The organism is Mesorhizobium sp. P2_D5, assembly GCF_056404355.1.
The window spans coordinates 1-57,141 of the sequence record NZ_JBFUEE010000009.1 but is presented as its reverse complement, the minus strand read 5'-3'; the positions used below and the strand labels follow the sequence as shown (position 1 = coordinate 57,141).

At 61.8% G+C, this 57,141-nt stretch carries 50 protein-coding genes and 3 tRNA genes (1 of these 53 only partly in view); 35 read left to right on the top strand and 18 right to left on the bottom strand.

What is annotated here, in order from left to right; all coding sequences use genetic code 11:
* Positions 1-260, bottom strand: partial view of a M48 family metalloprotease gene (locus AC1DYW_RS29165; RefSeq protein ID WP_477228500.1) — the 5' end (the start) only. The gene continues 1,135 nt to the left of window position 1, outside the view; only the first 260 of its 1,395 coding nucleotides appear in the window; its start codon is at positions 258-260; the stop codon falls past the left edge of the window.
* A gap of 145 nt (positions 261-405) precedes the next feature.
* On the opposite strand from AC1DYW_RS29165, the gene AC1DYW_RS29160 reads away from it, so the two are divergent.
* The 5 genes from AC1DYW_RS29160 to AC1DYW_RS29140 all read left to right on the top strand — a co-directional run bounded on the left by AC1DYW_RS29160 (position 406) and on the right by AC1DYW_RS29140 (position 8,336).
* Positions 406-1,554, top strand: coding sequence for a pyridoxal phosphate-dependent aminotransferase (locus tag AC1DYW_RS29160; RefSeq protein ID WP_477228499.1), 1,149 nt, complete (start codon positions 406-408; stop codon positions 1,552-1,554).
* A 4-nt stretch (positions 1,555-1,558) separates the two neighbouring features.
* Positions 1,559-2,488: a glutaminase gene (locus AC1DYW_RS29155; protein WP_095090705.1), complete on the top strand. Its 930-nt coding sequence runs from the start codon at positions 1,559-1,561 to the stop codon at positions 2,486-2,488.
* Positions 2,489-2,693: 205 nt separating this feature from the next.
* Positions 2,694-5,459, top strand: coding sequence for a beta strand repeat-containing protein (locus tag AC1DYW_RS29150; protein ID WP_477228498.1), 2,766 nt, complete (start codon positions 2,694-2,696; stop codon positions 5,457-5,459).
* Positions 5,460-5,524: 65 nt separating this feature from the next.
* Positions 5,525-6,502 carry a hypothetical protein gene (locus AC1DYW_RS29145; protein ID WP_477228497.1) on the top strand — a complete coding sequence of 326 codons (978 nt, stop codon included), beginning with the start codon at positions 5,525-5,527 and terminating at the stop codon, positions 6,500-6,502.
* Between the two features lie 34 nt (positions 6,503-6,536).
* Entirely contained in the window at positions 6,537-8,336 is a 1,800-nt protein-coding gene (locus AC1DYW_RS29140) for a calcium-binding protein (RefSeq protein WP_477228602.1), read from the top strand.
* 176 nt (positions 8,337-8,512) lie between these two features.
* On the opposite strand, the gene AC1DYW_RS29135 is transcribed toward AC1DYW_RS29140, so the two are convergent.
* Complete coding sequence (locus AC1DYW_RS29135; RefSeq protein WP_477228496.1) at positions 8,513-11,494, bottom strand: Rne/Rng family ribonuclease; 2,982 nt, start codon at positions 11,492-11,494, stop codon at positions 8,513-8,515.
* Between the two features lie 652 nt (positions 11,495-12,146).
* Between AC1DYW_RS29135 and AC1DYW_RS29130 the strand changes: the two genes are divergently transcribed.
* From AC1DYW_RS29130 to AC1DYW_RS29095, 8 genes are all read left to right on the top strand, one after another.
* The gene (locus AC1DYW_RS29130) at positions 12,147-13,409 is read left to right on the top strand and encodes an N-acetylmuramoyl-L-alanine amidase (RefSeq protein WP_477228495.1); all 1,263 of its coding nucleotides are present in this window, start codon (positions 12,147-12,149) and stop codon (positions 13,407-13,409) included.
* A 213-nt stretch (positions 13,410-13,622) separates the two neighbouring features.
* Positions 13,623-16,079 (top strand): penicillin-binding protein 1A, encoded by a 2,457-nt coding sequence (locus AC1DYW_RS29125; RefSeq protein WP_477228494.1) that lies wholly within the window; start codon positions 13,623-13,625, stop codon positions 16,077-16,079.
* 117 nt (positions 16,080-16,196) lie between these two features.
* Positions 16,197-17,328 (top strand): peptide chain release factor 2 gene (prfB, locus tag AC1DYW_RS29120; RefSeq protein ID WP_477228493.1). Its coding sequence is split into 2 segments (ribosomal slippage): positions 16,197-16,262 and positions 16,264-17,328, totalling 1,131 coding nucleotides; the frame shifts between segments, so codons are not numbered across the junction.
* A gap of 63 nt (positions 17,329-17,391) precedes the next feature.
* Positions 17,392-17,811, top strand: a complete 420-nt coding sequence (locus tag AC1DYW_RS29115; RefSeq protein ID WP_477228492.1) for a GFA family protein — start codon at positions 17,392-17,394, stop codon at positions 17,809-17,811.
* 192 nt (positions 17,812-18,003) lie between these two features.
* On the top strand, positions 18,004-18,378 hold the full coding sequence (locus AC1DYW_RS29110) for a hypothetical protein (RefSeq protein WP_477228491.1): 375 nt from the start codon (positions 18,004-18,006) through the stop codon (positions 18,376-18,378).
* A 136-nt stretch (positions 18,379-18,514) separates the two neighbouring features.
* On the top strand, positions 18,515-18,883 hold the full coding sequence (locus tag AC1DYW_RS29105) for a GFA family protein (protein WP_477228490.1): 369 nt from the start codon (positions 18,515-18,517) through the stop codon (positions 18,881-18,883).
* A 151-nt stretch (positions 18,884-19,034) separates the two neighbouring features.
* Positions 19,035-19,685, top strand: coding sequence for a YiaD family glycine zipper/OmpA-like lipoprotein (locus AC1DYW_RS29100; protein ID WP_095090696.1), 651 nt, complete (start codon positions 19,035-19,037; stop codon positions 19,683-19,685).
* Between the two features lie 244 nt (positions 19,686-19,929).
* On the top strand, positions 19,930-20,535 hold the full coding sequence (locus tag AC1DYW_RS29095; protein ID WP_095091673.1) for a hypothetical protein: 606 nt from the start codon (positions 19,930-19,932) through the stop codon (positions 20,533-20,535).
* Positions 20,536-20,808: 273 nt separating this feature from the next.
* Here AC1DYW_RS29095 and AC1DYW_RS29090 read toward each other — a convergent pair whose 3' ends face one another.
* Positions 20,809-21,081: a DUF2798 domain-containing protein gene (locus AC1DYW_RS29090; RefSeq protein ID WP_457154898.1), complete on the bottom strand. Its 273-nt coding sequence runs from the start codon at positions 21,079-21,081 to the stop codon at positions 20,809-20,811.
* A 47-nt stretch (positions 21,082-21,128) separates the two neighbouring features.
* Positions 21,129-22,010: an NmrA/HSCARG family protein gene (locus tag AC1DYW_RS29085; protein WP_477228489.1), complete on the bottom strand. Its 882-nt coding sequence runs from the start codon at positions 22,008-22,010 to the stop codon at positions 21,129-21,131.
* A gap of 119 nt (positions 22,011-22,129) precedes the next feature.
* On the opposite strand from AC1DYW_RS29085, the gene AC1DYW_RS29080 reads away from it, so the two are divergent.
* Positions 22,130-23,023 carry a LysR family transcriptional regulator gene (locus AC1DYW_RS29080; RefSeq protein ID WP_457153080.1) on the top strand — a complete coding sequence of 298 codons (894 nt, stop codon included), beginning with the start codon at positions 22,130-22,132 and terminating at the stop codon, positions 23,021-23,023.
* Between the two features lie 101 nt (positions 23,024-23,124).
* On the opposite strand, the gene AC1DYW_RS29075 is transcribed toward AC1DYW_RS29080, so the two are convergent.
* Both AC1DYW_RS29075 and AC1DYW_RS29070 read right to left on the bottom strand, forming a co-directional pair.
* Entirely contained in the window at positions 23,125-24,717 is a 1,593-nt protein-coding gene (locus tag AC1DYW_RS29075) for a DEAD/DEAH box helicase (protein WP_167392337.1), read from the bottom strand.
* Between the two features lie 194 nt (positions 24,718-24,911).
* A complete protein-coding gene (locus AC1DYW_RS29070) occupies positions 24,912-25,685 on the bottom strand; it encodes an NAD kinase (RefSeq protein ID WP_095090691.1) in 774 nt (257 codons plus the stop codon).
* 667 nt (positions 25,686-26,352) lie between these two features.
* Here AC1DYW_RS29070 and AC1DYW_RS29065 point away from each other — a divergent pair.
* Positions 26,353-27,309, top strand: coding sequence for an NAD-dependent epimerase/dehydratase family protein (locus tag AC1DYW_RS29065; protein ID WP_477228488.1), 957 nt, complete (start codon positions 26,353-26,355; stop codon positions 27,307-27,309).
* A 15-nt stretch (positions 27,310-27,324) separates the two neighbouring features.
* On the opposite strand, the gene AC1DYW_RS29060 is transcribed toward AC1DYW_RS29065, so the two are convergent.
* Positions 27,325-30,420, bottom strand: coding sequence for a caspase family protein (locus AC1DYW_RS29060; RefSeq protein WP_477228487.1), 3,096 nt, complete (start codon positions 30,418-30,420; stop codon positions 27,325-27,327).
* 244 nt (positions 30,421-30,664) lie between these two features.
* On the opposite strand from AC1DYW_RS29060, the gene AC1DYW_RS29055 reads away from it, so the two are divergent.
* From AC1DYW_RS29055 to AC1DYW_RS29030, 6 genes are all read left to right on the top strand, one after another.
* Positions 30,665-31,756 (top strand): ABC transporter ATP-binding protein, encoded by a 1,092-nt coding sequence (locus AC1DYW_RS29055; RefSeq protein WP_477228486.1) that lies wholly within the window; start codon positions 30,665-30,667, stop codon positions 31,754-31,756.
* Positions 31,757-31,759: 3 nt separating this feature from the next.
* Positions 31,760-32,680, top strand: coding sequence for an ABC transporter permease (locus tag AC1DYW_RS29050; protein WP_477228485.1), 921 nt, complete (start codon positions 31,760-31,762; stop codon positions 32,678-32,680).
* The gene (locus AC1DYW_RS29045) at positions 32,673-33,473 is read left to right on the top strand and encodes an ABC transporter permease (protein ID WP_477228484.1); all 801 of its coding nucleotides are present in this window, start codon (positions 32,673-32,675) and stop codon (positions 33,471-33,473) included. The genes AC1DYW_RS29050 and AC1DYW_RS29045 overlap by 8 nt, the downstream gene beginning before the upstream one ends.
* A 40-nt stretch (positions 33,474-33,513) precedes the next feature.
* Entirely contained in the window at positions 33,514-34,548 is a 1,035-nt protein-coding gene (locus AC1DYW_RS29040; protein ID WP_477228483.1) for an extracellular solute-binding protein, read from the top strand.
* An 89-nt stretch (positions 34,549-34,637) separates the two neighbouring features.
* The gene (locus AC1DYW_RS29035) at positions 34,638-36,065 is read left to right on the top strand and encodes an amidase (protein ID WP_477228482.1); all 1,428 of its coding nucleotides are present in this window, start codon (positions 34,638-34,640) and stop codon (positions 36,063-36,065) included.
* 109 nt (positions 36,066-36,174) lie between these two features.
* A complete protein-coding gene (locus AC1DYW_RS29030; protein ID WP_457153376.1) occupies positions 36,175-36,864 on the top strand; it encodes a TetR/AcrR family transcriptional regulator in 690 nt (229 codons plus the stop codon).
* A gap of 8 nt (positions 36,865-36,872) precedes the next feature.
* On the opposite strand, the gene AC1DYW_RS29025 is transcribed toward AC1DYW_RS29030, so the two are convergent.
* From AC1DYW_RS29025 to AC1DYW_RS29005, 5 genes are read right to left on the bottom strand one after another with little or no spacing between them, the layout of a single operon-like run.
* Positions 36,873-37,631 carry an MBL fold metallo-hydrolase gene (locus tag AC1DYW_RS29025; RefSeq protein WP_477228481.1) on the bottom strand — a complete coding sequence of 253 codons (759 nt, stop codon included), beginning with the start codon at positions 37,629-37,631 and terminating at the stop codon, positions 36,873-36,875.
* Between the two features lie 3 nt (positions 37,632-37,634).
* Positions 37,635-38,699 carry an ABC transporter ATP-binding protein gene (locus tag AC1DYW_RS29020; RefSeq protein WP_477228480.1) on the bottom strand — a complete coding sequence of 355 codons (1,065 nt, stop codon included), beginning with the start codon at positions 38,697-38,699 and terminating at the stop codon, positions 37,635-37,637.
* Entirely contained in the window at positions 38,696-39,478 is a 783-nt protein-coding gene (locus AC1DYW_RS29015; protein WP_477228479.1) for an ABC transporter permease, read from the bottom strand. Before AC1DYW_RS29015 ends, AC1DYW_RS29020 begins: the two co-directional genes overlap by 4 nt.
* A gap of 1 nt (position 39,479) precedes the next feature.
* The gene (locus AC1DYW_RS29010) at positions 39,480-40,343 is read right to left on the bottom strand and encodes an ABC transporter permease (protein ID WP_477228478.1); all 864 of its coding nucleotides are present in this window, start codon (positions 40,341-40,343) and stop codon (positions 39,480-39,482) included.
* Between the two features lie 13 nt (positions 40,344-40,356).
* Positions 40,357-41,448: a polyamine ABC transporter substrate-binding protein gene (locus tag AC1DYW_RS29005; RefSeq protein ID WP_477228477.1), complete on the bottom strand. Its 1,092-nt coding sequence runs from the start codon at positions 41,446-41,448 to the stop codon at positions 40,357-40,359.
* 91 nt (positions 41,449-41,539) lie between these two features.
* Between AC1DYW_RS29005 and AC1DYW_RS29000 the strand changes: the two genes are divergently transcribed.
* Together AC1DYW_RS29000 and AC1DYW_RS28995 are read left to right on the top strand one after the other, a co-directional pair.
* Positions 41,540-42,154, top strand: coding sequence for a TetR/AcrR family transcriptional regulator (locus AC1DYW_RS29000; RefSeq protein WP_477228476.1), 615 nt, complete (start codon positions 41,540-41,542; stop codon positions 42,152-42,154).
* 112 nt (positions 42,155-42,266) lie between these two features.
* Positions 42,267-42,833, top strand: coding sequence for a DUF2569 family protein (locus AC1DYW_RS28995; RefSeq protein WP_477228475.1), 567 nt, complete (start codon positions 42,267-42,269; stop codon positions 42,831-42,833).
* An 817-nt stretch (positions 42,834-43,650) separates the two neighbouring features.
* On the opposite strand, the gene AC1DYW_RS28990 is transcribed toward AC1DYW_RS28995, so the two are convergent.
* Positions 43,651-43,726: transfer RNA gene (locus AC1DYW_RS28990), tRNA-Thr, on the bottom strand.
* 158 nt (positions 43,727-43,884) lie between these two features.
* On the opposite strand from AC1DYW_RS28990, the gene AC1DYW_RS28985 reads away from it, so the two are divergent.
* The 4 genes from AC1DYW_RS28985 to AC1DYW_RS28970 all read left to right on the top strand — a co-directional run bounded on the left by AC1DYW_RS28985 (position 43,885) and on the right by AC1DYW_RS28970 (position 45,471).
* Positions 43,885-44,052: a hypothetical protein gene (locus AC1DYW_RS28985; protein ID WP_095090676.1), complete on the top strand. Its 168-nt coding sequence runs from the start codon at positions 43,885-43,887 to the stop codon at positions 44,050-44,052.
* Between the two features lie 255 nt (positions 44,053-44,307).
* Positions 44,308-44,511 carry a hypothetical protein gene (locus AC1DYW_RS28980; protein ID WP_477228474.1) on the top strand — a complete coding sequence of 68 codons (204 nt, stop codon included), beginning with the start codon at positions 44,308-44,310 and terminating at the stop codon, positions 44,509-44,511.
* Positions 44,512-44,769: 258 nt separating this feature from the next.
* A complete protein-coding gene (locus tag AC1DYW_RS28975; protein WP_477228473.1) occupies positions 44,770-45,075 on the top strand; it encodes a BA14K family protein in 306 nt (101 codons plus the stop codon).
* Between the two features lie 153 nt (positions 45,076-45,228).
* Entirely contained in the window at positions 45,229-45,471 is a 243-nt protein-coding gene (locus tag AC1DYW_RS28970) for a hypothetical protein (protein WP_477228472.1), read from the top strand.
* A 16-nt stretch (positions 45,472-45,487) separates the two neighbouring features.
* On the opposite strand, the gene bhcR is transcribed toward AC1DYW_RS28970, so the two are convergent.
* The gene (gene bhcR / locus AC1DYW_RS28965) at positions 45,488-46,309 is read right to left on the bottom strand and encodes an HTH-type transcriptional regulator BhcR (protein WP_477228471.1); all 822 of its coding nucleotides are present in this window, start codon (positions 46,307-46,309) and stop codon (positions 45,488-45,490) included.
* Positions 46,310-46,522: 213 nt separating this feature from the next.
* On the opposite strand from bhcR, the gene gcl reads away from it, so the two are divergent.
* From gcl to AC1DYW_RS28950, 3 genes are all read left to right on the top strand, one after another.
* Positions 46,523-48,304 (top strand): glyoxylate carboligase, encoded by a 1,782-nt coding sequence (gene gcl / locus AC1DYW_RS28960; protein ID WP_477228470.1) that lies wholly within the window; start codon positions 46,523-46,525, stop codon positions 48,302-48,304.
* 25 nt (positions 48,305-48,329) lie between these two features.
* Complete coding sequence (otnI, locus tag AC1DYW_RS28955) at positions 48,330-49,127, top strand: 2-oxo-tetronate isomerase (RefSeq protein ID WP_477228469.1); 798 nt, start codon at positions 48,330-48,332, stop codon at positions 49,125-49,127.
* A gap of 111 nt (positions 49,128-49,238) precedes the next feature.
* Positions 49,239-50,156 (top strand): 2-hydroxy-3-oxopropionate reductase, encoded by a 918-nt coding sequence (locus AC1DYW_RS28950; protein WP_477228468.1) that lies wholly within the window; start codon positions 49,239-49,241, stop codon positions 50,154-50,156.
* A 113-nt stretch (positions 50,157-50,269) separates the two neighbouring features.
* Here AC1DYW_RS28950 and AC1DYW_RS28945 read toward each other — a convergent pair whose 3' ends face one another.
* Positions 50,270-51,118, bottom strand: coding sequence for a TrmH family RNA methyltransferase (locus AC1DYW_RS28945; protein ID WP_477228467.1), 849 nt, complete (start codon positions 51,116-51,118; stop codon positions 50,270-50,272).
* Between the two features lie 199 nt (positions 51,119-51,317).
* Here AC1DYW_RS28945 and AC1DYW_RS28940 point away from each other — a divergent pair.
* The 3 genes from AC1DYW_RS28940 (at position 51,318) to AC1DYW_RS28930 (ending at position 54,067) form a co-directional block, all read left to right on the top strand.
* Positions 51,318-51,402, top strand: a tRNA-Tyr gene (locus tag AC1DYW_RS28940).
* Between the two features lie 89 nt (positions 51,403-51,491).
* Positions 51,492-51,565 (top strand) — tRNA-Gly (locus AC1DYW_RS28935).
* Positions 51,566-52,333: 768 nt separating this feature from the next.
* The gene (locus AC1DYW_RS28930) at positions 52,334-54,067 is read left to right on the top strand and encodes an adenylate/guanylate cyclase domain-containing protein (RefSeq protein WP_477228466.1); all 1,734 of its coding nucleotides are present in this window, start codon (positions 52,334-52,336) and stop codon (positions 54,065-54,067) included.
* Between the two features lie 402 nt (positions 54,068-54,469).
* Here AC1DYW_RS28930 and AC1DYW_RS28925 read toward each other — a convergent pair whose 3' ends face one another.
* A complete protein-coding gene (locus AC1DYW_RS28925) occupies positions 54,470-54,934 on the bottom strand; it encodes a YidB family protein (RefSeq protein ID WP_477228465.1) in 465 nt (154 codons plus the stop codon).
* Between the two features lie 130 nt (positions 54,935-55,064).
* Between AC1DYW_RS28925 and AC1DYW_RS28920 the strand changes: the two genes are divergently transcribed.
* The gene (locus AC1DYW_RS28920) at positions 55,065-55,319 is read left to right on the top strand and encodes a GlsB/YeaQ/YmgE family stress response membrane protein (RefSeq protein ID WP_095091667.1); all 255 of its coding nucleotides are present in this window, start codon (positions 55,065-55,067) and stop codon (positions 55,317-55,319) included.
* Positions 55,320-55,440: 121 nt separating this feature from the next.
* Here the strand turns inward: AC1DYW_RS28920 and AC1DYW_RS28915 are convergent, their stop codons facing one another.
* Positions 55,441-55,578, bottom strand: coding sequence for a hypothetical protein (locus AC1DYW_RS28915; protein ID WP_202359563.1), 138 nt, complete (start codon positions 55,576-55,578; stop codon positions 55,441-55,443).
* Positions 55,579-55,710: 132 nt separating this feature from the next.
* The gene (locus tag AC1DYW_RS28910; RefSeq protein WP_477228464.1) at positions 55,711-56,598 is read right to left on the bottom strand and encodes a DMT family transporter; all 888 of its coding nucleotides are present in this window, start codon (positions 56,596-56,598) and stop codon (positions 55,711-55,713) included.
* Between the two features lie 294 nt (positions 56,599-56,892).
* Between AC1DYW_RS28910 and AC1DYW_RS28905 the strand changes: the two genes are divergently transcribed.
* Positions 56,893-57,141: GTP-binding protein (locus tag AC1DYW_RS28905; RefSeq protein WP_477228463.1), on the top strand; the 249-nt coding region annotated here is incomplete at its 3' end.

The following is a 57,141-nucleotide window of genomic DNA, read 5'->3' as shown; positions in this document are numbered from 1 at the left end:
AGCCGGCGCCCGGTGACGAAGGCGTTGAAACTCTGGTCATTGACCAGCACGATGTCGATGCCGTCGTTCGCCAGCCCAGCCGCCTTGAAGATCGGCCGCGCATAGTCGCGCACCAGCGCCTCGATCTCGGCGTCGCGTACCACAGGCACGTTCTGGGCGAAGGCGCTGACCGAATCCGCCAACGCGACGGCAACGCCAAGCGAAAGCGTCGCAAAGACGCGCGCTGTCCGGGCAATCGTCGATCTGGGTCGGCTCAACATGATGGTTCCACTGGTAGACGAGCGGGCGAAAGATGAAAAGTCAGCGCCGGAAACTTCCTCAACTTGTGATCCTCACATCAATCGGGCATTTGTGCGGCGCATGCGCCCGAGTTTGGCGCCTTCAACCATCGGGAATACTGGTTAAATGGTCGTTTCGCTCTCACGTCGTGGCAATGTCGAGCCCTTCCACGCCATGGACATTCTGGCCGAGGCAAACCGCCTGAAGGCCCAGGGCGTGCCGGTTGTTTCCATGGCCGTCGGCCAACCCTCCGACCCAGCGCCGATCGGGGTCCGCGCGGCAGCGGCCAGGGCCTTGCAGGACGGACGCATCGGCTACACCGACACGCTCGGCCTCGCCGCGCTGCGCAAGGCGATCGCCGAACACTACGCCGATCACTATGGCCTCGATATTTCACCGAGCCGGATCGCGGTGACCACCGGATCGTCGGCCGCCTTCAACCTTGCCTTCCTGGCGATGTTCGATCCGGGCGACCGCGTCGCCATCGCCGCGCCCGGCTATCCCGCTTATCGCAACATCATGGCCGCGCTCGGCATCGACGTGGTCGAGATCGAACTCGGCGACGCCGCCTACCTGCATGCCGGTCATCTGGAAACCGCGCATCGCGAAAAGCCGCTGAAAGGCGTGTTGTTTGCAAGCCCGGCCAACCCGACCGGCGCGGTCATACCGGCCGATGAGCTGGCGGCCCTGGTGAGGACGGCGCAGGAGCTCGGCATCGCCGTCATCTCCGACGAGATCTACCATCGGCTGGCCTATGCCGCCCCCGACACCACCGCACTTGCCTATGGCGGCGACGTGACGGTGATCAACTCGTTCTCGAAATATTACTGCATGACCGGCTGGCGCATCGGCTGGATGGTGTTGCCCGAAGAACTGGTGCGGCCGGTCGAGCGCGTCGCCCAAAGCCTCTACATCTCGCCGCCGGAACTGTCGCAGATCGCCGCGATCGAGGCGTTCAAGGCGACTGAGGAGCTGGAAGCGGTGAAAGGTCGCTACGCCTGGAATCGCGAGCTGTTGATGAAACGCCTGCCGGAACTCGGCTTTCCGCTGGCGGCACCGATGGACGGCGCCTTCTATGCCTTTTGCGATGTCACCAAGCACACCAACTACAGCATGGCCTTCGCACGAAAGATGTTGGCGCAGGCGCATGTCGCGGCGACGCCAGGCCGCGACTTCGACACCCAGGCGGGGCACCGCACGATGCGTTTCTCCTATGCCGGCAGCCACGACGACATGGTCGAGGCGATGGCGCGCATTGAACGCTGGTTGAGGTAGCACCATGCCCGAACTCGAACAGGCGCTCGCCGAAGTCGCCGCCGAAATGGCCGAACGCACCGATCGCGGCGCTGTTGCCACCTACATTCCGCAGCTCGGCAAGGTCGACCCCAAGAAGTTCGGCATTGCCGCCGTCACCAATGACGGCCGCGTGCTGATGGCGGGCGATGCCGATCAGGCCTTTTCGATCCAGAGCATCTCGAAAGTGTTCACCTTGACACTGGCGCTCGGCAATGTCGGCGATGCGCTGTGGCAACGGGTCGGACGCGAGCCGTCAGGCAATCCGTTCAACTCGATCGTCCAGCTCGAGCATGAGAACGGCATTCCGCGCAATCCATTCATCAATGCTGGCGCCATAGTCGTTTCCGATATCCTGCTTGCCGGCCACCAGCCGCGCGAGGCGATCGGCGAAATCCTGCGCTTCATCCAGTTCCTGGCCGACGACGAGACCATCATCATCGACCGCGAGGTCGCGGCCTCCGAACGCGCCACCGGCTATCGCAACTTCGCGCTTGCCAACTACATGAAATCCTTCGGCAATCTCAACCATGCGCCGGAGCTGGCGCTGGGTGTCTATTTCCACCACTGCGCCATCGCCATGAGCTGCCGGCAATTGGCGCTCGCCGGCCGCTTCCTCGCCAATGGCGGCAAGAATCCGGCGACCGGACATAGCGTGGTGTCGGCCGAGCGGGCGCGCCGCATCGGCGCCATGATGCTGACCTGCGGCCATTATGACGGCTCGGGCGACTTTGCCTTCCGCGTCGGCATTCCCGGCAAGAGCGGCGTCGGCGGCGGCATACTGGGCATCGTGCCGGGCGTAGCCTCGCTCGCCGTCTGGTCGCCCGGCCTCAACGCCAACGGCAATTCCAAGCTGGGCTCGATCGCGCTGGAAAAGCTGGCCAGGATGATGAACTGGTCGATCTTCGCGCCGTAGAGCGGTCTATTGTTCACGGAAACGCCGCTCGACCGATAAACTTCATGCCCACCGGGTAAATCTGCAAAAACTGCCTTGACTACAGTAATGTCGTCCCTTCTTGTTGATGACGACTGCAAAGGGGTAGCACCAGTCCTTGAACAAGACGGGTCCCCTGACGCAGTCTTCTGTTTCAAACCCTGTCTGCAGCGAAAGAGAACGAGTCATGCCCATCGGACGCGTAGGACAGGAATTCATCGTCAATTCGACGGCAACCGGCGGTCAGGTTAGCCCAGCGATCACGGAACTGGCCGATGGCCGCTTCGTGGCCACCTGGCAGTCTTATGACACCGGCGACGGCGATAGCATCTGCATCCGCGGACGAATTTACAGTGTCGACGGCAAGGCGATAGGCAGCGACTTCATCGTCAATTCGACGGCAACGGGCTATCAGAATGCCCCAGCGATCGCGGGGCTGGCCGATGGCCGCTTCGTGGCCACCTGGCAGTCTTATGACACCGGCGATGGCGATGGCCTCTGCATCCGCGGACGGATCTACAATGTCGACGGCAATGCGGTCGGCAACGACTTCATCGTCAATTCGACAGCGGCGGGCAATCAGCTTAACCCAGCGATCACGGTGCTGGGTGACGGACGCTTTGTGGTCACTTGGGAGTCAACTGACACTGATGCCGACATCGGCGCCTGCGTCCGCGCCCGAATCTACAATGTCGACGGCAGCGCGGCCGGGAGCGACTTCGTCGTCAATTCGACGGCAACGCACGACTATCAGGTCGAACCAGAGATCACGGCGCTGGCCGATGGCCGCTTCGTGGCCACCTGGACTTCCTTTGATCTCGGCGACGGCTCTGGTTCCTGTATCCGCGCCCGAATCTACAATGTCGACGGCAGTGCGGCCGGCAACGACTTCATCGTCAACTCGACGACAACGGGCTATCAGAATGCCCAAGTAACCACGACGCTGGCGGATGGCCGCTTCTTGGCCTCTTGGGTGTCCGATGACATTGGCGACGGCAGCGGCGCCTGCATCCGCGCCCGAATCTACAATGTCGACGGCAGTGCGGCCGGGAGCGACTTCATCGTCAATTCGACAACAACGGGCTATCAGGTTAACCCAGCAATTACGGCGTTGGCCGATGGCCGTTTCGTGGCCGCTTGGCAGTCCGATGACACCGGCGACGGCTCTGGCACCTGTATCCGCGCCCGCGTCTACAATGCCGACGGCATAGCGGCCGGCAGCGACTTCATCGTCAATTTGACGGCAAGCAGTGATCAGTACACCCCAGCGATCACGCCACTGGCCGATGGCCGCTTCTTGGTCACTTGGCAGTCATTAGACAGTGGTGATGGCAGCAGCGGCTGCATTCGTGCTCAAATCTTCGATCCTACCATCTTTGTCGGCACCTCCGCAGATGACGTCTGGCAAGGCAGCAATGTCTTCGCCGACCACATCAACGGCGGCGACGGCGCCGACACGCTGTCGGGTCTTGGCGGCAATGATACGATCAGCGGCGATGCGGGCAACGACGTCCTCAACGGTGGTGCCGGCGCCGATACAATGAAAGGCGGCATCGGCAACGATACCTACTGGGTCGACAATGCCGGCGATCATGTCACTGAGGCCAATGGCGAGGGCACCGATACAGTCAACAGTACCGTGTCCTTCAATCTCTCCGGCCAGGAACTGGAAAACCTGACGCTGACGGGCACGGGTGATATCAACGGCACCGGCAACTCGATTGCCAACATCATGTCAGGCAATTCAGGCATCAACACGCTAATCGGGCTTGGTGGCAACGACACGCTGGATGGCAAGGGCGGCGCCGACACCATGCAAGGCGGCCTCGGCGACGACACCTACTACGTCGACAATGCCGGGGATATCGTCGATGAGAGTACTGCCGGCGCCAACGGCACCGATATCGTCAATGGCTACATCTCGATCAACCTTGGCGATGCCGCCCACTTCAAGGGCAATATCGAGAATGTCGCGCTGCTCGGTGCGGTCGCGATCAACGCCACCGGCAACAGCCTGGCCAACACGCTGACCGGCAATTCCGGCAACAATGTGCTGGATGGCATGGGTGGCGCCGACACGATGAGAGGCGCTCAGGGCAACGACAGCTACTATGTCGACAATGCGGGCGATATCGTCAGTGAGAGCACCGCCGGCGCCAACGGCACCGACACCGTCAATGGCTTTATCTCGATCAACCTTGGCGACGGCAACCATTTCACGGGCAATATCGAGAACGTCGCGCTGCTCGGTGCGGCCTCGATCAACGCCACCGGCAACAGCCTGGCCAACACGCTGACCGGTAATTCCGGAAACAATCAGCTAGACGGCAAAGGTGGCGCCGACACGATGAGAGGTGCTCAGGGCAATGATGGCTACTATGTCGACAATGCCGGCGATATCGTCAGTGAGAGCACCGCCGGCGCCAACGGCACCGACACCGTCAATGGCTACATCTCGATCAACCTTGGCGATGGCAACCACTTCACGGGCAACATCGAGAACGTCGCACTGCGCAGCGCGGCCTCGATCAACGCCACCGGCAACAGCCTGGCCAATACGCTGACCGGCAATTCCGGTAACAACGTGCTGGACGGCAGGGGCGGCAACGACACGATGTCCGGCAGCACCGGCCAGGACATCTTCGTCTTCACCACGGCGCTCAATGCCTCGACCAATGTCGACCGCATCACCGACTTCTCGGTTGCCGATGACACCATCCGGGTCGACAACGCCCTCTTTGCCGCGCTTGGCGGCAACGGCACGCTGACGGCGGACCAGTTCGTCAAGAACACCACCGGCCTTGCCGGCGACGGCAGCGACCACATCATCTACGAGACCGACACCGGCTGGCTCTACTATGACAGCAATGGCAGTGCCGCCGGCGGCTCAACCCATTTCGCTACACTGGCCGCAAACCTGGCGCTGACCAACGCCGATTTCGTCGTGGTGTAAGGTCAGAAGTACCACCAGTCCTTGACCAGGACGGGATACTCTGATGCAACCTTTAGGTGCAGCCAATGCCATGCTGGCGGCTGGCCATTTTAAACCCTGCCTGCAGCGAAAGAGAACGAGTCATGCCCATTGGACGTATCGGACAGGACTTCATCGTCAATTCGACGACAATGGGCAGTCAGTTTGGCCCCGCGATCACGGCGCTGTCCGACGGCCGCTTCGTAGGCACCTGGATGTCCTATGACCCCGGCGATGGCGATGGCTTGTGCATCCGTGCCCGCCTCTACAACGCCGACGGTTCAGCGGCCGGCAACGACTTCATCGTCAATTCGACAGCAACGGGCGATCAGTATAGCCCTGCAATCACGGCGCTGGAGGGCGGCCGCTTTGTGGCCACCTGGCAGTCAGAAGATCACGGCGACGGCATCGGCAATTGCATCCGCGCCCGAATCTACAACGCCGACGGTACTGCGGCCGGCAACGACTTCATCGTCAATTCGGCGGCAACGAGTGGCGGGAATTCCCCCGATATCACGGCGCTGGCCGATGGCCGCTTCGTGGCCACCTGGGAGTCCTATGACCTCGGCGAGGGCAGTAGCATCCGCGGCAGTTACATCTACGCCCGCCTCTATAACGCCGACGGTTCAGCGGCCGGCAACGACTTCATCGTCAATTCGACGACAGCAACATACACCGAGTTTGTCCCCGCGATCACGGCGCTGGCCGATGGCCGCTTCGTGGTCACCTGGCAGTCCTACGACAGTGGCGACGGTAGCGCCAACGGCATCCGTGCCCGCGTCTACAACGCCGACGGTTCTGCGGCCGGCAACGAATTCATAGTCAATTCGACGATAACCAACAGCTATAGTGTCCATAGTGCCCCCGACATCACGGCGCTGGCCGATGGCCGCTTCGTGGCCATCTGGCAGTCCTACGACACCGGCGACGATAGCGGCATCCACGCCCCGTCTCTACAACGCCAACGGTTCGGCGGTTGGCAACGACTTCATCGTCAATTCGACGATAACCGACGCCCAGCTTAGCCCCGCAATCACGGCGCTGGCCGACGGCCGCTTTGTGGCCACCTGGTATTCCTATGATGCCGGCGACGGCGATAGCAGCTGCATCCGCGCCCGCGTCTACAACGCCGACGGTTCAGCGGCCGGCAGCGACTTCATCGTCAATTCGACGGCAGCGAACAGCCAGTTTTACCCGGCAATCACGGCGCTGGCCGATGGCCGCCTCGTGTTCACCTGGGACTCCTATGATGGCGGCGACGGCGGCTCTTGGGTCCGCGCCGCGATCTTCGACCCGACCGTCTTTGTCGGCACCGCCGCCGATGACATCTGGCAAGGCAGCAATGTCTTCGCCGACCACATCAATGGCGGCGACGCCAACGACACACTGTCGGGCCTTGGCGGCAATGATACGATCAGCGGCGATGCCGGCGCCGATCTGATGAGCGGCGGTACCGGCGACGACACCTACTTCGTTGACAATGCCGGAGACCATGTGGTCGAGGTGAATGGTCAGGGCATCGATACAGTCAACAGCACCATCTCCTTCAACCTCTCGGGCCAGGAGTTGGAGAAACTGACGCTGATCGGCAGCGGCAATGTCAATGGCACCGGCAACTCGATCGCCAATGTGATCACCGGCAACTCCGGCAACAACGTCATCGACGGGCTCGGCGGCGCCGACACGATGAGCGGAGCGCAAGGCAACGACACCTACATCGTCGACAATGCCGGGGATCATGTGATCGAGGTTAATGGTCAGGGCACCGATACGGTCAACAGCTCCATCTCTTTCAATCTCTCCGGCCAGGAACTGGAAAACCTGACGTTGACTGGATCGGCGAACATCAACGGCACCGGCAATTCCTTCGCCAATGTCATCACCGGCAATTCTGGCGCCAACACGCTGATCGGACTTGACGGCAGCGATACGCTGGACGGCAAGGAGGGCGCCGATACGATGCAAGGCGGCATCGGCAACGACACCTACTTCGTCGACAATGCCGGCGATATCGTCAGTGAAAGCACCGCCGGCGCCAATGGCAACGATATCGTCAACAGCTACATCTCGATCAGCCTTAGCGATGGCAACCACTTCACGGGCAATATCGAGAATGTCGCACTGCGCAGTGCAGCCTCGATCAACGCCACCGGCAACAGCCTGGCCAACGCGCTGACCGGCAATTCGGGTGCCAACACGCTGATCGGCCTTGGCGGCAACGACACGCTGGATGGCAAGGAAGGTGCCGACACCATGCAAGGCGGGGCAGGCAACGACACCTACTTCGTCGACAATGCCGGCGATATCGTCAGTGAAAGCACGGCCGGCGCCGACGGCACCGATATCGTCAATGGCTATATCTCGATCAACCTTGGCGATGGCAACCACTTCACGGGCAACATCGAGAACGTCGCGCTGCGCAGTGGGGCCTCGATCAACGCCACCGGCAATAGCCTGGCCAATACGCTGACCGGCAATTCCGGTAACAACGTGCTGGACGGCAGGGGCGGCAACGACACGCTGAGCGGCAGCACCGGCCAGGACATCTTCGTCTTCACCACGGCGCTCAATGCCTCGACCAATGTCGACAGCATCACCGACTTCTCGGTTGCCGATGACACCATCCGGGTCGATAACGCCATCTTTGTCGCGCTTGGCGGCAACGGCACGCTGACAGCCGACCAGTTCGCGAAGAACACCACCGGCCTTGCCGGTGACGGCAACGACCACATCATCTACGAGACCGACACCGGCTGGCTCTATTATGACAGCAACGGCAGTGCCGCTGGCGGCTCGACCCATTTCGCCACACTGGCCGCAAACCTGGCGCTGACCAACGCCGATTTCGTCGTGGTGTAAGGTCAGAAGGCACTTCGGTTTCCGTCGACGATGCTCTCTGCGCCAGCGGTTTCACACTTTGAATGGCTTTAGCGTTTCGCGACTAGCCGGAACGCCAGATATGAAAAATCCCGCGCCGTCTTTCGATTGGCGCGGGATTCTTTTTGTCAAGAAATCAAGTCAAGCGGCTGAAAGACTTAGAAAAAGCCTTTCCGCTGCCACCATCCGGCGCGCTTCGGCTTGTCCTCGGTCTTGGCCGCCGGTTCGTCGGCAACCGTCGAAGACACCACCGGCACGACCGGCGCATCCACTGCCGCCGGCTTGCGCCGTGACGGGCGGACCTTCGGCGCCTCCTCGACAGTTGCTGCCGCTGCCTCGTCGGACGCCGTGGCCGGCGTCTCGGCCGGTGCCTCCGCGACCGCTTCGGCAGCAGCCGGCTCCTCGGCGACGACCTCGACCGCGGCCTTCTTCGGCTTGGCGGCACGACGTGGCTTCTTCGGCTTTTCGGTGCTCGGCGCATCGTCATTGGCCGGAGCAAGCGCCATTGGCTCTTCGGCCGGTGCGGCAACTACCGACTCACTGGAGACCGTCACGCTTTCCGCCACTTCACTGTCGAGTGCTTCGACCGTTTCGCCAGCGCTTGCCTCGGCCTCGCCTTCGCCGTCTTCGCGACGATTGCGCTTGCCGCCGCGCTTGCCACGCCGGCGCTTCTTGCCTTGGCCTTCATCCGAAGCCTCAACCGTTTCGGACGTTTCAGCAACACCGAGAGGAGCGTCGTCGTCTGTTTCCGCGTCGCTGTCGCTGGCAGTGGCTGCCGAGCCGGAGAACTCAGCGGCCGGTGCGGAGACGGAAGACCCGTCCGCGGGTGCGCCGTGTTCGCGGTCGCGGTCCTTGCCGCCACGACGCCGCCGGCGCTTGCGGCGCTTGCGGTCGCGGCCTTCGCCTTCTTCGCCACCGGCGGCAGGCCGCGGCTGTTGTTGCTGCGGCTGCTGCTGGCGTGGCTGTTCGGCCTGTATCGGCGCCTCGTCGTCTTCCTCGATGAAGACGATCTCGTCCTCGGGCTCATCCGGCTCGACATAGGCCGGCAGGCTACGCACCTCGACAAAGCCTTCCGGCTTTTCCGCCAGCGCGCCGCGGAAGATCGCGTAATGCTGTGCGCCAACCGAATCGTCGGCCTCGACGGTGATGGTCAGGCCGAAGCGGCTTTCCAGTTCCACCAGCGTGCCGCGCTTGTGGTTGAGCACGTAGAGCGCGGTCGCCGCCGGCGTCCGCACCGTGATGTGGCTACGCGAATCCTTGAGCAGGAATTCCTCGATCGCCCGCACCACCATCAGCGCGACCGATGAATCGGACCGCACATGGCCCGTGCCGCCGCAATGCGGGCAGGGCTTCATGGTCGATTCCAGCACGCTGGCGCGGATGCGCTGGCGTGACATCTCCATCAGGCCGAAATGCGAGATGCGGCCGACCTGGATGCGTGCACGGTCGTTCTTGAGGTGATCCTTCAACCGCTTCTCGACGGAGCGGTTGTTGCGGTTCTCCTCCATGTCGATGAAGTCGATGACGATCAGGCCGGCGAGATCGCGCAGCCTGAGCTGGCGGGCGACTTCCTCGGCCGCTTCCAGATTGGTGTGGAGTGCGGTGTCCTCAATCGAGTGTTCCTTGGTGGAACGGCCCGAATTGACGTCGATGGCGACCAGAGCCTCGGTCTGGTTGATGATGATGTAGCCGCCGCTCTTCAGCGTCACTTGCGGCTGCAGCATGCGGTCGAGTTGCGCCTCGATGCCATTGCGCACGAAGATCGGCGTCGTGTCGCGGAACGGCTGAACCACTTTGGCATGGCTCGGCATCAGCATGCGCATGAAGTCCTTGGCTTCGCGGTAGCCTTCCTCGCCGGAGACAAGGATCTCGTCGATATCCTTGTTGTAGAGGTCGCGCACCGAACGCTTGATCAGGCTGCCTTCCTCATAGACCAGGGCAGGGGCCGTCGATTGCAAGGTGAGACTGCGGACATTTTCCCAAAGCCGCATCAGATACTCGTAGTCGCGCTTGATCTCGGCCTTGGTGCGGCTCTCGCCGGCGGTGCGCAGAATGACACCCATGCCCTGCGGCACTTCGAGATCGGCAACGACCTCCTTGAGGCGCTTGCGGTCGACCGCACTGGTGATCTTGCGCGAAATGCCGCCGCCGCGCGCCGTGTTCGGCATCAGCACCGAATAGCGGCCGGCAAGCGACAGGTAGGTGGTGAGGGCAGCACCCTTGTTGCCGCGCTCTTCCTTGACGACCTGCACCAGCAGGATCTGGCGGCGCTTGATCACTTCCTGGATCTTGTACTGGCGGCGCACCGGCTTGCGGCGGTTGCGCACTTCTTCCAGCGCATCCTCGGCGCCAACCGATTCGACCTCGTGGTCGTCCGGGTGCGAGGATTGCACCTCCTCGAGCATGCCGCGATCATTGTCGCCTGACGGCGCTTCGCTGCCTTCCGCTTGCGGGACGGCTTCGGAAATCACATCGGCTTCGACCGAGGCGGCGATCGACGTCGGGCCGCCGTCGCGCGTTTCGGTTTCGTCTTGCTCGGCAGAACCTTCGTCATGCCCGGACGCATCGGCATGTTCGGAAGTATCGGCATGTTCGGACGTATCAACATGTTCGGACGCATCGGCCGCGTGTTCGATGATCTCGGAAGTGTGAGAGATCTCCTCGACAACGACATCGCCATTGTCGCCGCCTTCGCTTGCCTCGCCGGAGCCTTCGCTCTCGCCGGCCGCGCCTGCGTCGCGCCTATGTTCACCACGGTCGCGGCTCTTGCCACCGCGCCGGCGTCCGCGCCGCCCGCGATCGCGGCTCTGGCGATCATCGCCGTCGCCATCCTCGTCCTCCTCGTCTTCGGCCTCCTGCGCTTCGGCGCGCAGCAGTGCCTGACGGTCGGCGACCGGAATCTGGTAGTAGTCGGGGTGTATTTCACTGAAGGCGAGGAAACCGTGACGGTTGCCGCCATATTCGACAAAGGCTGCCTGAAGGGAGGGCTCTACGCGCGTTACGCGGGCTAGGTAGATGTTTCCTTTGAGCTGCTTCTTGTCCTGGGATTCAAAGTCGAATTCTTCGATACGGTTACCGCGAACGACGACAACGCGTGTTTCCTCCGGGTGGGAGGCGTCTATCAGCATTTTGTTGGGCATTATTTCGTTTCCCCCCGGCAGCCGTCAGCCGCAGCTTGCGAGGCAAAGCCCGCTGCTGCGTGTCTGGAGTGTGGGTGCCGGATAATTTAACGTCCGCCGGCCGCCGCTTGAGCGCCATGGCGGTGCCGCCCGCAGCCATAATGGCGCGGTTTGATGCGGACCTTTCCATGATTGCGCTTGAAGCCATCGTCACCAGCAGAACCTTTTGAACCAAAGCCCGGACGAACCGGACCAGCTTGTTTGCTCATACAGAGCCGGCGCGGGAACAAACCCGGCCGTTTTCCTCACGCAGGCGATTCCCCCGCCACGGGCGCACACCTGCGAAATTTCGTCGCGATCACCTGAACCCTTTTCGCGTGAAGCGAAAGGAGCCGCCTTTCATCTAACCCTGTAGCAGGAAGCTGCGGAGGAGGGCGGTTCCAGGATTGCAGTGATCCAGTATCGCTTTTATGATTTGGCGGGGTGGAAGGCAACCCCGATTTCCGATGCCGGCAAAAAGCAGTTCCGTAACGTAAGAACAGGCTCCGACCCTTGCATGAAAAGGCTTGGTTAACCTTCTCTGGATACCAATCGTTAATCGAGTTCGCGGCCTGACCGGCACTTCGACGAAACGACGGCGCCTGGCGCCAAACCGGGAGCGACTGGAAGACAGATGGGACTGGCAGACTTCACAGACAAGGGATGTCGTGTTGGCGGCCGGATCATCGGTGCCTTCTGCCTCTTGCTGTTGCTGGCGATCTCTTTCGCCTCGTCCTCCGTTGCCAATGCCGCAGACGCGCCTCTGGTGGCAAAAGGCTACAAGATGGCGGGCGATGCCACCAAGATGCGCATCGTCATGGATTTCGACCGCGAACCCGATGTCAAATGGTTCCTGCTGCGCGGTCCTAATCGTCTTGTCATCGATCTTGCGAATACGCGATTCGCCATTAACGCCAAGGACTTGAAGGCGCGCGGCCTGGTCAGGGGCGTGCGCCTTGGCGCGCTCGGCGAGGGCGTTTCGCGGCTGATCCTCACCGGCAAGGGACCGTTCGCCGTCGACAAGCTCGATGTGCTCAAGAACGAGGACGGAACCGGCTACCGCATCGCCATCGACATCTCGGCAGCCTCCGCTCGCGAGTTCGACGCGGCACTTGCCAATCAGGCGCTGACCACCGGATCGACGGTCTCGACCGACAAGGGAGCGCGGGTCGGCACCGGACCGGTGTCCAATCCGGGCCATCGCTTCACTGTCGTCATCGATCCGGGCCATGGCGGCATCGACGGCGGCGCCGAGGGCTTGAACGGCACCATCGAGAAGAACGTCACGCTCGCCTTCGCCACCGAGTTGCGCGACAAGCTGGCGGCCGTCGGTAACTACGATGTGTTCATGACGCGCGATACCGACGAGTTCCTGCGGTTGGACGATCGCGTGCGCATTGCCCGGCAGCACGAGGCCGATCTGCTGATTTCCATCCATGCCGACACGATCAGTGTCAAAGGCATTCGTGGCGCCACCGTCTACACCGTTTCCGACAAGGCTTCGGATCCCGAGGCGCAGGCGCTTGCCGACCGCGAAAATCTCTCCGACCAGTTCGCCGGCATGGAAATCAAGAACGACAGCAAGGAAGTCACCGACATCCTGATCGACCTGATCCGCCGCGAAACGCACAATTTCTCGATGAGCTTCGCCCACACCCTGGTCGGCCAGCTTTCGACCAGCGTCGGCCTCATCAACAATCCGCAGCGTTCGGCGGGGTTCAAGGTGCTGAAAGCACCCGACGTGCCATCCGTGCTGGTCGAACTGGGTTATCTCTCGAATGCCAAGGACGAGGCGCAGCTGCTCAACGCCGACTGGCGCGGCAAGGCGGCTCAGAGTATAACCAATGCCGTCGCGCTATTCGCGTCAGCCAAGACCGGAGCCGGAACCGGGGGCTGACATGCTCGGCGTCGGCCAAAACCGGAGGCAGCGTTGCGCGGCGACAACAGCTGTTGCCTTTATTTACGGCCTACGGTCACGAATTCAGGCATTGCCGTATTTTGTCCACATGGTGGCGACATGAGTTTTCGATTGCGGATTGGGACCGGCTCGAAAGCTTGCGCGGAAGGCGGCTTCGTTTAGGAAATTCCCGAACCAAGGACTGGAGCGGGTATGATTCGTCTCATTGGCTATTTTTTCGGCATCGGCACGACGCTGGCCCTTTTGGTCGCGGCGGGCGTTGCGATCTACATCGGCCATTTGTCGAAGGACCTGCCCGACTACGAGGTGCTGGCGAAATACGAGCCGCCGGTGACCACCCGCATCCATGCGTCGGACGGCGCGCTGATGGCCGAATATGCCCGTGAGCGGCGCCTGTACCTGCCGATCCAGGCCATACCGGATCGTGTCAAGGCGGCCTTCCTGTCCGCCGAAGACAAGAACTTCTACAACCACCCCGGCATCGACGTGACCGGCCTTGGCCGCGCCATCATAGTCAACCTGCAGAATTTTGGCTCAGGCAAGCGCCAGGTCGGCGCCTCGACGATCACCCAGCAGGTGGCGAAGAACTTCCTGTTGTCCTCGGACCAGACCTATGAGCGCAAGATCAAGGAGATGATCCTCGCCTTCCGCATCGAGCAGGCCTACCCCAAGGATCGTATTCTTGAGCTCTACCTCAACGAAATCTTCTTCGGCTTCGGCGCCTATGGCGTCGCCGGTGCGGCGCTGACCTATTTCGACAAGTCGGTCAACGAGCTGACCGTGGCCGAAGCTGCTTATCTGGCTTCGCTGCCGAAGGGACCGAACAACTACCATCCCTTCAAGCATGCCGATCGCGCGCTGGAGCGCCGCAACTGGGTCATCGACCAGATGGTCGAGAATGGCTACGTGACGCGTGAGGAAGGCGCCAAGGCCAAGGCCGAGCCGCTGGGCGTGACGCCGCGCCGCAACGGCACCTATCTTTTCGCCGGCGAGTACTTCACCGAGGAGGTGCGCCGCCAGATCATCGCCCGTTACGGCGAGAATGCGCTTTACGAAGGCGGCCTTTCCGTCCGCACGACGCTTGATCCGAAGGTTCAGCTGATTGCCCGAAAGGCGATGCAGAACGGGTTGATGAAATACGACACGCTGCGCGGTTATCGCGGACCGGTGACGACCATCGACGTGTCCGGCGACTGGGGCGTGCCGCTGGGCAACGTCAAGGGGCTGGAGGATGTCCCCGAATGGTCGCTGGCCGTCGTGCTAGACAGTTCGGAGACCGGCCTGTCGATCGGCCTGCAGCCGGCGCGCCAGGCGTCGGGCGAGATCGTCAAGGAACGCGTCGAAGGCACCGTCAGCAAGGACGACATGGGTTTCGCCATGCGCCATCTGGTCGACGGCAAGACCGTCAAGGCCAAGTCGCCGGCGGACGTGTTGAAGCCGGGCGACGTCATCTTCGTGCAGAAGAACGATGGCGCCGATGGCGCCTACAGCCTGCGCCAGGTTCCCGAGGTGGAGGGCGGCCTGATCGCCATGGATCCGCATACCGGCCGCGTGCTGGCCATGGTCGGCGGTTTCTCCTACGCGCAGTCCGAATTCAATCGCGCGACGCAAGCCATGCGCCAGCCAGGCTCCTCGTTCAAGCCGATCGTCTATTCGGCCGCGCTCGACAATGGCTATACGCCGGCCTCGGTGATCATGGACGGGCCGATCACCATCCAGAGCGGCAACACGACCTGGACGCCGAAGAACTATGACGGCACCGTTGCTGGTCCGGCGACATTGCGCTCCGGCATCGAGAAGTCGCGCAATTTGATGACTGTGCGGCTTGCCAACGATATGGGCATGAAGCTGGTCGTCGAATATGCCGAGCGCTTTGGTGTCTACGATCATCTGGCGCCGTATCTGCCGATGGCGCTGGGCTCCGGCGAAACGACCGTGATGCGCATGGTGTCGGCCTATTCGATCATGGCCAATGGCGGCAAGTCGATCAAGCCATCGCTGATCGACCGCATCCAGGACCGCTACGGCAAGACGGTGTTCAAGCAGGACGAACGTGGCTGCCAGGGCTGCAATGCGCCCGAATGGCAGAATCAGCCGGAACCGGAACTGGTCGACAATTCCGAGCAAGTGCTCGATCCGATGACCGCCTATCAGATCACCTCGATGATGGAAGGTGTCGTGCAGCGCGGCACCGGCGCCACCATCGGCGAACTCGGCCGCCACATCGCCGGCAAGACCGGAACGACGAACGACGAAAAGGACGCCTGGTTCATCGGTTTTACGCCCAACCTCGTCGTTGGCCTCTATATGGGCTACGACACGCCGCGCGGCCTTGGCCACGGCGCTACCGGTGGTGGTCTCGCGGCACCTATCTTCAAGGACTTCATGCGGGTGGCGCTGGATGGCACGCCCAATGTCGACTTCAAGGTGCCGGAAGGCATGAATCTGATCGCCATCAATCGCAAGACCGGCATGCGTGCCGCTTCGGGCGATCCTGGCACCATTATCGAAGCCTTCAAGCCGGGTACCGGGCCTGCCGACAGCTATTGGGTGATCGGCATGGGCGCCGACGGCTCCAATGCCACCGGCGGTGCACTGTCGCCGCAGGCCAACCAGGCCATCCAGTCCGGCGGCGGCGGCCTCTACTGACGATTTTCATGAGCGGATGGGCTGGCCTTGCGCCGGCCCATTTTGCTTTACAGCCGGCGGCGGCCTCCCTATGTATCGCGCCGACCGATTTCATCAAACAGGACAGAACAGCCAGCCATGCGCGCGGAAACGCAGAATATTGTCGACGAGATCAGGCAGGCGATTACCCTGCTGAGGAGGCATCTTTGACTGGGATCAGGCCATAAAGCGGCTTGAATACCTCAACGTGCGCGCCGAGGACGCCAGCCTCTGGAACGAACCGCTGGAAGCGCAGAAGCTGATGCGCGAACGGCAGGGCCTCGAGGAAGGCATCGCCTCGGTGAAAGGCCTGACGCAGGCGCTGGAAGACAATATCGGGCTGATCGAACTCGGTGAGGAAGAGGGCGACGAGGGCGTCATCGCGGAAGCGGAAGCCGCGCTCCGTTCGATGCAGGGCGAAGCGAAGGCCCGCCAGGTCGAGACGCTGCTGTCGGGCGAGGCCGACGCCAACGATACCTACCTCGAAGTCCATGCCGGCGCAGGCGGCACCGAAAGCCAGGACTGGGCCTCGATGCTTTTGCGCATGTACACGCGCTGGGCCGAGCGGCGCCGCTTCAAGGTCGAGGTGCTGGAAGTGCATGACGGCGAAGAGGCCGGCATCAAGTCCGCCACGCTGCTGATCAAGGGCCACAACGCCTATGGCTGGCTGAAGACGGAATCGGGCGTTCATCGCCTGGTGCGAATTTCGCCCTATGACAGCAATGCGCGCCGTCACACGTCGTTCGCCAGCATCTGGGTCTATCCGGTCATCGACGACACGATCGAGATCGACGTTTCCGAATCCGATGTCCGCATCGACACCTACCGCTCGTCCGGCTCGGGCGGCCAGCACGTCAACACCACCGATTCGGCGGTGCGCATCACACACCTTGCAACCGGCATCGCGGTCGCCTGCCAGGCCGAACGGTCGCAGCACAAGAACAAGGCCAAGGCCTGGGAGATGCTGCGCTCGCGCCTCTATGAGGAGGAGCTGAAGAAGCGCGAGGCGGTTGCCAACGCCACCGAAGCGTCGAAGAGCGATATCGGCTGGGGTCACCAGATCCGCTCCTATGTGCTGCAGCCCTACCAGTTGGTGAAGGATCTTCGCACCGGCGTCGAGAGCACCAGCCCGTCGACCGTGCTCGATGGCGACCTCGACGATTTCATGGAAGCCTCCTTGTCGCAGCGCATCGAGGGCGGTGCGGGTGAAGCGGTGGCGGATCTGGATTAGTCCTGGCAGCATGATCCCGAAAAGCGGGTCCAGTACCGCGGGCCCATAGACCTGGATAGGACAATGGCTCGCAAGCTTGTCGGAAAATGTCTGTGCGGCGCTGTGCAATACGCCGTTCGGGACGAGTTTGTTTACGCGGCCAACTGCCACTGTTCCAATTGCCGACGAACCACGGGTTCGGCCTTCAAGCCGTTCGCCGGTATCGACCTCGAAAAATTTGCCTTGAGCGAAGGCGAGGACAAGCTGCTGATCTTCGGCGATCAAAGCGGCCATGATGCGCATTGCGGGCTGTGCGGCTCATTGCTCTATTCGCTGGTTCGCGAAGGGGCTTTCGTCCACGTGGCGATGGGAACCCTTGCCGACGATCCGTCGATCCGCCCGTCCGCCCATATCTTCGTCGGCTCCAAGGCGGGCTGGTTCACCATCACCGACGACCTGCCGCAATATCAAGAGCACGTGATTGCCGGATCTGTCGACGAATAGGCGTCGGTCTGCCACGTAGCAATTTCTTGCGCCGACTCACATTTGCGCTCACCATCACCGCATTGAGGGGAGACAAAAGCATTTATGGCTGGGCGCGGCATATCTGCTAGCTGACGATCCGGCCGCTGGGAAGAGACGTTCAGGGAACGGGCAAGCGAAACGCTTGATGGCTCGTTTGAAAGGAACGTTTCCATGTCTGCCACACCCAGATCGGCCAAAGCCGTTCGACCGGCCGGCCGACTTCTGTTATCCCTGATTGCAATTCCAATGATAGCAATGCTGTCGTCGCCGGCGTTGGCGCATGATGCCAAGCCGACCGCGGCGAAGCCGCAAGGCTGGAGCTATCCGTTCGCCTGCTGCGCCAATTACGATTGCCACGAGGTGTCGCAAACCTCGATCAGCGAGCGCCCGGAAGGTTATGTCATCAAGGACACCGGGGAGGTGCTGGCCTACAGCGACAGACGGATCAAGGATTCTCCCGACGGCGAATTCCATTGGTGCGCCCATGAAGCCGGGCTCGATGCCGGCAAGACCATCTGCCTGTTCGTGCCGCCATCGTCCTTCTAGGCCTTTCCGGCCTGGATTTAGAATGAAGGTTCAGACGGCGGGCCGTCTGGCGCCTCTGCTGACAGAGAGTTGTCAGGAGCGCCTCTTTATGCTGCCTTTGCCGCACGAGGCGGTGGGCGACAGGAGGAGTTCGTTGATGACCATCAAGGCAAGCTGTCATTGCAAGGGGACGACATTCGAGGTTTCGCAGGCGCCGCAGACGGTGACGCAATGCACCTGCTCGTTCTGCTCGAAACGCGGCTCGCTCTGGGCCTATTACGTCCCGTCGCAATTCAAGCTCACCAGCCCACCGGAGAATGTTTCCGTCTACCAATGGGGGTCAAAAACAGTCAGGCACGGTTTTTGCGCCACATGCGGCTGCGGCACCTTCACGGAAACGCCGGATTGGTCGACTGGCGAGCCGGATTTCGACAATCCCAAGATCAGTGTCAATTCGCGGCTCTTCGATGATTTCGATCTCGATAAGGTCGAAGTGGTCGTCATCGACGGCAAGAATCTCTGGTAGCCCGCCATGGGGCGACCGGCCAATCGGCGTCGGGGAAAAGCCGTTGCGGTAGCTTTTGCCGTTCCGCTTTTCGCCGCATTTCATGTTACAAGTCGCGGGAAGGGCTGATTTGGCGCCATCGCAGTGGCGTGACCTGGAGAGGGACGATCCTATGAAAAAGACTGTGCTCGTCGTTGTGGCGACGGCTTTGCTTGTGAGCGCATGCACCACCACCGATCCGTACACGGGCGACCAGAAGATTTCCAACACCGCCGCGGGAGCCGGTCTTGGCGCCCTGGCAGGTGCCAGCCTTGGCCTGCTTGCCGGTGGCAACGACCGCCGCAACGCACTGATCGGCGCGGGTATCGGCGCGCTTGCCGGCGGTGCCATCGGCGCCACCATGGACCAGAACGAGGCCGAACTGCGCCGCCAGCTTCAGGGCACCGGCGTCAGCGTCACCCGCAGCGGTGACCAGATCATCCTCAACATGCCCTCCGACATCACCTTCAACACGGATCAGGATGCTGTGAAGCCCGGCTTCTACCAGGTGCTGAATTCGGTCGCGCTGGTGCTGAAGAAGTTCAAGCAGACCACGGTCGACGTTTTCGGCCACACCGATTCGACCGGTGGCGACCAGCACAATTTCGATCTGTCGCAGCGGCGCGCGCTGGCGGTTGCCAACTACCTGTCCGGTCAGGGTGTCGATCAGCGCCGCTTCGCCGTCACCGGTTTCGGCAAGACACGGCCGATCGCATCCAATGCGACGGCCGAAGGCCGCGCCCAGAACCGCCGCGTCGAGATCCAGCTGTCGCCGCTCACCTGATCTGTCCGGCAAGCGAATGCAAAACGGCCCCATATATGGGGCCGTTTTTGTTTGAGCGGATGCCGGCGCAGATTGGCGCTCAGAGAATTAGCTAGTTCTAACTAACTAGTTTCCCGCAGCCACGGAAAGGAATAGCATCGACCCTGTTCCGGAGGGGATGAGGCGGATACAACTGGCCGCGCAATCAGCATTTTTTCCCGCCTCGGTCTTGCACGGCCAGATTCAGAAAATCTGGGAGGAATGCATGACAAGAACAGCCAGCCTTGGGCGCTGCGGCGTCCTCGCTTTAACCAGTCTTGTGGGCGCATGGTTGGGCGTCGCCACGGCTCAGGCCGAGGATGCCGGCAAGGCCGACATAGATGCCTTGAAGAAGTCGCTTGCCAAATATGAGGACTACACCGCCGCCGTCCGCGACCTCTATCTGTCGACAGTCGGCTGCGTCTACTACAGCGGAGAAAAGATACCGGGCACGATGGATTACCCGAAAGGCGCCATGGGTATCCATTTCGTCAACGTCCCAAGTGTCGGCCAAAAACTCGATCCGATGCACCCCAATGTGCTGATCTACGAACCGACGAGAAAAGGCCTGCGCCTGGTCGGGGCGGAATGGCTGGTGCCACTGACGCCGGACATCAAAGCGCCGCCGAAGCTGTTTGGCCAAACCTTCATGGGCCCGATGGAGGGACACTATCCGCTCATCCCGCGGGAGTTCGTCCACTACGATCTTCACGCCTGGTTCGTGGACAATCCGAACGGCCTGTTCAGTCCGACGAACCCGAAGGTGAAATGCAACAAGGCCGAGTTTCCGATGCTGGAGAAACCGACCAAGATGATGCCTGGCCCGATGTAACGGGCGAGCCAGGCTGGGAGCAATTCCAGGAAAAGTGTGAAGCGGTTTTCCGTCCGGAATTGCGTCCAAACAAAGAGGCAATTCCCGGAAAAGTGTGAGACGGTTTTCCCGGGAAAGCGCATCGCGCTTTCCCTTAGGAAATTGCGTCAGAGCAAGATTTGGAGCGGTCCGGCGTTTCCGTGAAACGGTGAATCGGTAGGAGCTTACCGGCAGGGCAAGCCGATGGCTGGCTTGCCCTCGAAAGCGATCGGGGATCAGACCCTGGCGACGCCATCAGGACGAGGTCGGCTGGTCGACAATTGCCGCCACGATCCGGCGAACGATCGGCAAGACCAGCAGCAGACTCGGAAACGCCACAAGCCATGATGCTCCCCATGCATACGGCCAGGTCGCCACGAAACCGGTTGTCCAGCCCGCATTGATCAGCGTCGATACTGCCGAGACAATGCTCGACATCAAGATGGAAAGAACGAATGGCATTACCAGCGCATTGTAGGAGGGCGGTAGTTTCCTCGATTTCAAAACTTTGTCCGATGACGCTCGCATCAAGTATCTCCTGTTCAGAAAGTGGACGCATGCGCGGCTGAGCGCGATCAGGTGGCATGTGCCGTTTGCAGGGCCAGGTTGCTAATGAAGCTGCGCAACGAACGCGGTTCGCGACCCAGGGCGGCGCGCAATGTCAGACTGTTCCCGCCGAGGCCATGGAGGGCGTAGTGGCCATATACCCTGGCCAACGATTGCATCTGGAGGTCGCTGTAGGGGAGGCGGACATCCGCAGCCCACTCGGCAAATGTCGGCTCGCCCGCGATGACCGGGCGGCCAAGTTCCTCTCCCATTATTGACGCGATCTCTTCCCGGCTGTGCATACCCGCGCAGAGCTCGATCGTCGCATATGACAGTCGCGCTTCGGTCAAGGCGATCGCTGCCACTTCAGCAACATCGCGGTAATCGACACGCGCCACCTTCGCCGTCTTTGGAAAAGGTTCCGAGAAAACACCGTGCTCAACGACCGACGGCCAGGCCGCTGCGATATTCTGCATGAAATTGGCAGGATGCAGGATCGTATATTCCATCGTCGTCGAGTAGAGAGCGTTCTCGACTGGCACCTTGCTCGCATGGTTTTTCAGTTTCGTATTGGTCGGCTGGATCACCGACGAGAAGACGAATTTCTGAACGCCCGCCTGCGCAGCGGCTTCAACCATGGCAACCCCCATGGCGGCTTCATCGGGGGCAAAGGCCGGTCCAATATGGAAGACACCGGCAACGCCCTCGACAGCGCTTTCGAGGCTCCGGCGATTGCGTAAATCACCAGTGGCGACCTCGGATGCCCCTAGCATTCGGGCCTTCTCGGCGTTCGCCGGATCATGGACGAGCGCGCGAACCGTGGCATTGCGGCGCACAAGTTCGGGCACGACCAATCCGGCAAATCGGCCGCTGGCGCCAACAACCAGTATGGTTGGATTGGGTGCTTGCATGACAACTCCCTTCCATCAAGCCTGTCCTCGCGGGACAACTTGCAGAGAGGTACGATGTCGCAAACGGCGTTACAATTGTCCGATTTTGTGATAGATTATATCGATCACCGGGAGAATACATGAGCCGGATAGACGATTTCGAGGCTTTCATCGCGATCATCGAGCATGGAAGTCTGACGGCTGCCGCGCGCCGGCTGAACCGCTCGCTGCAGTCGGTCAGCCGATCCTTGGCGGCATTGGAGGAATCAGTCGGCGTCGAGTTGGTCCACAGAACAACGCGTCGCTCGACACCGAGTGAAGTCGGGGCAGCCTTTTTCAACCGGATCAAGCCCGCGGTCGACGAGATAAACGACGCAAGTCTTCAAGCGATCAATCAACGATCGGAACCATCGGGCGTCCTGCGCATCGGGGCGCCGGTTCTGTTTGGGCCGAACGTCCTGATGCCTGTCATCGCCGAATACATGCGGACGTTTCCCCGGGTCGAGGTCGATCTTCAACTTTCCGATGGATTTGCCGATCTTGGTGCTGAAGGTCTCGATCTGGCAATCCGCATCGGCGACTTGCCGAATTCCAGCTTGAAAGCCAAACGCCTGGGAGCGTTGCGGCGCGTTGTGTTCGGCGCGCCTTCCTATTTTGCGCGGTGCGGCCGGCCGACCCATCCCTTCGAACTGAGTGAGCACAGTTGCATCGTTAGAACCGTCAACGAGCGCCCAGGTGAATGGACGTTTCAGGTCGACGGGAAACCCCGGGCCGTGAAGGTCTCGGGCGCCTTTCGCTCCAATCTGATGACCTCGGTCTATGCCGCCGCAGTCCACGGACTGGGTTTGGGCTTCTCGCCGCTTTGGCAGATAAGACATCTGGTGGACGATGGTCGCGTCGAGCTGGTTTTGATGGAATTCGAGCCGGCGTTGGTGCCGATCCATGCCTTGTGGCAGGAAGGCCGGTCATCTTCGGCCAAGGTTCGCGCGTTTCTGGATTTATTGGCATCCCGCCTGGAACTCAAAGGCCTGTAGCATCGGCGGGCTGTTTTAAGGTTCCCAGGTCAGGAGCGACCGGGCAGATCGAGCCGGTTTTGCGGTTGCCGCCCATCCTAGGGACGCGCGGCTCTTGGGGGTCAGACCTTGGCGACGATCCGCATGAAGGCCGGCATGTCGTCGCCGAAGCCGACAGTGGCGTCGTTGTCTTCCTGGCGGTGGCGGGCAGGGCGGTTGCTGTCGCGCTGCGGCCTGGTGTCACCACGTTCCGGAGCGCGCGGTTCGTTGCGATCGGATGATTTGCGCTCGGTGTTTTCCGAGCGGATCGCATCCTTGCGCGCGCGGCGTTCGCCGATGTCGGTGACTGCGGTCTCTGCCACGTCAGGCTGTTCGTGCTGCTGCGCAATGACGGCCGGGGCGTCTTCCTCGCTGTGTTTGGAGCGGCGTTCGCCGCCCCTCTTGCGCTCGCCCCTGTCCTTGCGATCGTCGTCCTTGCGACCGGCACGGCGCGGCGCGCCTTTGCCACGGCGCGGAGCATCGTCCTCGCCGCCTTCGCTGGCGACCACTGTCGACAGGTCGCCATCGTGCCATTCGATCTTGTTGCCGATCAGCCGCTCGATGGCGTCGATATACTTGGTGTCCGACTTGGTCGCGATGGTGAAGGATTTGCCCGAGCGCCCGGCGCGGCCGGTGCGGCCGATACGATGGACGTAGTCTTCGGCATGGATCGGCACGTCGTAGTTGAAGACGTGGCTGACGTCGGGGATGTCGAGGCCACGTGCGGCGACGTCGGAAGCGACGAGATAGCGCAGCTTGCCATCGCGGAAATTGGCCAGCATCTGCATGCGCGCACGCTGGTCCATGTCGCCATGCAGCGCGCCGGCATCGAAATCATACTTCAGCAGCGAGCGGAACAGCTCCGACACCTCGACCTTGCGGTTGCAGAAGATGATGGCGTTCTTCAGCTCCGCGTCCTCGGCCTTGATCAGGTTGCGCAGCGTCTCGCGCTTGTCCCACGGCTTGGAGCCGGATTTGACCAGGCGCTGGATGATGTTGGTGGCGGCCGACGCAGCCTTCGAGACCTCGACGCGCACTGGCGCGTGCAGGAATTTCTCGGTGAGCTTGGTGATTTCCGGCGGCATCGTCGCCGAGAAGAACAGGGTCTGCCTGGTGAACGGGATCATCTCGCAGATGCGCTCGATGTCGGGGATGAAGCCCATGTCGAGCATCCGGTCCGCTTCGTCGATGACGAGGATCTCGACGCCGTTGAGCAGCAGCTTGCCGCGCTCGCGATGGTCGAGCAGGCGGCCGGGCGTGGCGATCAGCACGTCGGCGCCGCGCTCAAGCTTCTTGTCCTGTTCGTCGAACGAGACGCCGCCGATCAAGAGCGCGATGTTGAGCTTGTGGTTCTTGCCGTACTTGACGAAGTTTTCCTCGACCTGCGCGGCGAGTTCACGCGTCGGCTCGAGAATGAGGGTGCGCGGCATACGGGCGCGTGCGCGGCCCTTTTCCAGCCTTGTGAGCATTGGCAGCACGAAGGATGCCGTCTTGCCGGTGCCGGTCTGGGCGATACCCAGCACGTCCTTGCCGAGAAGCGCGTGCGGGATGGCGCCGGCCTGGATCGGCGTCGGCTGGGTGTAGCCGGCATCGGTGACTGCGGAAAGGACCTTCGGCGACAGGCCTAGGTCTGAAAAGGTCAACGCTTCTGGAGCGGTCGTGGTGTCTGAGGACAAGTGTTGTTGTCTTTGGCTGGTTCGGGGAAGCGCAACAGCATGTGTGTCGCGGCAAGCGCCACGCGCCTGCAAGATTGGTATTGCGATTAGGCGCAAGCCCACGATTTGTCAACAGAAACGGGCGGGAATGGCACGATTGTGAAGTTGTAACCTTAATCGCGATGCTTAATCGAGGCGTTGATCGCTGCGCTAGCTCAATAGCGGAACTGCTCGGCGAGAATGCGTTCGTTCCAGGAATGATTGGGATCGAACAGCAACGTTGCCGTCGCGGTTGGTGATTCCCGCACCGTGACCGAGGTCACCGCCTTGACCTCGGTATGGTCGGCGGCGGCGTTTACCGGCCGCTTTTCGGGCTCGAGGATGTCGAAGCGCACGGTCGCCTTGTTGGAGAGCAGTGCGCCGCGCCAGCGGCGCGGGCGAAACGGGCTGACCGGGGTTAGCGCCAGCAGCGGCGCGTCTAGCGGCAGGATCGGCCCATGCGCGGAAAGATTGTAGGCGGTGGACCCGGCAGGCGTCGCGATCATCACGCCGTCGCAACTCAGTTCCTCGAGCCGTACCTGCTCGTCGACGGTGATGCGGATCTTGGCCGTCTGATAGGATTGGCGCCAAAGCGCCACCTCGTTGATCGCCAGCGCCGAAACCGTTTCGCCTTCCGAGGTCACCGCCAGCATCTCCAGCGGGCGGATCGTTTCGGCGACGGCGGCCGCGAGACGCTCGGTAAGTCCACCGGAGCGATATTCGTTCATCAGGAAACCGATGGTGCCACGGTTCATGCCGTAGACCTTCTTGCCCGTCCCCATCGTGTCGCGAAGGGTCTGCAGCAGGAAGCCGTCGCCGCCAAGGGCGACGACGATCCCGGCATCCTCGATGGAGGATTGTCCATAGCGCGCCGACAGGCTTTCCAGCGCCGTCTTGGCGTCAGCGGTGTCGGACGAGACGAAGGCGATGCGGCTGGCGGTTTGGCTCATGGCTCCCCGATGACGACCGATTGGCGGCAGCCGGTTACCGGGGCCGCGCCAGCGCCGGGGTAGCATGGGCAGGGTACGTCTGCAAAGAGAGCCGTTGTTCCGGCCGGCGAGGCGATCGCAAAACGGCGAAGTGCGGACATGCAGTTCGCGCATCATGTCAAAGGCAACGCGAATGTGATGGTTAAGACGAGGGTTAAACTATCGTAAAGCCGCATCGGTCATGTTAGCCGACAGTGGATGGTGGCGGGGGCCTAGCCAGTCGAGGCCGACATATTGCCGGTAGCACGCCTTATCATCGTCTTCCTGATGCTGGGAAGTTTCGCTCTTGTCTTCGCCGCACTGGTGCGCCAGTCCGAAGAGATGAGCTTCCGGCCTCAGCCTACGGCGTCGCGCTGCGGCGACGCAGCCGGAACGCCATGCCCGCAACGGGCGCTGTAACTCCCGAAGACATATTGTTGTTTCTCCCTGAGCCAAGGCCGGTGGCCCGCGCGCGTCAATGGCGTGCGACAAAGCTTGCTCGTTGCGCCTGCGGCCCTTCGCGACGTAGATGAGAACCTTGATTGGCGGATGAACATTGGGTCGGTGGCGGTAGCCAGCTATCCGATGTTCTTGGGAAACAAGCCCTGCGGCGCGTTGACTGGCCGGGTGTCTGGAGTGGGAATTTTCCATGTCGCGCAGCGTGTTGGTTTCAGGTGGCTGCGGTTTCTTGGGCTCACATCTGATCGACCGTCTGCTGCGGCGAAGCGATCTGGAAAGACTGGTCGTCGTGGACAATCTATGGACCGGCACGCGAGACAACATTGCGCATGTCACCGACCCGCGTTTCAGCCTCCAGGTTGCCGACGCCGAAAGCTTTTCATCCAGTCAGCGCTTTGACGAGATCATCCATCTCGCGTCGCCCGCTTCGCCGATTTGGTACATGCGCGAGCCGATACGCACGATCAAGGCCAACATAGGTGGTGCGCTCAATCTTCTGACGCTGCTCGAGCCCGGCGGTCGTTTCTGCTTTGCCTCGACCTCGGAGATTTACGGCGATCCCCAGGTTTCCCCGCAATCCGAAAGTTACAGGGGATCGGTGGACTGCACAGGTCCCAGGGCCGCCTATGATGAAAGCAAGCGCTGCACCGAGGCATTGCTGTTCGAGCAGCAGCGGGTCAGCGGGCTTGATGTTCGTGTCGTCAGGATTTTCAACACCTATGGGCCGCGAACACGGATGGACGACGGCCGCGCCATTTCGAACTTTGTCATCCAGGCTCTGACGACAGGGGTCCTGACGGTTTACGGCGACGGCTCCCAATCGCGCAGCTGGGGTTATGTCGACGACATCGTCGAGGGACTGGAACGTTTCTTCTGCCGCGACAGCATCTCGCACCGCGGTCCGCTGAACATCGGCAACAATCAAGAGGTTTCGGTTCTGCGCATCGCTGAGTTCGTCAGCTCGCTTGTCCCTGGCAGCCGCATCGAGCACCAGCCTCCGGTTCCCCAGGATCCAACCAACCGATGTCCGGACCTGACTTTGGCGAGGCATGTCCTTCCCGGTTGGGAAGCACAAACTGGCTACCAGGAGGGTATCGAGCGGACGTTCGAGTGGTTTCGCCAACAGATCGCCGCAGCCAGGATGTGACGCAAAATCGGCCACTCACTGCGCCACCACCTGCAAATTGGCGTTGCCGTAGAATGTATAGGCAAGATAGGTCGGGTCACCGGTTTCATAGAAGCGCTTGCGCACCACTTGCAGCATCTCGGCGAGGTAAACCGGCCCGTCCTTGAGCCGCGCGGTGATGCCGCCATAAAAGTCACTTGAGAAGGCGGCGGCCGCGCGATCGGTCAACGGCCACATGCCGCCGATGAAGCCCGACGCACCACCGGCCAGCACCGCCGGGCCCCAGCCCTGCACGAAGCCGCCGAGCAACTGGGACTTGCCCGTGTCGCAGGCATTGAAGAAATAGAACGGATTGCCCTTGCCATGCGCGGCGCTGACCAGCGCACGCCAGGTATCGGGATCGAGCGACTGGTCGACCAGGTCGATAGCAAACACCGGCCGGCCGCTACTCGGCTGGTTGACCTCGCCGTGGCCGGAAAAATGGATGAAGCCGGTCGAGACCTCACCGACCAGTTTTTCGAAAGAGACGAAATCGCCATCGAAGCGGCGATAGCCGGCGAGCTTGCTCAACGCGTCGATTTCGACCTCCTGGAATGGCAGCGACTGCTTGTCGATATAGGAGGGAGCGACGGCCGCGACGCCGGTGAAAGCCATGCGGTCGAGTGGATTGTCGACCTGCGAGGAGGTGCTGCGCGGCGCCCAGCGGGCCAGCCGGTACCTCATGCCGAGGAAGCCGTCGCGGGTTGCACCGTCGGCACTTTGCGGGCGGATCAGCTCCCACGGCAGCGTGGGGCTGTTGGAGGTGACCTGGATCGAATGCAGTTCGCCCTTGTCGCGCAGCGACCAGAACACATCCTTGAACGCCGCGGGCACATAATCGCGGTAGAGCACGTCGCCAAAACCCTCGGCGGCCAGTGTGACAAAGCGCTTTTGCGCGTCCGGGTCGCTGGTTGCGGCCGGCTGCTGCAACGACGCCGCGCCGCGCAAGCTCAACCCGAGCTGCAGCAGCCGCCGGTATTCAGAATCCAGCCATGCCGCCATTTGCGGTGGCGTCGAGAAGGTGTCGGTCACCGGACCGGCCAGATGCGGCGAATGGATGATGATCTGGCCAGGACCCAGTCCGCTCGGATCGTCATAAAGGATGGTGACATCGAGATCGGGGACGTCGTCGGGACTGGCATTGCCAAGTTGGACGCTGCCGGTCAGCGCCGGCTGCGGCGGGGCGGAGGCGAGCATCAGCACGGCAGGTGCGGCAGCGCGATTGGCTGTCGTGTCCTGGGCGCCGGCCTCGACGGGCGCCTTTCGACGAACGGTGACGGGTCGCGATGCCGATCCGAGGTACCGTCCGGCGCTGTAGATACGGGCGATGAACTGGGCGGGCTTGCCGTCTTTTGCAATGGGCCGCGCCTTGAGGTCGAAGCGGACGAAATCGCTGTCACCTTCGCGGTAGAGCGTCGTTTGCCGGCTCCATTTGCCGCCATCGGCGAGGTCGAAGCCGGAGGCGAAGAGATCGATGTCGACGGGCCAGGCGTTGGTTCCCGCCGGCATCGCCATTGAAAGTGCGCCGTCCGCCGTCACCGACGAGCCGGGCGCTGCCTTCACTTTCACCTCGGGCGTCAATTGCTCCTCGGTCAGTGCGATCGACACCGTCACGGTCTCTCCTGCCACGACCTCGTCGGGCGCGTCGATGGTCGGATGGCGCACGACCTCAACCGCATTGTTGTCGGCCGGTGGAGGAACCGCGTCGGCAGGCGCCTCCACCGGCGGCATGGAAGGCGCTTCGGCCGTCGGCAAATCGGGTAACGGGTAAAGCGGCTTTATAACAGGCGGTGGGGCGGGCGCTGGCGACGGGACAGGCGGCAACGCCGGGGGCTCTTCGGATGTCGCCGTGTCAGGCAACGGGGCAGGTGGCGTCATGGTCGATGGCGCGTCGGAAGGCGGGCTGGGTTCCATGCCGGCGGCTGCGCCGCCACCCGGATAGGTATCGCCGAGATTGTTCTGCGCCGCGGCTGCCGCCTTGGCCGCGTCCTCCTGATACTTTTGCTGCTCCTCGTACTGCCGTCGGGCTTGCTCCTCATATTGTTGACGCTGCAACTCCTGCCGCTTGTATTCCTCATATTGAGCGGCCTCATCGGTGCTGTTTCCCGTCCCTGCGTCGGGACTGCCGGACCCCGGCGCGACATCCATCGCGGGCGGCTCCTGGCTGCTGCCATCGTAGCCGCCTGAGCCGTACTCACTACCGTCGATCGCCGAGCCGCCGCTTGGCAAATCGTAGCCGCTGGCCGGGCTGTCATAGCCGCTACCGCCTGCGCTCATCGGCGGCGCCGGTGCGGGCTCTGGCGCGGTCGCCTCAGGCGGCGCCTCGGTCGGTGCCGGCGCGGCGGTGGCCGGCTCGTCCGGCGTCAGCACAAAATCGGTGTCTGCCGAACGGCCATAGGCCACCCACGGCCATTGAGTACCGACTGTCCTGTCGAAAACGGATTGCCTAACCGAGGCGAGGACGGTGCGTATACCCACACCTCGCCTGGTCAGCGCGGCCGTCAGCGCATCGGCAAACACCGTGACGGGTGTGGCTTCCTTCAGCGCGACGCTTCCCGGCTTGGCCGAGAGGGCGACGATGGCGTGAGAGGGCGGGTCAACCTCCGCCAGACCTTGCATCACGCCCGGAGTGGGGTCGTGCCCGTCGCCAGGATTGTCCAGCACAACCACCTTCAAAGTCGGTGTGGCCTCGAGCCCCTGCATGAACAGATCGAGAGGCAGCGCCGTCTGGTCGATCGCTTCCTTCGAATCGATTCGCGTGCCGCGCGTCAGCAGATAGTTCCTGCCATTGGCCTGGGCCGTATGGCCGACATAGTAGAAGATGCCGACGGAATCGGCGGCACTCAGAGACTTGGCGAAGCCATACATGGCGTGCGCCACATCGGCGCGGTCGCCGTCAGCCACTTGCTGGACGGTGAAACCGAGAGACCGCAGGGTTGTTGCAACGAGCTCTGCGCTCATCTCGGCGTTGTCGATGGCCGACGCGCCCTCATAGACCGGATTGGCGACAACCAACGCAATGCGCTCCTCGCCGCGCGCAGCGGAGAAGAGCGCCATGGTCATCAGCAGCACGGTCGCCAAAAACAGGCGCATGATCCAAACCCTGCAGGCCGCGGCGGTCACGCCACGACTTGCCCCAAATTCATCAACGGCCTCGTCCCGAGCATATCATGATGGGTTCACCGACGCATCGGCCGCATCCTCAACGGTTGATGCCCTGCTCGTGGTCGCAAAAAGATATTGACTGTATGTTTAGTCATAGTTATTCCTAGTGGTGAGGATCAAGTTGGTCAGCCGGTTTGCGCTGGTGAATGACCACGGAGGAGAGGGGAATATCTTGACAGCCATACGGCCCGCCGTTGAGGCGAAGGGCGTCACCAGGATCTTTCGGGGAACCGGTCAGGACCAGGTCAGAGCACTCGACAACGTCTCCGTCGCGATCCGCGAAAATGAATTCTTCACGCTGCTCGGCCCGTCGGGCTGCGGAAAGACGACGCTGCTGCGGCTGATCGCCGGCTTCGACTATCCGACTGACGGCGAAATCCTGCTCTATGGCCAGGACATCGCGCCGCTGCCGCCGTTCAAGCGGCCGGTCAACACCGTCTTCCAGTCCTATGCGCTGTTTCCGCACATGACGGTCGCCGACAACATCGGTTTTGGCCTGAAGATGCTGGGCAGGCCGAAGGCCGAGATAGAGGCGCGTGTCGACGCGATGCTGAAGCTCGTCCACATGCAGGCGCTCAAAAATCGCCGCACCAGCCAGATCTCCGGCGGCCAGCAGCAGCGTGTGGCGCTGGCAAGGGCACTCGCACCGCAGCCGAAGGTGCTGCTGCTCGACGAACCCTTGTCGGCGCTCGACTACAAGCTGCGCAAGGAAATGCAGATCGAGCTGAAGCGGCTGCAGCACGAGACCGGCATCACCTTCATCTTCGTCACCCACGACCAGGAGGAAGCGCTGACGATGTCGGACCGCATCGCGGTGATGTCGGCGGGAAACATCCTGCAGGTCGGCACGCCCTGGGACGTCTATGACCACCCGGCGGAACGGTTCGTCGCCGACTTTATCGGCGAGACGAACTTCCTGACCGGCATGGTCGAAAGTGCAGGCGATGGCCGGGCGCGGATTGCCTTGCGCTCGGGTGCGAAGATCTGCGCGACCGCCGCCGCGGATTTCCGCGCAGGCGGCAACGCAACGCTGATGGTCCGGCCTGAGCATGCCAAGCTCGTCAAAGGCCGCGGCGACTTGACCGGCACGATCGAGACCATCGTCTATTTCGGCACCGACACGCACATCCATGTCCGGCTGGAAGAAGGCAACGTCTTCATGGTGCGCCAGCAGAACTCGCGCAGCGCCAGTCGCGGCTTCGAAAACGGCGACAAGGTCGGCATATCGATCGGCGACGACGCTGCCCAAGTGCTGAAGGATTAGGCCATGGCGACCGCGATAGAGGTAGCCGAAAAGGCCGAACGTGACGATATCAGGTCACGCTGGCTGCTTTCCACCCCGGCACTGCTGATCGTCTTCGTCGCGGCCCTTGGGCCGCTGCTGATCGTGGTCGTCTATTCCTTCCTGACGCCAGGCAATTACGGCGATGTGAAATGGCAGTTCTCGACCGATGCCTGGATGAGCGTGCTGTTCGAGCGTGACGTTTTCGACGACACGTTGTCGCTGGCCACCGCCTATCTGTCGATCTTCTGGCGCTCGGTGTCGCTGTCGCTGGCAACCACTGTGCTGACCCTGATCCTCGGCTTCCCCACCGCCTATTTCATTGCCACACGGCCGGATCACCGGCGCGACATCTGGCTGTTCCTGATCACCATCCCGTTCTGGACCAACCTTCTGATCCGCACCTTCGCCATGCAACAGGTGCTGCGCAATGACGGCATCATCAATTCGGTGCTGCAGGTGCTTGGGATCACCGACCATCCTGTGCAGCTGATGTACACCAATTTCGCCGTCCTGGCCGGCATGGTCTACGTGTTCCTGCCGCTGATGGTGCTGCCGCTATACGCCAGCATGGAGAAGATCGACTTCCGCCTTGTCGAGGCGGGCTACGACCTCTACGCGACGCGGTTCGAGGTTTTGAGGCGCATCATCGTCCCGCTCGTCACGCCGGGCATCGTCGCCGGCTCGATCCTCGTCTTCATCCCCTCGCTCGGCGCCTATGTGACGCCGAGGGTGCTCGGCGGCGGCACCAATCTGATGATCGGCAACCTGATCGAGCTGCAGTTTGGCCAGGGCAGAAACTGGCCGCTTGGTGCGGCGCTGTCGATCACCTTGATGGCGATCGTCATGGTGGCGCTGCTGTTCTATGTCCGCAACACGACCAGGTCGGATGGCGTCCATGGCTAATCGCTTCGACGTCCGGCGGCAGAACGGCTTCGTCAGCGTGGCGATGCTGTGTTTCTTCCTGCTTTACCTGCCGATCGCCACGCTCGTGGTCTACGCCTTCAACGACAATGATTCCATTGTGATCTGGAAAGGCTTTTCGCTGCGCTGGTTCCACATCGCCTGGAACAATGGGCTGGTCATCGAGGCGTCGATCCGCTCGTTCCAGATCGCCGCTGTCGCCGCCATACTGGCGACGATCACCGCCACGATGGCGGCGCTGGCGACGACCAGGACCAAACCGTATCCGGGATTGACCCTCAAATACGCCTTCATCAACCAGCCGCTGATGGTGCCGGAGATCGTCACCGCGGTGGCGCTGCTGATCGTCTTCTCGCGCATCAAGATCTGGACTGGTTATTCCGGGCTCGGCTACCTCGTCGCCGCGCACACCGCCTTCTGCATCCCGTTCGCCTATCTGCCGATCCGGGCGCGGCTTGAAAGCATGGACCTGGCGCTCGAGACCGCGGCGGCCGATCTCTACGCGACGAAGTGGAAGACATTCCTGCACGTGACCTTGCCATTGCTCTGGCCGGGCATTCTCGCCGGACTGATGCTCGCCTTCGTCGTCTCGCTGGATGACGTCGTCATCACCGAATTCGTCAAATCGGGCGGGCAGGACACGCTGCCGACCTACATGCTCGGCCAGCTCCGGCGTACCGTCACACCGGAAGTCAATGCGATCTCGACGGCCTTCCTCGTGCTGTCGATCGGCATCGTCACCGCTTTCTTTTTCATCAGCAGGAAACGGACCTGAGGCGGCAACGCCGACGGTCCCAACAATGGGAGCATGGAGCATGAACTGGAAACTGACCGCGACGGCGATCGGGCTGACGCTGCTGGCCGTGACGGGTGCCGCTCGCGCCGAGGGTGAGCTCAACATCTACAATTGGGGCAACTACACCAACCCCGATCTCATCAAGAAGTTCGAGGAGACCTACAAGGTCAAGGTCACCGTCACCGACTTCGATTCCAACGACACTGCGCTCGCCAAGATCCGCCAGGGTGGCGCCGGTTTCGACATCGTCGTGCCTTCGGCAAGCGTCGTCCCGATCTGGATCAGCGAGGGGCTGCTGCTTGAATCGCGCCCGGACCAGATGGAGAATTTCAAGAACGTCGATCCCAAATGGATCGATGTCCCCTTCGATCCGGGCCGCAAATACACTGTTCCGTGGCAGTGGGGCACGACAGGCGTGTCGGTCAACAAGTCGGTCTATTCGGGTGACGTGAACACGTCCGCGATCTTCCTCGATCCGCCGCCCGAACTCGTCGGCAAGATCAATGTCGTTCCCGAAATGGGTGACGTCATGTTCCTCGCCATCGCCTACGAAGGCGGCCAATACTGCACCGACGACAAGGTCGTGCTGAAGAAGGTGCGCGACAAGCTGGTCGAGGCCAAGGCGAAATGGCTGTCCTTCGACTATGGCGCCGTCGACGCCCTCGGCAAGGGCGACGTTGCCGCCGGCGTCAACTGGAACGGCATTTCGCTCCGCCAGCGGCTGCAAAACGACAAGATCGTCTATGGGTATCCCAAGGAGGGCTACCCGATCTGGATGGACAACGTCGCCGTCCTCAAGGACGCCAGGAACGTCGAGAACGCCAAGCTCTTCCAGAACTTCATCATGGACCCGCAGAACGCCGCACTGATCTCGGCCTTCGCGCGCTATTCGAATGGCATCAAAGGCTCGGAAGCCTTCATGCCCGACGACATGAAGAACGCGCCGGAAGTGAACGTTCCGGCAGAATTCGCCGCCAAGGGACAGTTCATGCCGGCCTGTCCGCCTGATGTGCAGGCGCTCTACACGAAAATCTGGACCGACCTCCAGAAATAGCCCGACCCGGGTTTCTCGCGCCGCGATATCGCGGCGCGGCCACCTCCCGTCCATGCCAAAGGCGATCCGGCGATCGCAGGAGACTTCCCATGACCGATCTTGACCTTTGCTACATGCCGGCCAGCGAGGCGCTGCGGCTGTTCAAGGCGAAGAAACTTTCGCCCGTCGAATTGATGCAGGCGACCATCGACCGCGCCGAGGTGACGAAAGCGGCGATCAACTGCTTCACCTTCACGCATTTCGACGAGGCGATGGAGCTGGCCAAAAAAGCTGAGGCGAAATACGCCAGGGGGGCCAGGACCGGCGCGCTCGAGGGCCTGCCGATCGGCATCAAGGACGAGAGCTACATCAAGGGCAAGCCGACATCGCACGGCTCGCTATTGTCGAAGGATGCCATTGGCGGCCACACTTCGACGATGAACGAGCGCATCATCAAGGCCGGAGGCATCGTCCATGCACGCACGGCAACGCCCGAATTCAGCTGCGCCGGCTACACCTGGTCGAGGCGCTGGGGCGTCACGCGCAATCCGTGGAACCCGGACTTCACGCCGGGTGGTTCGTCCGGCGGCGCGGCGGCAACGCTGGCCTCGGGCACATCGGCGATCGCCACCGGTTCGGACATTGCAGGCTCGATCCGCATTCCGGCGTCCGCTTGCGGTCTCGTCGGCTTCAAGCCGCCCTATGGCCGCAACCCGGACGAGCCGCCGTTCAATCTCGACTTCTACTGCCACACCGGCCCGCTGGCGCGAAACGTCGGGGATGCGATCCTGCTGCAGAATGTCATGGCGGGACCGAGTCCGCTCGACATCGCCACGCTGCGTCCGAAATTGCGCCTGCCACTCGACTACAAGCCGATCAAGGGCTGGAAGATTGCTCTCTCGATGGACCTCGGCTCCTTCGAAGTGGATGCCGAGGTGCGCAAAAACACACTCGCTGCCTGCGACGTGTTCCGCTCACTTGGCGCCACCGTCGAGGAGGTCGACCTGGGCTGGGGCGACGAAGTGCTCAAGGCCGGCATTGCCTATCTGGAGCACCTCTTCGGTGCTTCGCTGGCGCAACTTCTCAAGCAGCACGGCGGGGATATGACCAGCTATGCACGGCAATTTGCCGAAGATGGGCAAAAGTCGAAGGCCACGGACTTTGTCGCTACCCTCGACGTGGCGGCCAGGATGTACCAGACGCTCGGGCCGTTGCTGGAGACATATGATGTGCTGATCTGCCCGACCAATGCGCTTCCCTCTGTGGCGGCGGAGTTCGACCACACCAGGGACACCGTCGAGATCAACGGAAAGCAGGTGAACCCTTCGCTTGGCTGGGTGATGACGACACCGTTCAACATGCTGAGCCGTTGCCCGGTTCTGTCCATGCCGTCGGGCCGCGCGACGAATGGCGTGCCGACCGGGATCCAGATTGTCGGCCGCACCTATTGCGACGCCGATGTCTTCCGGGCGGCGCTGGCCTATGAGACGGCTCAAGGCCAATGGTACACAGACACCGAAACGCGACCGTCGCTGTGATAGCCATGTGGCCCTTGCCGCGCTGGTGCTTGATCTCCGGCTTCGGTTATGGTGAGCCGGCGCGCGGGGCTGGAAAGCTCCGCCGCGAGGTTTGAAAGGCTGGACAGAAATGGCGCAACGCAAGGCAGCCGCGAAGGCAATGGTCGCCGAGGCTGGCGACGGCCGGCTCGAGCCGGCCCCCAGGGATCGCCGGCGCGAGCGCGGTGAAGCCAGCATCCAGCGCATCATCGACGCCACCATCGATCTCATCGCCGACGAAGGTCTGGCGAGTGTCACCATGCAGCGCATCGCCGAGCATGTCGGATCCTCCAACGCACTGGTGGTTTTCCACTTTCGCAGCAAGGAGAACCTGTTTCGAGCCGTGCTGCAGTATCTTAGCGATCAGTACGATGAATTGTGGGCGACGCTGGTGCGCGTGCCCGGCCTGTCGCCGGTCGAGCGGCTGATGGGCGCGGTCGAATGCGCGCAAAGATTCGCGCGGCAGCATCCGAAATGGGTCTCGGTGTTTGTCGTGTTCTCCAGTGACCGCAAGAGCATGCAGATCTACAACGAGATCGGGCTGCCCAGCGATCTCAGCTACAATGCCGAGGCGCGCGACTTGCTCATCGAAATCAAGCGCAGCGGCGGCTACACCGATGTCGACCCCGATACATTGGCTGAAAGCCTCAACTATCTCGTCCATGGGGCATGGATCTGGGATCATCTCAATCCCCCGGCGGGTAATTCCGATGTGCTGAGGAAGACCATGCTGATGCTGCTGCATCAGTCGTTTCCGCGACATTTCGAATTGATGCGCTAACTCGTTTCCTACGGCTGCCGCAGATGGCAGCCGGCCTGCCGCTTCTGCGCCAGATATTCGTCGACAAGCTGGCGGTAACGCACCTTGCCGAAGCTCGGAAAATGGCCGCCATGCACGACCGCGACATCGAGGTCGCGCATGCCGAGCAGCGTCGCCATGTAGTCGGAAATATCCGAGTGAAAGACGTCGTCGATCAGCGGGCCGTCATAGATGATGTCGCCTGAAAGCATGATGCCGGTCTTCTTCTCGTGGAGCGCGATGCCGCCGGGCGAATGGCCGGGCGTGTGGATCACCTCGAAGGCACGGTCGCCGAGATCGACGACATCGCCATGCGCGAGCAGGCGGTCGGCCGGCGCAGGCTGGATGCTGTAGCGCGCGGTGTCCCAGCCTTGCGGCATACCGTCGAACATCTCGTCGGTCGCATAAGTGCCGGCGGCCGTCCATTCGTTGCGCGGATCGGCCAGGATTTCCGCTTCGGCGGCGTGCACGCAGCGGTCGGGAAATTCGTGATGGCAGCCGATATGATCGAAATGCGTGTGGCTGGCGACGCAGGTTAGCTTTCGCTCCGTCACCAGCGACACGTGGCGCCTGAGGCTGAAATGGCCGAGGCCGGTATCGAACAGGAGATCACGGTCGCGGCCGCGCACATGCCACATGTTGCAGCGGAAGAACGGCTTGATCCACGGCTCATGGATCAGCGTCACGCCATCGCTCATGCGGATGGTCTCGTACCAGTCTGGAGCGCCGATGACCGGAAGCGTTCCCATGTTTCAGTCCATCAACAGGATGAACTGGTCGATATCGCACGAAACCGCAACCGTGTCGCCCGGCTGGACTGCAGCTGAGGCTGGAAGCCTGGCGATGAACTGCAGCGCAGGGTCTTCGACGGAAACCGCGAGCACGCGCTTGAAGCTCCCCTGGAAGACGACGTCGCTGACCTCGGCGCTGCCAAGCCTGACACCGCCGCCGGCCGCGCCGAGGACGAGATGCTCCGGCCGTATGGCGAGCCCGACAGCCGAGCCCAGAGGCAAGGCGCTCGGCAGCGAAACCTGCCCGACCGGCGTCGCGACAGTGCTGGTCCTGTCACTGGCCTCCGTGACGGCGCCGGCAAGGATCGTGCTTTCGCCCATGAAGGTGGCGGAAAAGCGCGTCGCCGGCCTGGCGTAGACACGTTCAGGTGGCCCTTCGTCCTCGATGCGCCCGTCATTCATCACCACGCAATGGTCGGCCAGCGCCATCGCCTCTTCCTGGTCGTGCGTGACATGGATGAAGGCGGTGCCGACGCGCTTCTGGATCGCCTTCAGCTCGTCCTGCATCTGGCGCCGCAATTTCAGATCGAGCGCGCCAAGCGGCTCGTCGAGTAAAAGCACCGCCGGTTCTATGACCAGCGCACGCGCCAGCGCCACGCGCTGCCGTTGGCCGCCGGAGAGCTGGTGCGGTTTCTTGTCGAAGGAAGAGGCCAGTCCGACCAGCGCCAGCGCCTCGCGCGCCCGTGCGGCCCGCGTCGAGCCATCGACGCCCTGCATGCGCAGGCCGAAGCCGACATTGCTGCCGACGCTCATATGCGGGAACAGCGCGTAATCCTGGAACACCGTCGTCGTCGGGCGCTTTGCCGGCGGCACAGAGGTGCAGTCCACGCCGCGGATGAACACCTTGCCTTCGCTCGGGGTGACGAAGCCGCCGAGAATGGACAGCAGCGTCGTCTTGCCCGAGCCTGACGGTCCGAGCAGGATGGTGTAGCTGCCCGGTTCGATCTTGAGCGAAACGCTCTTGAGCACCGTCTGTTGGCCGAAGCGATGCGAGACCGAGTCTATGTCGACCAAAGGCGCGGTCATGCTCGTCTCCTGCGCAGCAATGTCAGTTCGAACAGCACGACCAGCACAATGGAGACAGCAAAGACCAGCGAGCCGACGGCGTTGGTCTTGGGATTGAGGCCGGAGCGCAGCAGGTTCCAGATTTCCACGGGCAAGGTCGTGTCGAAGCGGGTCAAAAGGAAGGAGATGACGAACTCGTCCCAGGAGAAGGTCATCGACAGGAAGAAGCCGGCGAATATGGCAGGCGCCATGACCGGCACGGTGATCAGCAGCAGCACCTTCCATTCCGGCGCGCCGAGGTCACGCGCCGCCCGTTCGATGTTGATCTGGTGGTCGCCCATCTGGCTGTAGATGATGGCAAAGCACAGCGGCAGGTTGATCACGACATGGCCGATGCCGGCGGCAAGCAATGATTTCGGCACGCCGGCCCAGTTGAACAGCACCAGCAGCCCCATGCCGATGATGAGATAGCTGACCGTCAGGGGCAGCGTGATCAGCCCGCGCAGCAGGCCGGAGCCGGGCAGGACGAAGCGGGCGAAGCCCCAGGCGGAAAGGAAGCCGAGCGTGACGGCGGCCAGCGACGAAATCGAGGCAACCAGCAGCGAATTGACCAGCGCCGAAGTCAGCCGCGTGTCCGACAGAACCGCGTCGTACCAGCGCATCGACGGGCCGGTGAAGGGCGGGATCGGAAAGGAGGTCGACTGGAGCGAGAACAGGACCAGCACGACCACAGGCAGGAAGATGAAGCCGTAGACGGCAAGCGCATAGAGCCAGGATACGATGCGGACAATCCTGCGCATCTCACGCCCGCTCGATCTTGAGCCAGCGTGCGCAGGCAAGATAGGCGATGGTGACCACCGCCATCAGGATGATCGACAGCGCCGACGCAAGCGGAAAGTCGCCGCGCCGGCCGATCTGCATCATCACCAGCTGCGGCATCAGAAGCTCGTTGTTGCCGCCGAGGATCTGCGGCGTGATGTAGTCACCTATGCACAGCACGAAGGTGAGGAAGGCGCCGACCATGATGCCGGGCAAGGTCAGCGGCAGGATGACATGCAGGAAGGTGCGCACCGGCCCGGCGCCGAGATCGGCGGCGGCCTTGCGATAGCTCGGGCTCAACTGCTTCAGATTGGCGAAGATCGTCAGCGTCAAAAGCATGACGAAGAAATGCACAAAGCCGGTGACGGTGGCGAAGCGGGTGTTGGCGAGTTGCAGGGGCTCGGCGACCACGCCGATGCCGATCAGTGCGCGGTTGATGACGCCGTTCTGCGCCAGCACCAGCAGCCAGGAATAGGAGCGCACGACATAGGAGGTCCAGAACGGCAGCACGGCCAGCATAAGCGCCAGCCTTTGCCAGCGCTCCGGCACCTGTTCGGCCAGGATCCAGGCGAAGGGGTAGGCGAGCAGCACCGAGACGACTGTGACGATCGCCGTCACCTCGAGCGAATTCACCATCGCCTGCCAGTAGGAAGGGTTGGTGAAGAACTGGCTGTAGTTGGACACCGTGAAGCCGCCGCCCTCATGCGCCGTCAGGCTGGACAGCCCCATGGCGATGAAAGGCAGCACGAAGAACAAAAGCGTCCAGCCGAGTGCCGGCGTGACCAGCGCCCACAGCAGGGCGCGGCCACCCCGTGGCGGGGCACGCCCATCGTTTGCGGCGGTCATCGGCGGTATCAGCTCATTTCGCCTGCAGCATTTCGGTCCACATATCCTGCATCTTCTTGTCGAGGTCGGCGTTCGGCGCCGGGTAGGCCTGGGCGCGGGCGAGGAAGCCCGGCTGTTCGTCGAAGCGCAGGATCTTCTTCTGGTCGTCGGTCAAAGCCGCCTTGGTGTTCGCCGGCATGCCCCAGTAGCAGGACGAGGTGGCAAGCCGCGCCTGGCCCTCCGGGCTCATAATGTACTGGATGAATTTCAGCGCCATGTCCTTGTTCTTGGAATCCTTGAACATGGCCAGCGACTGCGACCACAGCACAGCACCTTCCTTGGGGATCGAGAAGTCCAGCGCCGGGTTCTCCTTGGCCAGCCCGGCCGTCACCCATTCGCCGCCGCCGACCAGGATATCGACTTCGCCGGTCGCCAGCGCCGTCTGGCTGGCGGTTACCTCGCCGACCAGCTTGGCATTGGCCTTCATCTTGAGAAGCTCGTCCTTGAGGGCGGGCAGGTCGGCTTCGGTCAGATCAGCCGTCTTCTTGCCGATGGCGAGTGCGGCCATGCCGATGACCGGCAGATAATAATCGTAGATGGCGACCTTGCCCTTGTATTTGTCGCCGGTCAGCGCCGCCATCGACTGCATGTCGGCCGGGTCGACCTTGGTCTTGTTGTAGCCGATCGTGTTGTAGCCGAACTTTTCGGTGATGCCGTAGCGCTTGCCGCCGACCACGGTGGAGCCGTCCATCTTCACCTGGGGAAACATGTCCGCCAGGGGCAGCTTGTCGTCGGGCAGCGGCTCGAACAGGCCCTTTTCGACGCCGCGCGGCACGTCGATCGAGTCGATCACCATCACGTCCCAGTCGCCTGGCTGCGACTGCTCGACGATGGCGAGCCCGGCGCCGGTGCCCTCGAACTCCTTGACGTTGACCTTGACTTTGTTGGCCTCCTCGAAGGGCTGCAGAAGTGCGGGATCGGAATGGTCGCACCAGATCAGCGCGTTGAGATCGGCGGCTTGGGCGAAGCTGCCCGCGCCGAGCAGCAGCGCCGTGGCGGCGCACGCGGCGTGCAAATGGCTCTTCAGGATGGAAAGCGGATTCCGGGATGCAGATTCAGCGGACATCGAGTGTTCTCCCTTGCCTTTGTGGCTTCTTGCAAAAAATTGAACCAATTCTAAAATTGAGTCAATTCTGTTTTTGTGGCAAGAGGCTGATATGAGCGGATTGCGGGCAAGGCAAAAAGCGGACCGCCACAGGCGCATCATCGAGGCGGCGTCAGAGCTTTTCCGCGAGGCCGGCTATGAAGGCGCCAAGATCGAGGCGATCGCCGCGCAGGCCGAAGTCTCGGTCGGCACGATCTACAATTACTACCAGAACAAGGGCGACATCCTCGGCGCCATCGTCTCGCTGGAAGTCAACGAGGTGCTGAATGCCGGGCAAGGTGTCGTAGCCAAGCCGCCGGCCAATGTCGGCGACGCGCTGGACACGCTGATCGGCATCTATATCGAACACTCGCTGCACTATCTCAGCAAGGAGATGTGGCGGCAGGCAATGGCGATCTCGACGCAACTTCCAGACAGCCCGTTCGGCCAGGCCTACACCGCGCTCGACCGTTCGCTGACCGAACAGATCCGCGCGCTGATCGCCCGCCTGCAGGCGCTGGGCCTGGTGCGGCAGGACATTGACGGGGCCGCACTCGGCGAACTGATCTTCAACAACATGAACATGATGTTCATCGAGTTCGTGAAACGCGACGAGGCGAGGATATCGGAACTGCGCGCCGCGATACGCCGGCAGAACCGGATTCTGGTGGCGGCGATTGCGGTCTGATTGTCAGGAGCAGGCAGCAGAATCGATTTTTGGACCAAGCCGCGGCGCAACCCCCTTGAGTCGAATCTGAAATCTGATACAACCCATGAGTGTATTTTTAGGGGAGGGGTGAATGCAGTTTTCCATCTGGCATTGGGCAATACTTTTGTTGTTGATCGGAGTGCCCGTCTTCTTTGCGGTTCGATCTGCCTACAAGCCCGTCCAGAATCCGGCGGAGCTCGTCGGAATTGGAGGGTGGCTGATGCTTCTCGCGATTGGTCAGGCCATGGCTCCATTGCGTACGCTCGCCACATTGGGTTCCTCGAGCGATGGTTACAACCAGCTCATGCTGGTGCCGAACGGACCCATGGTGGTCTACGGCGAGGTTGGGCTGGTGCTGTCATTTCTGGTGCTTCAAGTGGTCGTGCTCGTTGCCATGTTGAGGCGGAGCACTTGGTTCAAGCAGCTCTTCCTAACCCAATGGGTTGCAATTCCGGTGGTATTCATCCTGGATGCGATCTGGGTTTCCACGGTTTTCGGCGTCCCGGTTGGGCAAGTGGTCACCGGAGAGGCGCTTGCGACGTCCATAACCTCGTTTGTCCTGGTCGGACTCTGGGTCGCCTACGTCTACAGATCGGTCAGGGTGCGCAACACGTTCACCAGAGTGAAAGCCTCCGCCGAGGTCGCGAACGCGGCATAGACGCGGGGCAATACGAATATTTTGGAGCGCTCGCGCTCTCGGTCATTCCTGAAACCTCTCGCTGATCCCGTCGCAAAATGCTAGCACAAGCAGCAGTCAAACCGTGCTGCCATTTCATCAATGCTTAGAATTTCGGGAACTCTTCTCCATGGCGGGTCAACCCGTGCGCCGGTTGAGGTTCGTCCCGATTTTGGCGGCGGCCATATTCGACACGGTGTTCAACGGCCGAGCCTCGAAACATGGGAACGTGTCTCGCCGCCGACGACCATTGACGGGCTTGTTCGAGAACTGCAGCGCCAATTTCCCCACATGGCCATACATGCGACCGGCGGAGTGCGGACAGTCCGCCGCCAAGCCGAATTGATGGCGGAGCGGCGGCTTTCGAACCGGGCGCAATTCCTGAGGGTATATCGTCAAGCCCAGCATATTACCGAGATGGACGCGTGGGTCACTCAACATCCTCGCGCTACCCGATCGCAAACGAACGAGGCGTTCGAACAGATAATACACCGGGCCCGCGGACGCGGGGCTCCGGTTAGCAACCATCTGGATGACCGCGCCCGCGATATTTCCATTCCACATGGAAATCCTCACGAGCAAGCCGAAGTGCACCGCGCGCTGCAAAATTGGGGTGCACACGTCATCCTGGAAGGAGATGCAACCGGCGGGCCGCATTGGCACGTGGACTACACACCACAAGTCGGGCCACCAATGGGGCGCAGGCCTTGATCGAGGTGCTGCTGCAAGAACGGCGGCCTAAAGCGGTGATGCCTAAGGCTCTGAAATTATTAAATTAATTGACATGTTGCCGGGAAACTGGTGCCCCCGGACGGAATCGAACCGCCGACCTTCGGTTTACAAAACCGCTGCTCTACCAGCTGAGCTACAAGGGCACGGCGCTCCGGTTAGCATATTTGTTGCGCCAGTAAAGACAAAACTCCATTTTCGGTTACCCGGCATCGAGTGGACCGCCGGGGAGGGGCATCCTGAAAACCGCCAAATCGCTTCCTACATATCTGGCAGGTGCAATCGCTTCGAGCAGGGGTGTCGCATGATCAGGTTTGTCATCATTCTCCCCATCATCTTGGTAGTCTGGATGCTGCTGGTGAAAATCATCAGCGATGTGAAGAAGGCCAATGTCGACTGGACCGGCGTCACCACCATCATCGGCTTCATCGCACTCGCCTTCTGGCTTCGCCATGTCACCGGCATGGGGTGAGCGGTAGGGAGTAGGGAATAGGGAATAGCGAATAGCGAATAGTCCAGGTGGCGAGTGCGGCTCTTTCGCTACTCGCTACTCGCTACTCCGCTACTCGCTATTCCCTATTCCCTATTCCCTATTCCCTATTCCCTATTCACTCGTCTTCCGGCGCCGCCGAAAAATCTCCGAAACCTTTCGAACCATTTGCCGCACCGCGCCGACTGATGGTCAGAGGCGAATGGGTCGCCTCGATCAAGGATCCAGGAGATCATCATGTTCAAGCGCACTCTTACGTCAGGCCTCGTTGCCATTTTCGTCGCCACCGGCGCGCTCGCCGGCACCGTCGGCACGTCGTCAGCCCACGGCATGCATCATCATCATCGTCATCACCATTATTACAGGCATTTCGAGCACTGGTGGTGGCACCACAACCATCATCATCATCACCACCATGGCCGGGTGATCATTTTCCTTTGATGGAGGGACCCAATTCCCCAAAGGGCGGCTTCGGCCGCCCTTTTTGCGTCTTGTGCCAGGTCGCTGAGCTCCCGGCCTCGACACCAAGGTCCAGACTTCCGTCGATACGCGGAGGCATAGCGCCGGCAGGCCTCCACACTGGTTGATTTCTGCGGCTCCAGGAAAATCGAAAAAAGTTTCGAACCTTTCTCCTTGCCGTCACGACAGATGATCAAGAGGCGGATGGATCGCCTCGTTCAACGAAGCAAGGAGATCATCATGTTCACGCGCACACTCGTTTCCGGCCTCATCGCCACCACCGTCGCCGCCACCATGCTGGTCGGCACCGTCCAGCCCTCGGCCGCGCATTCGCATCATCACCACGACCTCGGCATCGGCATCGCCGCCGGCGTTGGCGGCTTTGTCCTGGGCACCCTGCTCGCCCAGCAGCCCCGCACCGTCTATGTCGACGAAGACGGCGGCTCGTGGCACGTCCGCCGCTGCTTCGACCGCTACGCAAGCTACGATCCGGACTCAGACACCTATGTCGGCTACGACGGCTACCGTCACTACTGCCGGCTCTGAGAGGAGGTGGCGTCTCAATCAACTGCAGGAGGGGCGCCCCCGCCGCCCCTCTTTTTGCTGTTCGCAAGATGTTCGGGGGGAGGCGGATGGGATCGGGTCCTGGCCGGGTACCGAGGCCATGATTTCGAGACATTGCGGCGGGACAACGATCCTATGAAGAGAGCAATTTCTGCCGTTCTCGCCCTCGCCACGGGAGCGGGCGCACTGCTGTTCACGCTGGCCTGGCATGACCGCTACTGGTTGTGGCGGGATTGCTTCAACGAACTTGGCCGCTGCTACAATTCCGAAAGCGGCGAGGTTTTTCTTGAACAGGCCGGGCTGGTGTGGGGCATGTTCGCCATCGGCTGTCTGCTTGCTTGCCTGTTCTTTGCCCGATTGGCCTTCTCGCGGCGGTGAGTCTCCCCGCGCCGCATCAGGCTGAGATGGCGCCGCCAATCATCCTGGTCACCTCGGCTGCGGCATCGCGCACCAAAGGGCCGATCTCGGCCAGCCGTTCCGGCGTCACCCGCACGGTAGGCCCCGACACCGAGACACCACCGATCGGCTCGCCGAATTCATTGAAGATGGCGGCTGCCACGCAACGCATGCCGGGGTGCCGCTCCTCGTCGTCCACCGACCAGCCACGCCGTTTGATCGTTGCGAGGTCATGGGCAAGGGCGGAAATGTCGGAAAGCGTCCTGTCGGTGAAGCGCTGCAGTCCAGCCTTGCGCAGGATGGTGCCGACACGCTCCGGCTCAAGATGCGCCAGCACCGCCTTGCCGATGCCGGAGGCGTGGAAAGGGCTGCGCGTCCCCGGCCGGAAGAAGGCGCGGATCGCCTGGTGCGTCTCGACCTGGCTGACAAAGACCACGCAATCATCCTCGGCAACGCCGAGATTGGCGGTCTCGCCGGTCCTTTCCATCAACTCCTGCATGACGATACGGGCGCGGTCGACCAGCTTGCGGCGGCGCAGGAACGCCGCGCCCATGCGGTAGGTCTCGACGCCGATCGACCAGAGCTGGTCGCTGGTGTCGAATTCGACCATGCCATGGTTTTCGAGTGTCGTCAGCATGCGGTAGGCGGTGGAGGCGGCAAGGCCGCTTTGCGCTGATATCTCGCTTAGGGACAGGCCGCTGCCTTCGGCGACAATGGCCAGGATGCGCAGTGCCCGGTCGAGCGACTGCACCGAAGTCGGCTCGGAGGGCCCGTTGAAGGCGCGCGGCCGACCGCGCTGGCGTTTCTCGGTGGTTTCCATGGCCGCATTGTCGGCAATTTGGCGCGAGAGGCAATGAAAAAGTTTTTCATTGTGCGAGGTTGTGAAATCGATGGAAAACGAAAAACCGTTCAAATTCATCATCTAATCGCCGTTTGTTAGAAATGAAAAAATATTCTGAAAAAATTGAAAAATAGCCGGCTTGGTGACATTCTCAGCCATCCAACAATGACAAACCCTGTGGAGGGCTGGAAAATGGCCAGGATGCGCGCTGTCGATGCTGCGGTTCTCGTTCTTGAGAAGGAAGGTATTTCCTGCGCTTTCGGCGTGCCGGGCGCGGCGATCAACCCATTCTACTCGGCCATGAAGGCGAGGGGAACGATCCGCCATGTCCTTGCCCGCCACGTCGAGGGCGCCTCGCATATGGCGGAAGGTTTTACCCGCGCCAAGGCTGGCAATATTGGTCTGTGCATCGGCACCTCGGGTCCGGCCGGCACCGATATGATCACCGGGCTCTATTCGGCCGCCGCGGATTCCATCCCGATCCTGTGCATCACCGGCCAGGCGCCGCGTGCGCGGCTGAACAAGGAGGATTTCCAGGCGGTCGACATCGCCGCCATCGCCGCGCCGGTCGCCAAATGGGCGGTCACCGTCATGGAGCCCTATCTGGTGCCGATGACGCTGCAGAAGGCATTCCACCTGATGCGCTCGTCGCGCCCGGGGCCGGTGCTGATCGACCTGCCGGTCGACGTGCAGTTGGCCGAGATCGAGTTCGACATCGATGCCTATGAGCCGTTGACGCCGTTCAAGCCGGCAATGACGCGCGCGCAGGCCGAAAAGGCGCTGGCGATGCTCAACGCGGCCGAAAAGCCGCTGATCGTCGCCGGCGGCGGCATCATCAACGCCGATGCGTCGGATCTGCTCATCGAATTCGCCGAAATTTCAGGCGTGCCGGTCATCCCGACCTTAATGGGCTGGGGCGCCATCCCCGACGACCACCGGCTGATGGCCGGCATGTGCGGGCTGCAGACGTCGCACCGCTACGGCAATGCGACGATGCTGGAGGCCGATTTCGTCTTCGGCATTGGCAACCGCTGGGCCAACCGCCACACCGGGTCGGTCGACGTCTACACCAAGGGCAAGAAATTCATCCATGTCGACATCGAGCCCACTCAGATCGGCCGTGTTTTCGCGCCGGATCTCGGCGTCGTCTCGGATGCGGGCGCCGCGCTGAAGGTGCTGCTCGACGTCGCCACGGAGTGGAAGACGGCGGGCAAGCTGCGCGATTGGTCGGGCTGGGCCAAGGAATGCCAGGGCCGCAAGAAGACGATGAAGCGCAAGACGCATTTCGACCAGGTGCCGCTCAAGCCACAGCGTGTCTACGAGGAGATGAACAAGGCGTTCGGCCGCGATGTCACCTATGTCACCACGATTGGCCTGTCGCAGATCGCCGGCGCGCAGTTCCTGCATGTCTACAAGCCGCGCAACTGGATCAATTGCGGCCAGGCCGGCCCGCTCGGCTGGACCTTGCCGGCAGCCCTTGGCGTTCGCGCCGCCGATCCCGACCGCACCATCGTGGCGCTGTCGGGCGACTATGATTTCCAGTTCATGATCGAGGAACTGGCGGTCGGCGCACAGCACAAGCTGCCTTATCTCCATGTCGTGGTGAACAACGCCTATCTCGGGCTGATCCGCCAGGCGCAGCGCGGCTTTTCGATGGATTTCGAGGTCAATCTCGCCTTCGAGAACATCAACCGCTCGGGCGATCCCGAGGCCGGCTATGGCGTCGACCATGTTGCCGTTGCCGAGGCGATGGGCTGCAAGGCTGTCAGGGTGCGCAAGCCCGAGGAATTCGCCGCCGCTTTCAAGGAAGCGCAGCGGCTGATGAAGGAGCGCCAGGTTCCGGTCGTGCTCGAATTCATCCTCGAGCGTGTCACCAACATCTCCATGGGCACCGAGATCGACAAGATCACCGAATTCGAGGACCTTGCCGAACATCAGGAAGACGCCCCGACGGCGATCGTGATGCTGGATTAGATCAGCGGAAAGGGAGAAAAAAGAAATGCCGCGTTTCTCAGCCAATCTTTCCATGCTCTTTGGCGAGCATGAGTTCCTCGACCGCTTTGACGCAGCTGCCCGCGCGGGCTTCAAGGGCGTCGAATATATCGGCCCCTACGATCACGCGCCTGAGGTGGTCGCCGCCCGGCTGAAGAAAAACGGCCTGACGCAGGTACTGTTCAATCTGCCGCTGGGCGACTGGGGCAAGGGCGAGCGGGGCATCGCGGTGCTGCCGGATCGCGTGCCGGAATTCCGCCAGGGCATCGCCAAGGCAATCACCTATGCGCAGGCGCTCGGCTGCCAGCAGGTCAATTGCCTTGCCGGCATCGCTCCCGCGGGCGCCGACCGCAAGGTGCTGGAAGATGTCTTCGCCGAAAACCTCGCCTTTGCGGCGGAGAAACTGGAGCAGGCCGGCATCCGGCTGCTGGTCGAGCCGATCAACACCCGCGATATTCCCGGCTTCTTCCTCAACTACTCCGACCAGGCGCTGGCGCTGATCGACCGTATCGGTTCGAAGAACCTGTTCCTGCAATACGACATCTATCACATGCAGATCATGGAGGGGGATCTCGCCCGTACCATCGAGGCAAACCTCGGCCGCATCGCGCATATCCAGCTTGCGGACAATCCCGGCCGTCACGAGCCGGGGACGGGCGAGATCAACTATCCCTTCCTCTACGAGCATATCGACCGTATCGGCTATTCCGGCTGGGTCGGCGCGGAATACAAGCCGAAGGCCGGCACGGAGGCCGGGCTGGATTGGTTCAGGGAACTGGCCGGGCAGGGCAGCGCGGCGGCTTAGCTGCCGACGCTGAAGCTGCCAATCTCCCCACCCGTGGGGGAGATGGCCGGCAGGCCAGAGGGGGGCGCGAAGGAACGCAGCCTCGACAAAGACATACGACGGAGAAAAACAATGGAAACCATCGGCTTCATCGGCCTCGGCATCATGGGCGCGCCGATGGCGGGGCATCTGCTGGATGCTGGCTATACGGTCATCGCCAGCGACCATCGCTCGAAGCCGCCGGGTGACCTCGTCGCCAAGGGGCTGAAGTCAGTCCCCGGCCACGCCGCGGTGGCCAAGGCGGTCGATATCATCATCCTGATGGTGCCCGATACACCACAGGTTGCCGATGTGCTGTTCGGCGACAACGGCGTCGCATCCGGCCTGACCAAGGGCAAGCTGGTGGTCGACATGAGCTCGATCTCGCCGATCGAAACCAAGGTGTTTGCAAAAAAGATCAATGAGTTGGGCTGCGACTATCTCGACGCGCCGGTTTCGGGCGGCGAAGTCGGCGCCAAGGCGGCGTCGCTGACCATCATGGTCGGCGGCGAGGACAAGGCGTTCGAGCGCGCCAGGCCTGTGTTCGAGAAGATGGGCAAGAACATCACCCTGGTCGGGCCGAACGGCGTCGGCCAGACCACCAAGGTGGCCAACCAGATCGTTGTCGCATTGACCATTGAAGCGGTCGCCGAAGCACTTGTTTTTGCATCGAAAGCCGGTGCCGACCCGGCCAAGGTCAGGCAAGCGCTGATGGGCGGGCTGGCTGCCTCGCGCATTCTCGAGGTGCATGGCGAGCGCATGGTCAAGCGCACCTTCGCGCCGGGCTTTCGCATCGAGCTGCACCAGAAGGACCTCAACCTGGCGCTGGAAGGGGCAAAAGCACTCGGCGTGTCGCTGCCCAACACCTCGACCACGCAGCAGCTGTTCAATTCCTGCGCCGCCAATGGCGGCGCCAAGGAGGATCACTCGGCGCTGGTCAGGGCGCTGGAGCGGATGGCCAATTTCGAGGTTGGCGGCAACGCAGCCGACGTCAAAGGCAAAGCAGCATAGGCCAGGAGAGGGCGGCGCAACGTTCCCAAGCCGCCACTCGTGCCTGTCGAAGAGCGGGCTCCTGCGTCTGTCGCTGGAGCCCGTTTCGCATTTCGAGATGTTTGGCGTGAGGCTCAGCCGCGCTTCAAGAATGCCCGCGCCGCATAGAGGCTGATCGCCGCGGCGTTCGACACATTGAGCGAACGGATGGCGCCGGGCATGTCGAGCCGCGCCAGCGTCGTCACAGTCTCGCGCGTCTTCTGGCGCAGGCCCTTGCCCTCGGCGCCGAGCACCAGCGCTATTCTGTCACCGGCGAAACTCGTTTCGAGTTCCGTCGGCCCGTCCGAATCGAGCCCGATGGTCTGGAACCCGGCCTCGTGCAATTGTCCGAGCGCGTCGGCGAGGTTCTTCACCTCGATCTGGTCGATATGCTCCAGCGCGCCGGAGGCCGATTTCGCCAGCACGCCGGATTCCTGAGGGCTGTGGCGCGCCGTGGTGATCAGCGCGCCGGCGCCAAAGGCGACCGCCGAGCGCAGGATGGCACCGACATTGTGCGGATCTGTGACCTGGTCGAGCACCAGCACTAGCCTGGCATCGCCAAGTGCATCAAGCCGCTTCGGCTTCAGCGGTTCGGCCTCGATCAGCACGCCCTGATGCACGGCGTCCGAGCCGGTGATCTTGTCGATGTCCCTGGGTTCGACCAGTTCCGCCTTGAAGGGCAGGGCGGCGATATCGGCGATTTCCAGGCGTTCGGCCGCATTGCGCGTGACCAGCATCCTTCTGATCCTGCGGCGCGGATTGTCGAGCGCCGCCCGCACCGTGTGCAGGCCATAGAGCCGCACCAGTCCGTCCGCGGCATGTTCGCCTGGCGGAACCGGCTGCCGGGGCCTGAACGCCGGCGCGCCGCCGCTTTTCTCGTCGCGATAGGCGCGCCGCAACTTGGCGTAGTGGGTGTCTTTCGGGGTGTTGGTTTTGTCGCTCATGGCCGGCTTCTATAGCCGTCTCCTCAGGCCAAGGATATGGCTCGTCGCCGCAGCCGGCGAACAACATCGAAAAACGCCGGTTGCGCGGTTGACACCCAATGGCCTTGCCGCCATAAGGCGCTTCGCTGGTTTCGGAGAAGACTTAACTCGGGTCCGGATTGGCGTGAATGCCTCGTTGCATGGCTCCGGCGGCAGAACTGGAGAGGTGCCCGAGTGGTTAAAGGGGACGGACTGTAAATCCGTTGGCTTAGCCTACGTTGGTTCGAATCCAACCCTCTCCACCACTGCCGGCCCGGAAGCCCTGAAACGCGAAAGCATCGGACCGAAAAGTGCATGGCGCTTTTCGGGGGAATCCGGTACTTCAGTGCAAGGCGCGGGTATAGCTCAGTGGTAGAGCAGCAGCCTTCCAAGCTGAATATGCGGGTTCGATTCCCGCTACCCGCTCCATCTAACTATTCGATATTTATACAAAATTTTTCCTGAGATCGATAGTGCCGTGTCACTGCGCCTGTCGGTACTGCGCTGTTATTCCTAAAAGTCCGCTGCAGATATTCAGCTTGCAAAGCTTACCCTCGACAGAGAGCGGCACTGAAAGGACGTGCGCGAAATAGGTGGAAGCTCCGTTCGGCTCGTCTGCCAGAACGAGCAAACAGAAGCGACCATCCGCCTCTAGTTTTCAGATGACCGCAGTTGGGCCGACAGCGGACTGTCGGCATTTTTGGCGTCCGAGGAACAATAACGGACGTTCAGCCCCGGTGGGCCCAAGTCTGAAGCTGACCCAAGGGCGACTACCAAATTGTTCGGATAGATGTCCGCTTCGGCTGAAAGCGGACCTCTAGGACCTTTAGTTCGAATCTCGTGTGGCGCGCCAATTTTCTACCACTCCCGAACAAAACGGGAATCGGGCAGTTTCTCACCGGAGGCAGGAGAGCACTCAAGAGCACACCCGGGTTCCGCTCAGCGACCGGCGGCTCTTGCGCCACATCTCGGCCGTAGAGGCCAGCTTGGCCTGCGCCCCGAAGCACATCGTCCCCTTCCGCCGACTAGCCGTCATAGTAACCCAGTCAGATCGGCGCTCTATAATATTTGGATAGACAAATCCGGCGCTATCTCAAGGACGCCATGACAACTCGCCGCTATCAGGCAGCCCGATGGACATCCCCGCATGGTGCCAATACCATTTGTGCAAGTGAATTTTCTGAGGCACCTACCTCAATGGCCGAAGAACGCGTCCAGCGCCGTCTTGCCGCAATTCTGGCCGCGGACGTTGTCGGCTACAGCCGCCTTATGGAAGCAGACGAGCAAGGAACCCTTGAGGTCCTCAAGGCCCGACGGCGCGATATTCTGGCTCCCCTGATCGCTCGATATCGAGGCCGCCTGGTTAAGGTCATGGGCGACGGCGTGTTGGTCGAGTTCGCCAGCGCGGTCGATGCCGTCCGGTGCGCAGTCGACCTCCAATACGGCACGGCCGAGGCCAACGATCGTTTGCCGGACTCCCGGCGGGTGATCCTGCGCATCGGCATCAATCTCGGCGATATCATCGTGGACGGTAGCGATCTTTACGGCGACGGCGTCAACGTTGCCGCTCGGCTGGAGGCGTTGGGCGAACCTGGAGACATCTGCGTTTCGGGGAGCGTCTACGATCAGGTCAAGCGGAAGGTGGAGACCGGGTTCGACGATCTCGGGCAGAAGTCGTTGAAGAATATTGCTGAGCCCGTGCGCGTCTACCGGGTGCGGCATTTGGCAATTGCAGACAGGAAAGACGGCGAAACCGTGCCACTGCCGCTGCCGTCAAAACCCTCTATCGCCATCCTGCCTTTCACCAACATGAGCGGCGACGCCGAGCAGGACGTGTTCACAGACGGGTTGACTGAAGACCTAATCACCGATCTATCGCGGAACGCCAGCCTGTTCGTGATCGGCCGCCATTCGACCTTTGCCTACAAGGGAAAGTCGATCGACATCCGGCTGATTGCCCGTGATCTTGGCGTCCGCTATTTGCTGGAAGGCAGCGCCCGCCGTGCTGCCGGTCGTGTGCGCATCAACGTTCAGCTGATCGATGCCGTCAGCGGAACTCATCTTTGGGCGGACCGCTTTGACCGCGATCTTGAAGATATTTTTGCTGTGCAGGACGAGGTGACCGCCAAGATCGTCGAGGCTCTGATCGGCCGCCTGGTGACACAGCCGCCGCGTAACCGGCCAAAAAGCATGGAAGCCTATGATCTTTGCGTGCGTGGCCGGACGCTGATCGGGATTTCGCCGGAGGCGTCGCGCGAATCGCGTCTTCTGTTGCAGCGGGCGATCACCCTCGACCCGGACTATGCGGAGGCGCATCGGCTCCTGGCCTTTCACCTCTGGCAGGCTTGGGCGCAGTGGGGCGAGCCAGAAGTGCCCAACCGGCTTGTGGCCGTTGCCATGGCAGAAAAAGCCGTGAAGCTCGACCCGAACGATGCCGGCTGCCGCTTCGTCCTTGGCCACTTGCTGGCATATGAACGGCGCTGGCCCGCGTCGGATGCGGAGTTCGCGACCGCGCTCGAGATTGACCCGAATTATGCCGATGCCTGGGCGGACCTGTCGGACTTTTCGGTGTTGAACGGTAAGCCGGCCACCGCGATTGAACAGGTCCAAAAGGCACTCCGCCTGAACCCACACCCGCCCAGGTGGTACTATTGGGATTTGGGGTTCGCGCAATACGCCGCCCGCCAGTATGAGTTGGCAGTCGTCACGTTACGCAATGAGGCCACGTACAGAACGATTTCGCGCCGTGTGCTTGCAGCAAGCCTTGCACAACTTGGACGAACGGACGAGGCCCACCAGGAAGGCGCGCTGTTCATGGCGAGCAATCCACATTTCACGATCAGCCATTGGGCCGCTTCACAGCCCTTTCGAGATCAGGCAACGCGTGACCATTTCGTCGACGGATATCGCAAAGCAGGCCTGCCAGATTGAACGAAAACCGCTGAATCGACGGCATCTTCATGATCTTGGCTGATATTGGATGACAGGTATGATTCAGCTTCCCGCTTACGTCCAGGAGGGAACGCCCGCCTTGCATCGATAGCGGCCGTCCCTGGGCCAGATAGAGAACGGCGGCAAGTGGCGCAACTGCGACCTGCGACCGTCAGCTTTCAGGAAACGGCAATGCTGATCAATACGGCCGAGATGCGGCGCAAAGCGATCATGCGCACCTTCGCCTGCGAGAGTCTGCTCCGGGTCAAAAATCGGATTTTTCAGGGTGTTTTGACCTTAGAGTGTTCACCCAGACAGACCTTCGTCCTCGCGATCTCCAGGTCGAAACACCGCGCGGCAAGCCGCGCTGCGCTCCTCCACTGTGCAGATGTCTGCGCCGCGCTAGCTGTTGAACGCGGACGCAACCTGATGCTGCTGCGGCACCTGGCCGTTCGGCGTCAGCTTGTCGATGACGCCGGGCAGCGCCGTGGACAGCTGCTTGAGCAGTTCCTGTTCGTCCATCCCCGTCCGCTGCGCGATCTCGTGAATGACCTGCGGCCCCAGCGCGGCGCCGAGATCATTGGCGTTGATCGACTGGTTCTGCCCGGTGCCGACCCAGGAGTCCGCGACATTGCCATGGCCGGCATCCCTGAGCTTGTCGAGCAGGCCGCCCAATCCGCCGAGAAGGCCGCCGTCGGCGGGGGTCGTTCCGGTGGAAGCAGGGCCGGTCGGGGCCGGGGTCTCGGTCTGGTCCGGCTGTTCGGCACTTCTGCCGCTCAGCATTTTTCCGACCAGCAGCGCGCCAAGCGCAATCATCAGCGGTTTGGTGATGTTGCCGCCTGGAACGGCGTTGTCAAAAAGTCCCATAGTGGATCCTCCATAACGACAAGCCCAATACCTCCTCAACAATGGGGCATGCGGGCGGAATTTCAAGCTGGCTTGAGCTTTTGACAATCCTATGAAAATGTTCGGCCGGCGGGTGGATGGAGAGGAAAAAATGTCAATCATCAGCTGGATCATACTCGGCGTCATCGCCGGCTTCCTGGGCAGCAAGATCGTCAACAAGAGCGGCCAGGGCATTTTGATGGACATCGTGCTCGGCATCGTCGGCGCCATTGTCGGCGGCCTGATCTTCAGCGCCTTCGGCGCGTCGGGCGTCACCGGCCTCAACATCTACAGCCTGATCGTCGCCGTGATCGGCGCGGTGGTCGTGCTGTGGGCCTACCACCAGTTCAGCGGAGGACGGGCGTAAAAACAAAGAGGTAGAGCGGTTCTGCGTTTCCTTGGACGATGAACCACTCTAAGCCCTGGCCAGATAATCTGAAATTTCGAATTTCGCTGAGGACCAGCTCCGGCCGGTACGCGATGTCGGCCTATGGCATCAACACTGCGTCTGCTGCTGCGAAAAAGATCAGCGTTCCCGCGATAAACACCGCCCAGCCGATGAGCGACTTGCGGATGGCGGCCTTGTGCTCAGCGTCGGAGTTCTTGTTCTGGTCAAAATCCGTCATGGGGAAACTCCCTTGGCTGATTGATCATGGCGTCCTGGATTGGACGGTCTTCGCCGATTAGACGATCTTTTTCGGCTCGGCAACAGCGCGCTGACAGACGCAGGTGAGCCCGCTTGGCCTGCTTGGGCGGACCTAGGCGACGACGGTCAGTCGGCGCTTGCGCTGGTCCAGCGAGACGATGGCAAGTCCGCTGCCAACCACCAGCAGAATGCCGCAGACCGCCAGCGCATTGGGGAATTGCCCGAACACCAGCAAGCCCGAAATGACCGCCCAGACGGTGAAGCAATAGTAGAACGGCGCAACCGCACTGGTCGGCCCGACGCGATAGGCCATGAAGATGAAGAAGTGGCCGAAGATCAGGAAAAATCCGGCGCCGGCCATCAGCAGCAGATGGCGCGCCTCGGGCATGACCCAGCGCTCGGAAACCAGATGCGCGGCACCGGCGCCGACCAGCACCACCACGACGGCGGAGATCGCCACGATCATCCCCGGCACCTCTGCCGTAACCCGCCGGCCGGCGAGGTCCCGTGCCGCCGACAGCGTCGCGTTGCCGAGCGCCAGCAAGGCGTAGACCGAAATGCCTTGCATGGTCGGTTGCGCCACCATCAGCGCGCCGATGAAGCCGAGCCCGATCAGCGCCATGCGCTGGCCGCCGATCCGCTCGCCAAACAGGACCGAGGAGCCGACCAACATCAACAGCGGCGTGATCTGTCCGAGTGCCGTCGAATCCGCGATCTGCATGTTGGCGAGCGCCACCACGTAGCAGAGGATCGCCGCCAGCTCGAGCAGGTTCCTGCGCAGCACGTGCCTGTCGAAGATCAGCGGAATCTGCTTGCCGTAGCCCAGCGCGAACAACAGCGGAAAACCCCAGAGCGTTGCCGCCGCACCGCGCAGAAACAGCACTTCGTAGGACGGCAGGCCCGATGTCGCGAGTTTCATCATCGTATCGTTGACGAGATACGATCCGGTCGAGACGATCATGAACACGGGGCCGCGGATGGCGGTCGGAATGAAATGCATCCGGCGAGGAAATCAGACCTCGATGACGACCGCAATGGGCCATGACCTGGCGGTGAATCGGACAGTATCGGGCAGGCAAGACAGCGCTATGGCGGCTTCGATCGATAGGCCTGCCACCCATTTCATTTCGTCTCGTCCCTTCCTATATCAGCGCCATATCCCCGAAATCGGATCAATGGTTCGGACTGAGTGAGACGGCACCCGGCCAAAAGACGCTTGTGTTTTTTGGCCTTTGTCGCTAATCGCCCCGCATTCGACTGAACTGAAGGTCCAGGCCGTCCAAGGAAAGAGACTATGGCAAAAGGTAAATTCGAGCGTAACAAGCCTCATGTGAACATCGGCACGATTGGTCACGTTGACCATGGCAAGACGTCGCTGACGGCGGCGATCACGAAGTATTTTGGCGAATACAAGCGCTATGACCAGATCGACGCGGCACCTGAGGAGAAGGCGCGCGGCATCACGATCTCGACGGCGCATGTCGAATACGAGACGGCCAACCGCCACTACGCTCACGTCGACTGCCCCGGGCACGCCGACTAT

Bases quoted from the DNA above. Each gene is read 5' to 3' on its own strand.
- AC1DYW_RS29160 (WP_477228499.1), top strand. From the start codon at position 406: ATGGTCGTTTCGCTCTCACGTCGTGGCAATGTCGAGCCCTTCCACGCC.
- AC1DYW_RS29015 (WP_477228479.1), bottom strand. From the start codon at position 39,478: ATGCGCAGGATTGTCCGCATCGTATCCTGGCTCTATGCGCTTGCCGTC.
- AC1DYW_RS28995 (WP_477228475.1), top strand. From the start codon at position 42,267: ATGCAGTTTTCCATCTGGCATTGGGCAATACTTTTGTTGTTGATCGGA.
- AC1DYW_RS29130 (WP_477228495.1), top strand. From the start codon at position 12,147: ATGGGACTGGCAGACTTCACAGACAAGGGATGTCGTGTTGGCGGCCGG.
- AC1DYW_RS28930 (WP_477228466.1), top strand. From the start codon at position 52,334: ATGGCCGAAGAACGCGTCCAGCGCCGTCTTGCCGCAATTCTGGCCGCG.
- gcl (WP_477228470.1), top strand. From the start codon at position 46,523: ATGGCCAGGATGCGCGCTGTCGATGCTGCGGTTCTCGTTCTTGAGAAG.
- AC1DYW_RS29100 (WP_095090696.1), top strand. From the start codon at position 19,035: ATGAAAAAGACTGTGCTCGTCGTTGTGGCGACGGCTTTGCTTGTGAGC.
- AC1DYW_RS29040 (WP_477228483.1), top strand. From the start codon at position 33,514: ATGAACTGGAAACTGACCGCGACGGCGATCGGGCTGACGCTGCTGGCC.
- AC1DYW_RS28975 (WP_477228473.1), top strand. From the start codon at position 44,770: ATGTTCACGCGCACACTCGTTTCCGGCCTCATCGCCACCACCGTCGCC.
- AC1DYW_RS28980 (WP_477228474.1), top strand. From the start codon at position 44,308: ATGTTCAAGCGCACTCTTACGTCAGGCCTCGTTGCCATTTTCGTCGCC.
- AC1DYW_RS28910 (WP_477228464.1), bottom strand. From the start codon at position 56,598: ATGCATTTCATTCCGACCGCCATCCGCGGCCCCGTGTTCATGATCGTC.
- otnI (WP_477228469.1), top strand. From the start codon at position 48,330: ATGCCGCGTTTCTCAGCCAATCTTTCCATGCTCTTTGGCGAGCATGAG.
- AC1DYW_RS29010 (WP_477228478.1), bottom strand. From the start codon at position 40,343: ATGACCGCCGCAAACGATGGGCGTGCCCCGCCACGGGGTGGCCGCGCC.
- AC1DYW_RS29110 (WP_477228491.1), top strand. From the start codon at position 18,004: ATGTCTGCCACACCCAGATCGGCCAAAGCCGTTCGACCGGCCGGCCGA.
- AC1DYW_RS28920 (WP_095091667.1), top strand. From the start codon at position 55,065: ATGTCAATCATCAGCTGGATCATACTCGGCGTCATCGCCGGCTTCCTG.
- AC1DYW_RS29135 (WP_477228496.1), bottom strand. From the start codon at position 11,494: ATGCCCAACAAAATGCTGATAGACGCCTCCCACCCGGAGGAAACACGC.
- AC1DYW_RS29115 (WP_477228492.1), top strand. From the start codon at position 17,392: ATGGCTCGCAAGCTTGTCGGAAAATGTCTGTGCGGCGCTGTGCAATAC.
- AC1DYW_RS29080 (WP_457153080.1), top strand. From the start codon at position 22,130: ATGAGCCGGATAGACGATTTCGAGGCTTTCATCGCGATCATCGAGCAT.
- AC1DYW_RS29065 (WP_477228488.1), top strand. From the start codon at position 26,353: ATGTCGCGCAGCGTGTTGGTTTCAGGTGGCTGCGGTTTCTTGGGCTCA.
- AC1DYW_RS28970 (WP_477228472.1), top strand. From the start codon at position 45,229: ATGAAGAGAGCAATTTCTGCCGTTCTCGCCCTCGCCACGGGAGCGGGC.
- AC1DYW_RS28945 (WP_477228467.1), bottom strand. From the start codon at position 51,118: ATGAGCGACAAAACCAACACCCCGAAAGACACCCACTACGCCAAGTTG.
- AC1DYW_RS29050 (WP_477228485.1), top strand. From the start codon at position 31,760: ATGGCGACCGCGATAGAGGTAGCCGAAAAGGCCGAACGTGACGATATC.
- AC1DYW_RS29025 (WP_477228481.1), bottom strand. From the start codon at position 37,631: ATGGGAACGCTTCCGGTCATCGGCGCTCCAGACTGGTACGAGACCATC.
- AC1DYW_RS29105 (WP_477228490.1), top strand. From the start codon at position 18,515: ATGACCATCAAGGCAAGCTGTCATTGCAAGGGGACGACATTCGAGGTT.
- AC1DYW_RS29005 (WP_477228477.1), bottom strand. From the start codon at position 41,448: ATGTCCGCTGAATCTGCATCCCGGAATCCGCTTTCCATCCTGAAGAGC.
- AC1DYW_RS29035 (WP_477228482.1), top strand. From the start codon at position 34,638: ATGACCGATCTTGACCTTTGCTACATGCCGGCCAGCGAGGCGCTGCGG.
- AC1DYW_RS29030 (WP_457153376.1), top strand. From the start codon at position 36,175: ATGGCGCAACGCAAGGCAGCCGCGAAGGCAATGGTCGCCGAGGCTGGC.
- AC1DYW_RS28985 (WP_095090676.1), top strand. From the start codon at position 43,885: ATGATCAGGTTTGTCATCATTCTCCCCATCATCTTGGTAGTCTGGATG.
- AC1DYW_RS29155 (WP_095090705.1), top strand. From the start codon at position 1,559: ATGCCCGAACTCGAACAGGCGCTCGCCGAAGTCGCCGCCGAAATGGCC.
- AC1DYW_RS29000 (WP_477228476.1), top strand. From the start codon at position 41,540: ATGAGCGGATTGCGGGCAAGGCAAAAAGCGGACCGCCACAGGCGCATC.
- AC1DYW_RS28925 (WP_477228465.1), bottom strand. From the start codon at position 54,934: ATGGGACTTTTTGACAACGCCGTTCCAGGCGGCAACATCACCAAACCG.
- bhcR (WP_477228471.1), bottom strand. From the start codon at position 46,309: ATGGAAACCACCGAGAAACGCCAGCGCGGTCGGCCGCGCGCCTTCAAC.
- AC1DYW_RS29150 (WP_477228498.1), top strand. From the start codon at position 2,694: ATGCCCATCGGACGCGTAGGACAGGAATTCATCGTCAATTCGACGGCA.
- AC1DYW_RS29125 (WP_477228494.1), top strand. From the start codon at position 13,623: ATGATTCGTCTCATTGGCTATTTTTTCGGCATCGGCACGACGCTGGCC.
- AC1DYW_RS29090 (WP_457154898.1), bottom strand. From the start codon at position 21,081: ATGCGAGCGTCATCGGACAAAGTTTTGAAATCGAGGAAACTACCGCCC.
- AC1DYW_RS28915 (WP_202359563.1), bottom strand. From the start codon at position 55,578: ATGACGGATTTTGACCAGAACAAGAACTCCGACGCTGAGCACAAGGCC.
- AC1DYW_RS28950 (WP_477228468.1), top strand. From the start codon at position 49,239: ATGGAAACCATCGGCTTCATCGGCCTCGGCATCATGGGCGCGCCGATG.
- AC1DYW_RS29095 (WP_095091673.1), top strand. From the start codon at position 19,930: ATGACAAGAACAGCCAGCCTTGGGCGCTGCGGCGTCCTCGCTTTAACC.
- AC1DYW_RS29070 (WP_095090691.1), bottom strand. From the start codon at position 25,685: ATGAGCCAAACCGCCAGCCGCATCGCCTTCGTCTCGTCCGACACCGCT.
- AC1DYW_RS29060 (WP_477228487.1), bottom strand. From the start codon at position 30,420: ATGCGCCTGTTTTTGGCGACCGTGCTGCTGATGACCATGGCGCTCTTC.
- AC1DYW_RS29045 (WP_477228484.1), top strand. From the start codon at position 32,673: ATGGCTAATCGCTTCGACGTCCGGCGGCAGAACGGCTTCGTCAGCGTG.
- AC1DYW_RS29145 (WP_477228497.1), top strand. From the start codon at position 5,525: ATGCCATGCTGGCGGCTGGCCATTTTAAACCCTGCCTGCAGCGAAAGA.
- AC1DYW_RS29085 (WP_477228489.1), bottom strand. From the start codon at position 22,010: ATGCAAGCACCCAATCCAACCATACTGGTTGTTGGCGCCAGCGGCCGA.
- AC1DYW_RS29020 (WP_477228480.1), bottom strand. From the start codon at position 38,699: ATGACCGCGCCTTTGGTCGACATAGACTCGGTCTCGCATCGCTTCGGC.